The following is a 57,671-nucleotide window of genomic DNA, read 5'->3' on the forward strand; positions in this document are numbered from 1 at the left end:
TGATTTGCAATTGACTATTAGCATGCTATAATTCAAATATAAAGAATTGAATAGCTTTTGACAATTATGTCAAAGGGGAGTAGCTAGCAGATGTGAACAAAGCATCTGATTTCACATTCGTCATTACATGGTTATTTACCATCGGGTGTGAAGGCATATCTTGGCGTACATATATTCTGTACAACAACCAATTAATTAGCTTAGCAAGACCTTTGCCTATTTTTTAGGCATGGGTCTTTTTATTTTGCCTAAAAACGCAAAGAATAAGTTAGAAGCAGTTTATTCATTTCTGTTCAAAGTTTAAAGGAGGAAATAAATATGGAGGCAATTTTTCTAGAATACGCGTGGGTCCTCGTCGTATTAATTGTACTGGAAGGTTTATTGGCTGCCGATAATGCCGTTGTTATGGCCGTTATGGTTAAGCATTTACCAAAAAATCAACAACAAAAAGCATTGCTATATGGTTTAGTGGGAGCATTTGTTTTCCGCTTCGCTGCATTATTTCTTATTACGACGCTCGTTAATTTCTGGCAAATTCAAGCTCTTGGTGCCGCATACTTATTAATCATGTCTGGTAAACATATTTACGATTCACGGAAAGCCGCTCAAAATCCTGAGGAAATTCAGGAGCCTAAAAAACAATCTGGTTTCTGGATGACTGTATTGAAGGTTGAGTTTGCTGACATTGCATTTGCCATAGATTCAATTTTAGCTGCTGTTGCTATCGCAGTTACACTACCTCATATCGGAAATTTTGATGTCGGTGGCATAAATGCTGGGCAATTCGCAGTGATGTTTTTAGGTGGTATTATCGGTGTTATTATGATGCGTTTTGCTGCTCGTTGGTTCGTGAAAATTCTCGATCAATTTCCATCACTTGAAACAGCTGCCTTCTTAATCGTTGGTTGGGTTGGTGTAAAACTGGCTGTTCTAACATTAGCACATGAAAAACTAGGTATAATTCCACATGAATTTCCACACTCAACACTATGGAAGACCATTTTCTGGGTTGTCTTAATTGGAATTGCCCTTGGTGGTTATTTAGTTGGCGTGAAAAACCAAAGAAAAAATGTAAAATAATCCAAAAAAATATTACCTGGTCTTAACGAAGACCAGGTATGTTTGTATCTCAGTATCGAGGATACTGCACCCAGTCGAGGGAATTCCCGAACGGTAATTAACCCAACTTTATGATAATGATACAAATTTTTCAATAGTTGAATCTTTTTCTAATTTGACTCGTATGTTAATATAAAAGTTATTTTACAAAACGAAAGGATTCTTCTATATGGCGTATGCTAAAAACCAAAACTTAAATAAAATTTTAAAACACTTTGCTTTTATGTGGGTATTGACAGTTGTCGGAATGTACATAGCCACATTTTTACCCCCAGCGATTGTCATGCCACTATCCATTATTGCTATTGTACTTCTTATCATTGCCTGCTTTGTGCGAAGTCTGAAGCTTGCTAATTCCATTATGTATACAATCCCCTTTTTAATGGGAATATTATTATTTTGGACAACACAGTTTTACATTGCTGAGCTAGGACAACAGCTTGTTTTACTTGTTTTCGTAGCAACCGTGGCTATTTTCATTGTGCTAGCACTGATTGGTATGATGATGAATAAAGATATTTCAAATTGGGGAAGCTATTTGTTCACTGTCCTAATTGTCGTAATTGTATTTTCATTAGTCTTTATGTTTATCCCCGTTAACAACATGGTCGCATTGATTATTGCGGGTATTACTGTACTACTTTTTAGTCTTTATACAGTTTATGATTTTAACCAAATCCGACATAATCACGTTTCAGATGCTGAAGTAGTAGGCATGGCTTTAAATCTATACTTAGATTTCATTAATTTATTTGTCAATCTTTTAGAAGTCATTTGGCGTTTAAAAAAAGAATTTGATTAAATTTCCTAATTGAGAATTAAAATCAATTGAATTGCAACACTGCCCTTCTTCGCTGTATACTATAAGAAATGCAGAAGGTATTTACTGCAAAGGGAGGAAAACTTTTATGTTATCTGAAAAACTACACACAGCACTAAACGAACAAATGAATTTTGAATTTTACTCTGCGCATGCTTATATGGCGATGGCGGCGTATTGCACAGATCAAGATTACGATGGCTTTGCCAACTTCTTTTTAGTACAGGCTGAAGAAGAGCGCTTCCATGCGATGAAATTTTATAATTTCCTAAGTGATATGGGCTACCGTGCAACAATCCATGGCTTCGACAGCCCAGATAATCATTTTGAGTCTATTTTACATGCCTTCAAAACCGCCCTTTCACATGAGAAAGAAGTGACTCGCCGTATTTATCATTTATCGGATATCGCTTTAGATGAACGCGAGCATGCGACAATGGCTTTCTTAAAATGGTTCATTGACGAGCAAGTAGAAGAAGAATCAACATTCGACACGTTAATTCGTAAAATAGAACGTATAGAAAATGATTCTAACGCAATCTTTATGCTTGACGCTGAGTTAGCGACACGTTCATTTACACCAGATGCTGAAGCATAAAATTAATTAGCCCGCATTGCAAAAAGCTACTAAGTTTCCTAAAGATTTATCTCGGAAACTTAGTAGCTTATTTTTTGTAGATTCAAGTATCTTAATAACCGAAAACCATAAAATACATAAAAAATGTTCTAAAAGTTTAAATTACTTTTAGAACATTTTCTTTTAACGTTTATTCTTCTTCATATTGAATATCTAATTTTTTCGGTATTTCTGGTATATCGTTTGATTTTACATCTACTTCTGCTAAAGCTAGTGTATGTAATGGATATTTTTTCTGAACATCGAAAGGAATCGCAGTACTTTCCATTTTATTGTTCATCTGACTACGTGCAAGTAGGCCATTATTTGTCAGGTCAATGCGCATAATACTGTTAATCGTTTCTTTCAGCATTTCAATATCCTTAGTTTTCAATGGCATTCGCTCGTCCATTATAAATGGTTGAATATTTTCTCTAATATAGCCCTGCGCCTCAATCAAACAAGAAAATTCATTTAATTTATTTGTGTATACCTGTAATTGGCGCTTTTCCTTTGAACGTTGTTGATTTAGCTCTCGCACTTTTTGCTCAGTACGTTCCAAACGTTTTTTCGTTATTTCCATAAGATAGCTTTGTATTGAATGAATGGACTGAAGCATTATTGCCTCCGCTTCTTGCACTTTTTCAAATTGTGCAATACAAACAACTTGTTGCTCATTTAACTTATTAACTCGTTCCTTGAAAAATCCATTTTGTGTATGCTGACCAAAGATTGCCTTCATAAGACCTTTTCCGTGAATTTTTTTATGCTGGGCATCCAATCGATCATATTCACGCATATATTCGCTATGCATATTACGATATTCTCGTAACATTTTTTGATAAAAAACAGCCTTTTCTGTAAAACTTTCCACAATTTCATCTTGTAAATAATCATTTTGTGAAATGGTTTGTAAAAGTAGGTATAATGTTTGAACATTTTTAAATACATTGGCAACCTGCTCGTATTCTTGCTCATATTCAGTCACAATCGCTAAATCACGTTGATAGCGTGAAAATTCGTATTGTGTATCGCCTGCATATTTTTCAATGTTCTCAACCGCAGATTGGAATGGATCTCTTTGTGGAATAACAGTTAATTCGAAGCGGAATCGTTCAAGCCATTGCAAGAAGCGAATTAAAATGCCATACGTTTTCTTATCACTATTTTCTGCAACTCGATGAATTTCTGAAATCAATTGCTCATACTGACTTTTCTCCCAAAGCTCATCACTATTAGTCTGTTTAGCTTCAATCGCTTCTCTTGCGGAGATAGCAACAAAATCACTTATTAAATGTCCAATTTGTTCTCTCTCAGCATTCATAAACGCCTGCGTATTTTCATTTGAATCTATTGCATTGATGACACAAAGAGGCTCAACACCTTTGTTTTTTAAAGTTTCCATCAATAATATTTCAGGATAAATAGCCATTGAACCTGAGCGTAATACCCAAAAGATTTCGTCAACACGGTTCATCAATGCTTCTGGGAAGTAGGCCATTTCTCCTCCCCCAGCTTCCAATGAAACAGAATCAATAATTGTTACTGATTTTAATAAATCGTTTTTCAAATATACTTCTAAGTAATCTAAATGTTCTCGTAGTATTTGAGATGCAAAAGTATCGCTAGTTGTCAATAATTCTAGCTTGCTCATATCGAATATTGCTACAACACCATCTAAAAAATACGCCTTTATTTCTTCATGTTCACCGTATCGCAAAAATGTATTTACCCCTGTTGGTTGCTGATCACTAACAGGCAAAACTTGACGTCCTAAAAGTCCATTTACAAGTGTTGTTTTCCCAACACGCTCTTTCCCAACAATAAGAATCATCGTTTCGTTGTTAGCATCTTGAATGATACGATTTAAGTGTTTAGCTGTATCTTTTACATATGTATTTTGTACAATAATGCCATGTAATTGTCGCAAATGATCAACAAGCTGTGGCAAAATATTATTCGCTGAGGCTGTATATTCGATCGGCACATTATCAATATTTGTCATCCCCAAAACCTCTTTTCATATGTATCTAAAGTTATTATAAAGGAATTTATTCTCTTTTTAATACATAGTACTAAGAAATAGCGACAAAAAAGGACAATATACTTAAATCGCACCGTCACAAATAGGTAATAATTCTTATACTTTAAAACCTGCTATCTCAGATATCATTACTCATTTTAGACTAAAAGAAATAATAATAGAGCTAGTCTTCTCTTTATTCTTCAACACCCGCCATACGTGCGTAAATCGCTCCAAGGGTTGGCATTCCACCTTGTGCACCGAATTTCTCTACTGATAATGAAGCGGCAATATTTGCAAAATACACTGCCTGATCCAATGTTTGCCCTTCTACTAAAGCATAAGCGAGTGCACCGTTAAACGTATCTCCTGCACCTGTTGTATCTACCACTTTCGTCAAATAGCCCGGAACATGAATAGGATATTCACCATCAAAATAGCGTGCGCCGTCACTACCTAGCGTAATAATCATTTTATTAGGATACTTTTCTAACACTTGCTCAACATCATCACCAAAAATTTCAGCACACTCCGTTTCATTTGGTGTGATATAAGTAATATCCTCCATCCATTGCACATCAAAATTAGCCGCTGGTGCTGGATTTAATAAAACAGGTATATTCGCTTCTTTACAAAGTTTTATTGCATAAGCAGTCGTTTCCATTGGGATTTCTAGCTGCATAATGACCATCTGACTTTTTTGAATGATTTCTTTCGCTGACTCGATATGCGCAGGCATTAGTTCATAATTTGCCCCAGGCACTACTATGATACGGTTATCGTTATTGTAGATTAAAATATTAGCAATCCCAGTAGGTGCAGATACGCTTGTAATAGCTTCAGTTTGAACATACTCTTGCTGTAAAACAGTGCGTAATGTTTCTCCAAAACTATCGGAGCCTACACAGCCTATCATTGTAACTTCACTTCCAAGACGTGCCGCAGCAATTGCCTGATTAGCCCCTTTTCCTCCTGGAATCGTTTGAAAATCTTTACCTAGGATCGTTTCTCCCTGCTTTGGAAAACCCCCCATTTGTACAACTAAATCCATATTTATGCTACCTATTACTGTAATCATCATCTGACCTACCTTCCATTTTATTTTTCCATTTTAACTGAGAAAACTATAGAAAGACAGGTCATTTACATTTGAAAATTATGGGGTACTGATTTTCTTACCAAATAATCTTTAACGTTCATTACTCCAAATGTAAAAAAACTCCTATCAACATATTTTCAATTAAGTTTTCCCAATAAACCTTTCCTTGCCTCTAATTCAATTTTTCTATCACAATCTTCACAGGAAAATTTTCCATTCATATTTTGTTTATAAAGTTTATATTTTCTTGTCCCTTCTACAACTTCAAATTCTTTTTTACAAAAAATACAACGAAGCGAATAGCTAATCATAATATTTCCTCCTTTAATCCGATGTAGTTTTTCGGGGAATATAGCACAAAATATAATGAAATCGAAAATAAAATACTTATAATACCGAAAATAATTGCAGTCATTTGAAGCGTAAATAATTCTGCAAACAGACCTAATAGTAAAGTAAAGGAGATTTGTAAAACATTTTGAAAAATACTAGAAATACTTCCGAATCTCCCCATCATTTCAGATGGTACATTTTGCTGATAAAACGTTTCATAACCAGCATTACTAAATGCCATAAAAAAGCCTAGACAAACTAAACTTACAAATGCCAAAATACTTGATGTAGAGGCATAAAAAGCTGTATAAAACAGCATTGTCAGGAACAAACCAAAAGCCATATATGACCGAGTGGACGATTTTTTGGCGAAGCTTGCAGCTACCATTCCCCCTATAATTGCTCCGGCTCCTGCACTACTCACAAAGGCACCATATAAGCTATCGGATAAAGCCAAATCTTGTTTTATAAATGTTGCTTCTTGAGAATCAAGCGCAAATGCAATCATGAAGGCGCTTTGAATCAGTAAATAAATCGTTATAAATAATGAATTTTGTCGAATGAAAGCTATTACAGCTAGATAGTCACTTTTTAAAAGTTGCCAAGTAATACGTTGTCGTGAAGATTCCTCCACATCATCTACGTCAGGTAATAAGTAAATGATTAAAGCACAAACAAAAAATGTAAAACTGTTAAACCAAATCGTAACTGTTGTATTAAAAAGCATGATGAGGAGTCCTGCTAGTGCTGGACCTACTAAAAACGAACCTGAATTGAACGTGCCGAGTATTGCGTTGAATCGTTGTCTGTCTTCTGAGGGAACAGACTTTGTAATATAATATGTACTACTAGGCCCAAAGAAACTATTCGCTATATTCGCTAGAAATAACAGCGTATAAATAAGCCCAATAGATTCCATAAACGGCATACAAAAAACAATAATTCCTCGTACAATATCAGTTGTTATCATCAACTTGCGTTTATTCATACGATCAATGAAAGAACCAGCTACCAAACTTGTTAAAACTCTTGCTATTGGTCCGACAATATAGATTCCAGCCATCGCTGCCGGCGATTGTGTTAAATGCCAGACAAATAAATTAAGCGCTACAAGGTAAATCCAGTTTCCTAAATTGGAAAAACCTAAGCCCCCTATTAACAAACTGTATTTTCGAAGGATTTTCATGATTGTTCCCTCCCTTTTTTACTTTCCACAGAAGCTTTTTCTGGTACATGTTTAAATAGGCTGACTCATCACCAAAACGTGTAGTTATTTTCCGTTTCGACTTATATACATGAGATACGTTTTAACAAATGTCATCTCTAACTTTTGTGACGAGTCAATAAACTGGATAACATTCCATTTATTTCATATAACTCTATTTTTATATTATCAAAATATTACATCAATTTGTTGCTCTATTTTCAAAAATAAACATTTAAACCGTTTTTATTAAAACTATGTAATGTAGTAAGGAATAAATCTAGGAGTTTTTCCTGATACCTGAGCAGTTTCCACTTCAACCCGAGCGGTTCTCCCTGATACCCGAGCAGTTTCCACTTCAACCCGAGCGTTTCTCCCTGATACCCGAGCAGTTTCCACTTCAACCCGAGCGGTTCTCTCTGATACCCGAGCAGTTTCCACTTCAACCCGAGCGGTTCTCCTTGATACCTGAGCAGTTTCCGTTCCATCCCGAGCGGTTCTCCCTGTTACCTGAGCAGTTTCCACTTCAACCCGAGCGGTTCTCCCTGTTACCTGAGCAGTTTCCACTTCAACCCGAGCGGTTCTCCCTGATACCCGAGCAGTTACATCTTCAACCAGAACACCCCTTCTTTAAGCAATAAAAAAACTGAAGACAACAAGTTTGTCTTCAGTCTAAGGAAATCGTATCAACTATTAAAATGCAATACGTTCTGCTTCGTAAGCAGCAATATGTTCTTCGTATTTAAATGTTAGGGCAATTTCATCCCAACCATTCAGCAATGTTTCTTTATAGTAAGAATCAATGCTAAATTTATAAATTACACCATCTTCACCCGTTACTGTTTGTGCTTCTAGATTGACTTCCATTTTGTACGGATTTTCTAAGCCTTTAGCTAGAATTTCATCACACTCTGCTTCAGTTAGTCTGATTGGTAAAATCCCATTTTTGAAGCAGTTATTATGAAAAATATCTGCGAATGATGGTGCAATCACTACATTGAAGCCATAGTCTAAGATTGCCCACGGTGCATGTTCACGAGATGAACCACAGCCGAAGTTATCTTGAGCTACTAAAATTTTGGAGTCTTTATATTCAGGTTTGTTTAATACAAAATCCCTTATTTCATTACCCTCTGCATCGAAACGCCAATGGTAAAATAAATACTGACCAAAACCTGTACGCTCAATACGCTTTAAAAACTCTTTCGAAATAATTTGGTCTGTATCGACATTTTTACGATCGAGTGGTGTTATCACACTATTTACGATATTAATTGGTTCCATTTGCAATCATCCCTTCCGTGTAAATTGAAATTACACAGTTTCCTTTACGAATTCACGTACATCCACAAAGTGACCAGCAATTGCTGCCGCTGCTGCCATTGGTGGTGATACTAAGTGTGTACGAGAACCAGCTCCTTGACGTCCTTCAAAGTTACGGTTTGATGTTGATGCACAGCGTTCGCCTGCTGGTACTACATCATCATTCATTGCTAGACACATTGAGCAACCTGTCTCACGCCATTCAAAGCCAGCATTTGTAAAGATTTTATCTAATCCTTCTGCTTCTGCTTGTTTTTTCGTCGTATATGAGCCTGGTACAACGATCGCTGTTACATTTTCATGCACTTTACGCCCTTTAATAACATCTGCAGCTGCACGTAAATCACTGATGCGTGAGTTTGTGCAAGAACCGATAAATACGTGTTGGATATCGATTGAAGTTAATGGTTGGCCTTCCTCTAAGCCCATATAGTCAAGTGCTTTACGAAGAGCAGTTTTATCTGACTCATCCTCATAATCTGCCTGTGTCGGAACATTATTTGAAACACCTGAACCCATTGACGGATTCGTTCCCCAAGTGATGATTGGCTCAATTTCTTCAGCTTGAATAATTCGAACTGTATCATATGTTGCATCTTCATCGGATGCTAAACTTAACCAATAATCTGCTGCTTCCGCAAACTTTTCTCCTTGTGGTGCATGTTTGCGTCCACGAATATAGTCAACAGTCGTTTGGTCAGGAGAAATTAGCCCTGCCTTTGCACCAGCCTCGATCGACATGTTACAAATTGTCATCCGTTCTTCCATTGAAAGATTGTGGATAGCCTCTCCAGTGAATTCCACAATATGTCCTGTGCCGACACCGATACCGAATTTTGAAATAATCGCTAGAATAATATCTTTAGCAGCTACACCTACAGGGAGCTTACCGTCTACACGAATTTCCATTGTTTTCGGCTTGTTTTGCCAAAGCGTTTGTGTTGACAATACATGTTCTACCTCTGATGTTCCAATACCGAAGGCAATCGCCCCGAACGCACCATGGGTTGACGTATGGGAGTCACCACAGACAATCGTTTTACCAGGTTGCGTTAAACCTAGCTCTGGTCCAATTACGTGAACAATCCCTTGGTCAGGATGCCCCATTCCTGCAAGCTCAACGCCAAATTCTTCAGCATTTTTAGCTAACGTTTCGATTTGATTACGCGCAATCGGATCATGAATCGTTGGTAGATTTTTTGTAGGTACGTTATGATCCATTGTTGCAAAGCTTAAATCTGGGCGACGCACTTGACGACCGTTAATTCGTAGACCTTCAAAAGCTTGCGGAGAAGTTACTTCATGAATTAAATGGAGATCAATATATAACAGGTCCGGTTTGCCCTCTTCCTGATAAACGACATGTTTATCCCAAATCTTTTCAATTATATTTTTGCCCATTATCTTCACCTATTTCTTAAATGTATGTTGTCATAATGCTTTCTGAAACAAAACTTGTATCAATCTCGTTAATTACTTTATCTGTCCATTCATTCGTCGATAGTATACGACTGCCATCACGTGCAAGGTCTGCCGTGAAATAGCCATCATCAAATACTGCACTTACAGCACGCTCGATTTCTGCAGCCTCTTCTTTTAAGCCAAATGAATATTGTAGCATCATGGCAACTGAAAGAATTGTTGCAGCTGGATTTGCAACGCCTTGGCCAGCAATTTCTGGTGCTGAGCCATGTACTGGTTCATATAAACCAAAATTATCTCCGCGAATGGATGCAGATGGTAGTACGCCTAAAGAGCCTGTAATAACAGATGCTTCATCACTTAAAATATCTCCAAACATATTTTCAGTAACTACTACATCAAAATGACAAGGATTTGTAATTAATTTCATAGCAACTGAGTCTACTAAATTGTGTTCCACTTGCACATCTGGATACTCTTTTTTCTTCGCTTCTACAACTTCGCGCCATAAACGACTTGTTTCAAGTACATTAGCTTTATCAACAGAGCATAATTTGCCTCCACGTAAACGTGCTAATTCAAAGGCATTTTCAACAATACGCTCAACTTCTGCAGTTGAGTAAACAGTTGTATCAATCGCGCCATTCTCAGTACGCATACGTGGTTCCCCGAAGTATACGCCGCCTGTTAATTCACGTACAATCATTAAATCGACGTTTTCGGCTACTTCACGCTTTAATGGTGAAGCATCTAGTAAACTCGGGAACGCCTTTACTGGACGTAGGTTTGCGAATAAGTCAAAGTGTTTGCGAATACGTAGTAATCCTTTTTCTGGACGTAATTCAGGTGGATTATTATCCCATTTCGGGCCACCAACGGCACCAAGTATAACTGCGTCACTATTTTCACACATCTCAATTGTTTCATCTGGTAGTGGATTATTGTGTTGGTCGATGGCAGCGCCTCCGATTGTTGCATAACCTAAATGGAATGTATGGTTGAATCGTTTACCAATCACCTGTAATACACGTACAGCAGAAGCAACAACCTCTGGCCCAATTCCGTCACCAGGAAGTACTGTAATTTTTTTCTCCATCGTCAAAACACCTTTCTTTGTATAGCGTTGAACTACGCTATTTTAGTAAGACTCTCACCTATTTTAATAGGTGAGGTCATCAATATTACGACTACACGTAATTGGCATCATTGCGTTTATGATGTGAATGATCTGACTCAATTCACTACCATTAAAATTTGCGACATTCATTAACTTACAGGCTGTGTACGAAGGCTTGCTTGAATTAAATGACGGTTGATCGCATTTAAATAAGCTTTTGCCGATGCTTCTAAAACATCCTGTGATGAGTTTCGTCCGGTTGTTGAAATGCCATCATATCGAATATTAATTACAGCTTCTCCTAATGCATCTCGTCCCTTACCAACGGACTTAACTCGATAATCAGCCACATGAATATCTCCTTGAACAAGTTGCTCAAGTGTATTGAAAATAGCTTCCACCGAGCCTGAACCCGTTGCCACAACGGTCTTTTCCAAACCATCTGGTGTTAAAACAATCGCTGTTGCTGTTGGTATATTTTCTGTACCATATTGCACCTGTACCATCTTTAATTCGTAGAGTGGAACATCTTCAATTTGAACTTGTTGCTCAGTAAGAAGCGTTAGTAAATCTTCTTCTGTAATTTCTTTTTTACGATCAGCAAGCTTTTTAAATTCAGTAAATGCTTTATTTAGTTTTTCATCCGAAAGATTGAAGCCCATTGTTTCTGCTCGGTCACGGAATGCTGCGCGACCTGAGTGTTTACCTAGAACGAGTGGTACTTCCCCTTCACCAATAAGGGCAGGTGAAATAATTTCATACGTTTCAGGATTTTTTAACACACCATCTTGGTGAATACCAGATTCGTGTGCAAATGCATTTTTACCAACAATCGCTTTATTTGGTTGAATAACTACATTCGTAAGCTTACTGACTAATTGAGATGTACGCTTAATTTCTTGTAAATGAATACCTGTTTCTACTGGGTAAATATCTTTACGAATATGAAGGGCAACTGCGATTTCTTCAAGCGCAACATTTCCAGCGCGCTCTCCGATACCGTTAATCGTCCCCTCTACTTGTGAGGCACCATTTTCAATGGCTGCAATTGTATTAGCGGTTGCCATACCTAAATCATCATGGCAATGTGCCGAGAATTTAACCTTGTCAGCACCTTTTACGTTTTCAAGTAGGAATTTAAATAATGCACCATACTCTTGTGGCGATGCATATCCTACTGTGTCAGGTACATTAATGGTTGTTGCACCTGCCGCCACAACTTCATTCATAATACGTACTAAAAATTCACGATCTGAGCGAAATGCATCTTCTGCAGACCATTGTACAAGCGGAAAGAATTTTTTCGCATACTTTACGGCTTCAACCGCTTGTTCTACTACTTGATTGGGTGATTTTTTTAGCTTGTATTCCATATGAATTGGGGAAGTTGCTAGGAAAATATGAATGTGCGGCTGTTCGGCCACTTTAATCGCTTCCCATGTTGTGTCGATATCTTTTTGTACACAGCGAGCTAAGCCAGTTACGATTGAGTTTTTCACTGTTCCTGCAATACGATTTACCGCCTCAAAGTCACCGGGTGACGAAGGAAAACCTGCTTCAATAATTGTCACTCCTAGGCGCTCCAGTTGCTTAGCGATTTCAATCTTCTCTGCTGTGTTTAGATTAATGCCAGCAGATTGTTCGCCGTCGCGAAGGGTAGTATCGAAAATATCAATTTTTCGCACTTGCAGCCACTTCTCTCACAACTTTTTCTTTACCTTCGTTGATGAATGGCATCATAGCACGTAATTTAGCACCAACTTCTTCGATTTGGTGGTTTGCACCAGCTTCTTTGAATTTTGTATATTCTGGACGACCGTTTTCGTTTTCTTGAATCCAGCGACGAGCGAATGTACCATCTTGGATATCCGTTAATACATCTTTCATACGAGCTTTAACTGAGTCATCGATAATGCGTGGTCCTGCAACATAGTCACCCCACTCTGCAGTATCTGATACTGAGTAACGCATTGTTGCCATACCACCCTCAAACATAAGGTCAACAATTAATTTTAGTTCGTGAAGTGTTTCAAAGTATGCTAATTCTGGTTGGTAGCCAGCTTCTACTAAAGTTTCGAAACCTGCTCTTACTAATTGTGTAGCACCACCACAAAGTACAGCTTGCTCACCGAATAAATCAGTTTCAGTTTCTTCTTTGAATGTTGTTTCAAGTAAACCGCCACGAGCTGCACCGATTCCTTTACCGTATGCAAGAGCTAAATCTTTTGCTTGACCAGTTGCATCTTGATGAATTGCGAATAAGCCTGGTACTCCAGCACCTTCTTGGAATTGACGACGAACTAAGTGTCCTGGACCTTTTGGAGCAACTAAGAATACGTCTACATCTGCTGGTGGTGTAATTTGACCGAAATGAATGTTAAAGCCGTGTGCAAACATAAGTGCTTTACCCGCTTCAAGATGTGGAGCAATTTCAGCCTCATATACAGCTTTTTGACGCTCATCTGGAAGTAAAATTTGGATAACATCTGCTTCTTGCGCTGCTTCAGCAACAGTTTTTACATCTATTCCATCCGCTTTTGCTGCATCGAATGATCCGCCTGGACGAACTCCTACTACTACATCGAATCCTGATTCTTTAAGGTTTAATGCATGTGCATGACCTTGTGAACCATAACCGATGATTGCGATTTTTTTTCCTTTTAATACTTCCTCGTTGATGTTTTGTTCATAGTACATAGTAGCCATTGTTTGTTTCCTCCTAATTTTGGGTTTGTTTTTTCAACCTTAGATGCAAGCAAGCCAACTAAAGGCTATGCATCCAAAGCTGTGAATTTTATATGCAAACTATTTTAAAATAGAGAGCTGCGTATTTGAGATTTTTTGTGTTTCACGAACAGATGCAGTAGCCCCTGTACGCGTTAATTCTTTAATACCATAAGGTCGAATTAGTTCAATAAAGGCATCAATCTTATCTGGATCGCCTACTACTTGATATGTGACAACGTTTTTCGCTGTATCAATAATTTGTGGTCGGAATGGTTCGACAATTGAATTCATTTCCAATCGTAAGTTTGGTGGTGAAATTACCTTCACAAGTGCTAACTCACGAAGCACGATTGATTTATCTGTAATGTCATTGACCTTTAACACATCAATTTGCTTCGATAATTGCTTCACTAGCTGTTCAATTTTACGCTCATCTTCAACGTTGACAACAAAAGTCATTTTCGAAAAGTTTGGCTGTTCTGTATGACCAACTGTGATTGATTCAATATTAAATTGACGCTTCATAAGTAAGCCTGTTACACGGTTTAACACACCGCTTTGGTTAATCACTGTTACTGTAATTACTCGTTTCAATTCTTTTTCACCCCAATCATTTCATGTAAGCCTTTGCCTGGTGCTACCATTGGGTAAACACTTTGAAGTTGTTTAACACGACAATCAATTAGCGCAGGCTCATCAGAAAGTAGTGCCTCGCGGAAAATACTTTCCGCTTCATCGATTGTGTTAATTCGGTAGCCCTTAAGACCATATGCATCCGCCAATTTAACAAAATCTGGTTGAATCGGCATTAATGAAGATGAATAACGCTCCTCATAGAATGTTTCTTGCCATTGGCGTACCATTCCTAGACAGCTATTATTTAAAATCACTATCTTTACCGGTAAGTTGAATTCTTGTAGTATAGAAAGCTCTTGTGCAGTCATTTGGAATCCTGCATCACCTACAATGGAAACAACTTTTTTGTCTGGCTTCGCAAACTGGGCGCCAATTGCAGCTGGGAAGCCGAAGCCCATCGTACCAAGTCCACCAGACGTTACCCATCCGTGATCATTGTTTAAGCGATAATATTGTGCAGCCCACATTTGATGCTGACCAACATCTGTAGTGACAATTGCGTCACCTTCTGTAATTTTATGCACAAGCTCTAATGCTTCCTGCGGTAAAACTTCTTCGTCCGCTGACTCCTTGCTGTACCATAATGGATATTCTTTTGCATGATTATTTAAGAACGCTAGCCATTCTGTTGTATCTGGGCCATCGAAGTCCTTTTTCAATAATGCTTTTAATGCTTCTTTAGCATCTGCAACGATTGGAATATCTGTCGGAACGTTTTTTCCAATTTCCGCTGGATCGATATCGATGTGTATGATTGTTGCATTTGGAGCGAATGTTGCTAAATTACCAGTTAAACGGTCATCAAAGCGAGCTCCGATATTCAACAATAAATCTGATTTTGTAATAGCTGTGTTCGACGTTGCGGTTCCATGCATTCCTGCCATACCGAGGAATAATTCATGCTCTCCATGAATTGAACCAAGTCCTAATAAAGTGTTTGCTACTGGAATTTGGTATTTTTCAGCGAATGCTGTTAACTCTTCTTTGGCATCTGCAAAGAGGACACCAGCTCCAGCTAAAATGACTGGATTTTTGGCCAATGAAATCGCCTGAATGGCCTTTTGAACTTGTAAATAATTCGGTTTATATGTTGGCTGATAACCCGGTAAATATATTTCGTCAGGAGCCTGTGGTGGATTTTCCACATCAAATAACATTTGAGAAACGTTTTTCGGGAAATCCACTACAACAGGACCCTTTCGACCAGTGCTTGCAATATGGAAAGCCTCTTTAACAATACGCGGGATATCATTAACATCCTGTACCTGATAATTGTGCTTCGTAATCGGTGTCGTAATTCCCATAATATCCGCTTCTTGGAAAGCATCTGTGCCAATCACTGATGTTGAAACTTGACCTGTGAATACAACTAATGGGATGGAATCAATCATCGCATCAGCAATACCAGTTACTAAGTTTGTTGCCCCCGGACCGCTTGTTGCAATAACAACACCCGTTTTATTAGAAACCCGCGCATAACCTTCCGCTGCATGGATTGCGCCTTGTTCATGTCTAGTTAAAATATGACGGATTGGATTTTTATACATTGCATCATAAATTGGTAGTACTGCTCCACCTGGATAACCAAAAACAATTTCAACACCTTGTTCATGCAGTGCTTGAACTAATACGTCAGCACCATCTTTCGCTTGATAGGTTTGTTCAGCTTTTGCTGTTGTTGCTAATTCTTCTTTCTCATTGATAGAAACATTCGTACTCATCAAATATGCCTCCTTCTTATCATTCAATTTCACATCAGTAATGCGCATCATTGAAGTATTACAAGCTGGTTATCTCCTTGAAAAGAGATGACAGACTCTTTCTAATGTCGTAAAAAAATAAAAAGCCCTTTTCTCCACACGCAAAGAATTACCTTACGTAGGGATGAAAAAGACTTTCCATGGTACCACCCTTTTTTATAGCAAATAATTGCTACCTCGTGAATAAATATAAGCATTTATGCACCAATGCGAGAACATTCGCATCCAATACGGTGTCATAAATTATTTATTCATTAATAACGAGCACTTTCGATTATGCCCGGAGCTATCTAATGGCGAACACGCGTTTAATAGCTCACTCAGAGGGGATGTCGGATCTAGTTGTATCGCCGGCTTCCAGCACGACCGGCTCTCTGGTAAATACAAGGCTCTAGAACCTTTAACCTCATCAACGCTTTAACTTTTTAAATTTTCATAACGCCACCTGTAGAGGCGCTTGTTACTAATTTTGAATATCTTGCTAGCCAACCGCGCTTAATTTTCGGTTCAAATACCGGTAGTTTTGCACGACGTTCTGCTAATACTTCATCTGAAACTTCTAAATTGATAGTACGGTTTGGTAGATCAATTGTGATAATGTCACCGTTCTCTACTAAAGCGATTGGACCGCCTTCTGCAGCCTCTGGTGAAATATGTCCGATTGAAATACCACGAGATGCACCTGAGAAACGTCCATCTGTGATTAACGCAACCTTTGTACCAAGACCGCGACCTTGAATCGCAGACGTTGGTGCAAGCATTTCAGGCATCCCTGGGCCACCTTTTGGTCCTTCGTAGCGAATGACGACTACATGGCCCTCTTTAACTGTCCCGTTATCGATATTTTCCTGTGCCGCTTCTTGTGATTCGAAGACGATTGCTTCGCCTCTGAATACTTTGATAGAAGGGTCTACAGCTCCTACTTTAATAACAGAACCATCTGGTGCAATATTTCCAAATAACACGGATAATCCACCAACTGGACTATACGGATTATCTTTCGTACGAATAACTTCAGCATTTGTAATATGATAATCTTTTACAAGCTCACCCATTGATACTCCTGCAACGGTTGGTCGATCTGGGTGAATAGCACCTGGGATAGATGTTAATTCATTAATAATGGCACTAACACCACCCGCTTTATTAATATCATCCATTGAAATATCTGAAGCAGGCATAATTTTTGCTAGATATGGCACACGCTCTGCGACTTTATTAATATCTTCAATGTTATAATCGATTTCAGCTTCATTGGCGATTGCTAATGTATGGAGGACTGTATTTGTCGAACCACCCATCGCCATATCAAGTGCAAAGGCATCATCAATTGCTTCTTTAGTAATAATGTCACGAGGTTTGATGTCCTCTTTAATCATACGGACTAATTGTTTAGCAGCTTCTTTAATAAGCATATGACGCTCTTCAGAAGTAGCTACAATTGTTCCATTACCTGGTAAAGCTACTCCTAGCATTTCCATTAAACAGTTCATAGAGTTTGCAGTAAACATTCCTGAACATGAACCACATGTTGGGCATGCATTGTTTTCAATATCTAACAGCTCTTCAGCTGACATGTTGCCAGATTTATGAGCCCCTACACCTTCAAAAACTGATGTTAATGAAAGTTGTTTGCCAGTAGCAGAAGTACCTGCCTCCATTGGACCACCAGATACGAAAATTGACGGTACATTAGTACGAACTGCTGCCATTAACATTCCCGGTGTGATTTTGTCACAGTTAGGAATATAAAATACGCCATCGAACCAGTGTGCATTAATAACTGTTTCTGCAGAATCTGCGATAATTTCACGACTCGGTAAAGAGTAACGCATACCAATGTGTCCCATTGCAATGCCATCATCAACACCTATTGTATTAAATTCGAATGGAATACCACCCGCTTCAATAATGGCCTCTTTGACAACATCAGCAAATGTACGTAAATGAACGTGACCTGGTATAATGTCGATATAAGAATTACAAACCCCAATAAATGGCTTGCCTAAATCTTTCGCTTTTACTTTGCCTGTTGCATATAAAAGACTTCGATGTGGCGCACGATCTACGCCTACTTTAATCATGTCACTTCTCATTTTAAACGCCCCTCATTTATTGCTATGTTCGTTGCTATATACGAAATGTTCTGTCTATTTCGTTTTTGCGTATATGTTAATCTCCTAGAAGATTACTAACTGCTGTAACGAACGTGTTAAATTGTTGTTATCATAGTACGAAAAAAAGGTCTAGTCAACAGTATTTTTAGAATTGTTTGAACAATTTAAATAATATACAAAATTTGAAATCGTTTTCATGCTGATTAAGCATCACTTTTATCTCGCTTTGGAGAATATTTTGACATTTCGTTCAAATTTTAAAATTTTTAATAATCTCTCAACGATTTTTCCAAATCCTCCTGAAGTGGATGAATAGCTTTTTAATGAGGTAGCGCTTACAAAGTAAATAATTTTCTTAAGTACCCTGTCAAAAACACATTATCAGGATCGAATTGACTTCTAATGGCTAAAAATTTCTCGATATCTGGGTATAGCTCGTATACATATTTAGCAGTTAAATGACTTAGCTTGCCCCAATGCGGTCGTCCTTGATATTTCTTCATCATCGTATGGACCCATTCAAAATAAGGCTCTTCCTGCATTCCTTTATACATATGAAAGGCAATAAATGCTGATTCTTGTCCTTGAGTAGGACTTAAAAAACCTGCTTCCCCTGCCGTCGTCCGACATTCTAACGGAAAATGCACATCAAAAATCCCACTTTTAAAGGTAGCGTGGATCTCCTCCATACATGCCTTAAATTGTGCTAATGGAATAGCATATTCACTTTCTTGGAACTTTACGCTACGTGGAGACGGATAAATCTCATAGCTAATTCCTGTTTTCTCCCCTTCAACTACATTGGCTGCTGCTAATTTACTCATAGAACCACTTAACGAAGGCTTCCATTTACAAAGCTCGGACATAGCAAAAAAAGCACCGTTCTCTACTATTTGTAGTTTCAATGTTTCGATTCTTTTACTCCAATCACTTTGATAAACAGGCGCTATAGCGTTCATACGCTTCACTTGAATGGTTTCACTACCCGGAAAATAAAACCACTCAACATGTCGATTTTGTCGAATATCTTCAGCAAATATCGCCAGCCCATTTTCTAACGTATCTCTTGTGCTTATATAATGTAAGCTATATAGAGGTATCACCTTAATCGTTACTTTCACAAGCACGCCCAGCATTCCTAGTGAAACATGTAAAGCTTCAGATAAATCGTCCATTCCTCTCATATGCTCCCTATAAGTACCTGTACCATCTACAAAACCCCATCTTGTTACAGCTGAGGATAACGAACCGAGTGTTACACCTGTTCCATGGGTACCCGTTGACACTGCTCCTGCAATCGTCTGCTCTTGAATATCGCCGATATTTATAAGGGCAAATCCATGCTTCGCAAGCAACGGTCCTATTTCATATAAATACGTTCCGCCCCAAAGCGTCGCCTCTTGCTTCTCTTCGTTTACAGCTATGAGCCCACGCATATTATGTAAAGAAAGTGCTATATGCTCAGGCATAGCAACAGCGCTAAAAGAGTGAGCTGCACCTGTGACACGAATCGTTTTTCCTGACTCACGTGCATGCTTCACGATATTCGTAACCTCTTCAATAGATTGAGGCAAGTACATCTCAGACGGATAAGAGATGACATTACCAGCCCAGTTTGTCCACTTCTCACCATTTTTCCACTTATCTATAGAAAACATTGACCATCCCCCCTATAAGTTGAATACGCTCCTACATACTTGTCCCCTCTAATCCCATGTAGTTGTTGAAATCTTTCACAAAGTTCCCCAGCCTTCGCATGTCGAAAATATAGCGTGTCCCCTACGTTAACTTTTTTACGCTTTACTTTAACGGGTGTTTGAACTTCTCCTGCTCCTTCTAAGCTAAGATATGAAAAAAAGGTAGGCTCGTAGAATACCGGTAATCGATCAGCACTGATTGCTCCAGATGCTGTATAACCTCCACCATGACAAACAACAATATTTTTTTCAGGCTTTCTTGTTACACTTAAAGCAAATCCAGCTGCCTTTTCTAGCTGTAGATGTGTAAATTGATCGAACAAAGCTGGTGCATAAAATGCAGAGCCAACTGTAATTTCTGTTACTTCCTTCTGTTGTGCCGTGTATGCCATACTTCCTGAACCACCACCATTTACAAAGTGCAAGCTCGGAAAATAAGCTTTTATATGCGCGATTGCTAATCTACGAAACTGAGTAACTTGCTTTTTAGCTTGTAATTGCATTACTTCAATAAATTTCCCTTTAACAGCATTGGCTGGACGATTACCGACTCCTGCAATTTGAGCCTCATAGCCCATCGCTCCAACCACCTCAATAGATGCTTGATTTTTAATATATTCGAGGAATGGTGTAAGTGACTCAAGTGAATGGAGCGAAGAGCGTTTCGTACCAAAATAAAGCAGCTTAAAATCATTGGATACATTAATATCAATACATACTTGCACACGAACACCTAGTTCTTGCCCAAGCTTCGCCAAAAATTTGACATGTTCCCCCTTATCCACCATAAAAGTGACAGTTTTCCCCACCTTTACGAAATGTAATAACTGACGAACAGCAGCTTCTTCCATCACCGGATATCCAAGCAGTAAATCATCAAAATGCTGTTGTAGTAAAAATATTGTTTCTGCAGCTGTAAACGTCATAAATCCCGTCACATTGGATAGATTTTTTTGTAAATAACGTAATATCTCCACAGAGCGGACTGATTTCGTTGCAATACGTATATTTTTTTCTCCACAAGCGTTGTGTACGGTTAAAATATTGTGATCCAATGCATCAAAGTCCAACCAAGCAAATGGACGTTCTAGTTCATGAAACGCGTGATCGAATCTAGTGGTCATGCTATCATTCCTTTGTCTTTGATTTCATTATAAAAATTCCTATTAGTAAAAATTATATTTAGACAATAAAAAACAACCGTGGACATGTAATCAAATTTGTCTTCACGGTTGTTTTAATAATGGACAAGCATTTAACTCACCTTTCTATTATTTTAAGAGATTACGAGGAGAATATGAAATCCGCTGCTAAATTTAGTAACACTAGCAGATGTAAGCCTGCAATAAGTAATCCTTGGCGATTCAAACGTTTCATAGCTGTCATATTCATATAGACCACTCTCCTTTTTTTCACATTATACTCTCAGAAAAATCAATTATCAAACTATTCGTAATATTAAATTTGAATCATTTTTCTGACAAACAGGCCCAAATATGGCATGATAAAAGTGATATTATACCTATAGGGAGAGTGAAAAGGTTGAAAAAGGCTTTATTAGTAATTGATTATACGTATGATTTTGTCGCTTCTGATGGAAAACTAACTTGTGGAGAGCCCGGTCAAGCATTAGATAAAAAAATTTCATCCTTAATTCAAAAATTTATTAATGACAACGAATTTGTCGTTTTTGCGAATGATCTACATGAGGAAGATGATCCGTTCCATCCTGAAACAAAGCTATTTCCTCCTCATAATATTCGTGACACTAAAGGACGTCATTTATACGGGCAAGTTGGCGAAATTTATAACCTTCACAAGGATAAAGCTTTGTGGCTCGATAAAACTCGCTATAGCGCATTTGCCGGAACCAATTTATCGATTTTATTGAATGAGCGAGGAATCAAAGAAATTCATTTAGTTGGAGTTTGTACTGATATTTGTATTTTACATACAGCAGTTGATGCTTATAATTTGGGCATTTCAACGGTTGTTTATGCAGATGGTGTTGCAAGTTTTGATGCTGCAGGTCATGAATGGGCATTACGTCATTTTGAACATACACTAGGAGCAACAGTTGTTAAGTAATTAATTTCGCTTTCCACCTCAGAGGCGGGAATCTTCTGTACGTGTCGCTACGCATTCGGTACAAAAAACAATGCTGAATGAAAAACATTATCGTGAATTTGTAATAATTACTAATGAAGCGAGACGCGTTTAATATACTCCATTCAGGGCATAACTAAGCAATCGCCATTATATCTTAATTTTAAGGAGATGAAAAAAAATGATTAGCTTCATCTGGTATTTAATCATCGGCGGAGTTTTAGGTTGGTTAGCTGGCGTAATTTTAGGTAAAGATGTACCTGGCGGCATCATTGGAAATATTGTTGCAGGGGTTGTCGGTTCTTGGATCGGTAGTATGGTTCTTGGCAACTGGGGTTGGCGAGTTAGTAACTTTTACGTATTCCCAGCATTAATTGGTGCTGTAGTGCTAATTTTCATTGTAAGCATTATTTTAAAAAGTATGCGTAAAGCAACCTAAATATGTAATAAAGAGCCATCATTTTGATGGCTCTTTATTACATATTTTTGATGTGGCAATGTTTTACATGAGTTTGTCAGTCCCTTTCGCATGTAAAATACCCATTCGAATTTCCTTTTTATAACAACAAAAATAATTTTAATTACATACCAGGAGATTTGGTTGAATGGAGTGGAGACAGGGTGACTCCTTGGGGATTAGCAATAGGGGAACGAAGGCTAAAACCATCACGTCCTGTGATAACGCCTTCGTAAACCTCGTGTTGGCCCGAGACCCTGGAGCGAGCATCGCGAGTGAAGCAGCTCATCGGACGCCCCCAGGAAGCTCTGCTCTGCGCGAAAGCGTCAGCGGCAAATGTTTTATCTGTGCGAAAGCGTAGCGACAGCAACAACAAAGCGCCCAGTCGGAACGGAAATCAACCCCACGTTTTGCCAAATTACAATATTTTATTAAAGAGCCATCTTTTTTGATGGTATTTTACTTTTCTTTATTTAAAACAACTGCTTCCTTTAACTCATCATGATAGTCATTATACAAATTAAAATAATGTAACACCTTTTTAACATACTCATCACTGTGATTGTACGTAAAAACTGCTTGCTTTATATGACCATCTGCTGCACCATTTTTCGATAAATAATTCGCGGCACTAAATATAGCGTCCTCAATATCATAAGGATTTGCTAGGCCATCTCCATTAGCATCTACACCGTATCCTCCATATTTTTTTATGGTTTCTGGATTCATTAATTCAGTCTTCGATATATCCCCTTTTCCTAAACCCGAGCAGGAAGGATGTTGCCAGCCGACAAAAGTACAAGGCATAAATTGCATAGGTCCTTCTGCGCCAGCTGGTGAAACGAGCGATTTCATTGAGGAAAATCGTGTTTCAATTCGATGATGGGCGGCAAGTAAAGTCCAAGGTACGCCGTATTTCTCTTCTGCTGCTACATAGATCGGAATATATTGCTCAGGAATTTTCATATCGAAATTTTGTTGAATTTCTTCTAGTGCTTTTTCCCGCGCTAATTTTTCAAATATAGGTAATGTTTGTAGCTCCTTCCATGCAAAAAAGGCGAAAACACAAACAGTTATCGCTATTGGTATTAATAAAGCTATCATGCCTAATTGAGCGGAAGGCGATAGCATCGGTTTTTTCTTCTTTTTTTTCGCCATATGTCACACCTAATCTTTTATTCTATTTCTATATTACCAAAAATTTCGGTTATATAGCAGATTTGTTCAGTATAAAATTACCACTACTTTAATAGTTGAAAAGGAAGGGAAAAATATAGTAAAATATAATTCGATTATTTTATATGGATAATAATAGGAGGAATTTGTTTTGTGGAAAGACTTTAAAGAATTTGCTATGAAAGGCAATATTGTCGATCTAGCAGTAGCAGTAGTAATTGGTGGTGCTTTCGGTAAAATTGTTACCTCCTTAGTTGAAAATATCATTATGCCATTAGTCGGTGTCTTAACTGGCGGTATTGATTTAACAGAAAGCTTTAAGTATGGCTCAGGTGACGCGCAAATAAAATTAGGAATATTTTTACAGTCAATTCTTGACTTTGTAATAATCGCATTTGCAATTTTCATGGCATTACGAATTATGACTAAGCTAACTCGTAAAAAAGAAGAGGCTGTCGTGGAAGAACCAGCACCAGAATTGGATACTAAAGAAGAGCTTTTAAAAGAAATTCGAGATTTATTAAAAAAAGAACAAGCTTAAATTAAAATCAATTATGCCTCGGCATTTCAGCGGATATTTCCGACACCCGCTGTAAGAAGTTAAAAAGAATCTGCCTATTACCTCAACTTATGCCGAGGTAATAGGCAGATTCTTTTTTAAGGACGTAAATTCCATGGTTCAAATATTCCCACATGTTTTTCCGGTATTTCCTGCTCTATTGCATCTATAATTCCTTCGGCAATTTCACTATTTGTTAGCCATCTTGAAGAGTTGTTATCTTCTATAATAAATCCAAGTTTCACCTCTCTATAATTTATATTAGAAGGTATATAACTTTTTGTACTATCATTATTTATGTAAGCGCTACTCCCTTTTATTTGGTATAAAAACATATTTTTTGTGGAAGGAATTGCTTGCAAAAGCGACTCCCAAACTCTTGTATCAGAGCCATGAATCCAAGCAATAATACAATCAAACGATCTATTAGATTCTTGAGACTCTATTAATGCTGTTTTAAAGCTATTGTAATTCGTATAATCAACTAATATAGGCGTTAATTTTGAAGCATTTTTAGTTTCTTTTATCAAATTTTGCATTTTCTTTTGCTGTCTCCCGATAACGGTTACATGATTACCTTGCTGTATAAGCCATACAACAACGTCCTTTAGCATTCCTGTTCCACCTATTACTAACCAATGCTTCATTTAATTTTCTTCCCTTCCTTATCTCCTACTATTCCTAGATGATTAAATATAAACAATCTCGCTAATTTTCTGAAATTACCTTGTTCTTCTTAAGTATACATGTTAAATTGGTAACAATTATTGAGAATATGGGGAAAAGAATGTCTAATAGACTCCCCTTTTATTATGACGAAGAAAAGAGTGACGACATGACAAACAGCAGAAGTATTGAAACAAAACTAGTACAACTTGGGAATTTAAGTGATCCTAGAACAGGCGCTGTCAGCCCTCCTATCCATTTATCGACAGCTTACAAACATACAGGTATCGGAGAATCCACTGGGTTTGATTATGCACGTACTAAAAATCCAACTCGTGCTCTATTAGAAGAAGGAATTGCAGATTTAGAGGGCGGAGATGCTGGCTTTGCCTGTAGCTCTGGGATGGCTGCTATTCAATTAGTTCTATCATTGTTTAAGCCAGGTGATGAATTAGTGGTGCCTGATGATTTATATGGTGGTACATATCGACTTTTTAATTTCTTTGAAGAAACATATAACATTAAGCCTGTTTACTCAAAATTTGAATCAGTTGAACAGGTAGAAGCATTAATTAACGACAATACGCGTGCTCTATTTATTGAAACACCAACAAATCCGCTTATGCAGGAATTTGATTTGCAAGTATATGCTGAATTAGCTCATAAGCATGGAGCATGGTTAATTGTCGATAATACGTTCTATACACCATATTTCCAACGTCCAATCGAAATAGGTGCAGACATTGTCATTCATTCGGCAACTAAATATATCGGTGGTCATAATGATGTGTTAGCTGGTTTAGTTGTCGCTAAGGGTGCCGAACTAGCAGAACGCATTGGCTATATTCATAATGGTAGCGGTATGGTTTTAGGAGCGATGGATTCCTGGCTACTTATTCGTGGATTAAAAACAATGCATCTTCGATTAAAACAGCACGATGCGAACGCCAAAGCAATTGCCGCATATTTAGAGGAAGAAGAGCTTGTAACAGACGTGCTATACACAGGAAAAGGTGGCATGCTTTCATTCCGCTTGGAAAAGGCTGCGTGGATTGACCCATTCCTTCGAAACTTGAAACTAATTACTTTTGCTGAGAGCCTTGGTGGTGTTGAAAGCTTTATTACGTATCCTGCTACTCAAACGCATGCAGACATGCCTTATAAGGAGCGTATTGAACGTGGTGTATGTGACCGATTACTGCGCTTCTCTGTTGGCGTTGAAGAGGCTGAAGATTTAATTACGGATTTAAAACAAGTATTCGACACCCTTAGAAAAGAGGTTAAAAATGAAGCAGCATATTGAGACAAGCCTAATTCACGCAGGTGTTCGTGACGGCTATGAAAATAAAAAAGGCGCAGTCAATGTGCCTATGTATTTATCATCTACTTTCCATCAGGAGAGTATCGATGAATTCGGTGAATATGATTACGCACGTTCTGGCAACCCTACGCGGGATGCATTAGAAAAAGCAGTAGCTGAGCTCGAAGGCGGAGTACGTGCCCATGCATTTTCTTCTGGGATTGCCGCTGTATCTGCAGCATTAATGCTATTATCTCAGGGTGATCATATTGTCATTACGGAGGATGTTTATGGAGGAACATACCGCTTCGTCTCCAAAGTATTACCACGCTTCGGTATTTCCCATACTTTCGTTGATTTCACAGATTTAGCGGCAGTAGAAGCAGCCATTACACCATCTACAAAGCTACTCTATATGGAAACACCGTCGAATCCAACACTTGGCATTACGGATATTCGCGGAATAGTAGCACTTGCTAAGCAGTATAATTGCTTAACGTTTTTAGACAATACGTTTATGACACCTTTACACCAACGTCCACTTGAGTTAGGTGTCGATGTTGTTATTCATAGTGCTACAAAGTTTTTATCTGGGCATTCCGATATTATTGCGGGATTGACAGTAACTGCTGACGAAAAACTTGGGCAGGATCTGTACTTTATCCAAAATTCATTCGGCAATATATTAGGTGTACAGGATTGCTTTACTTTATTGCAAAATATTAAAACGACAGATGTGCGTTTTAGTCGTTCCGCTGAATCGGCACAGAAGATTGCGGAGTTTTTAGCTGCGAATTCCCTTGTCGAGCAAGTATACTACCCAGGGCTTGCATCACATCCTGGCTATGAGATTCATCATAGCCAATCTACGAGTGCAGGAGCAGTACTATCCTTCCGCCTAGCAAGCTATGAAGCTGCAAAAGCTCTAGTAGAAGCAATGAAAATTCCAGTTTTCGCTGTCTCTCTTGGTGGCGTTGAATCGATTTTATCCTACCCTGCTAAAATGAGTCATGCAGCAATGGAGCCTGAGGAGCGTGCAAAACGTGGAATTACTGATGGACTATTACGTTTCTCAGTAGGACTTGAGCATGTTGACGATCTGATCGCGGATTTCGCACAAGCATTAGATGTGATTGCCGCAAAAGCTATATAACAACAAAACAACCGCGTTTCCGATTGATGGAAACGCGGTTTTGTTCATAATGTACTTAGTAAATGTTTATGTTTAACAATCAATTGTTCACACGGGCTAGTACTCGATATAAATAATCTCCATGGCCCTTTGCTAATGTTACTTCTTGTTCATCTGTTATCCAGTAAAATGAAAACTCTAAGCCTGCCTCATTAACACCTGTCGGACAATGCTTCCAAGAATCTCGTTTTTCATTTGTCGTTAAATGATAAAAATAGCGTTTTTGTAATTGCCCTGAATGATGATTAAAATAATCCTGGGCAATTAACCCCTTCACTTCTAAATAGGATAAACCTGTCTCCTCAAACATCTCTCTTGTCACTGCTTCTAGCGGTGTTTCCCCTTCCTCTACCGTGCCTTTAGGAATTTGAATTCCTGCTCCTTCTGTATTTTGCTCAAATACTAGCACTTGTAACTGACCCTCATGCTCTCTCGTAATATAGCCAAATGCCTTTTCAACAACTTGCATGAAGTCATCCCCCTTCGCATGATTTAATGTTACAATAAATAGAAAAATTGGAATTGCGGTGAAAAGTATTGAAATCAATTATACGGCATATGCAAAAGAATGACATCATTTTTGTGCAAGAAATTGCCAAAAAAAGTTGGCATCAAACATACGAAGGAATTATCCCACATGAGATTCAAGATCGTTTTTTAGAAGCTGCTTATAGTAGTGATCGATTACTAAGTCGTTTAGAAAAAAGTCCATTTTTAGTTGCTATACTTGAAGAATCAATAGTAGGCTTTGCAAATTTTTCAAATGTTGTAGCTGGTGAGGCAGAACTTTACTCAATATATTTACTTCCCGAAACTCAGGGCAAAGGAATTGGTACAGCCCTATTACAGGAAGGAATCAAAATGCTTCCAGATTTAACATCACTGTTAGTTTGTGTAGAAAAGGAAAATACGATTGGCATGATCTTTTATCAAGCGAAGGGCTTCAAGAAATTGGAGGAGTTTGATGAGCTATTTGATGGTCATATATTAGAAACAGTTAAACTCTGCTTAAAAATAACTTAGTGTAACGGAGCAATAACTTACTCCGCTACACATTTTTTATGTATTCTATGCAAGATTGATTTGCTCGGATTGGATGACAAGTGCTGTTAAGCCTGAATCACTCCTGGATTCATGTGCTTCTCCTGTTTGCCAAAGAACACCTTCTCCAGTTTTTATGAATACTTTCTCTTGATCCCCACCACAAACCCATCCTTCACCATGAACCACAATAAATAACTGTGGTACAGGCGCCTCATGCATCCCAACAACACCACCGGGCTCTATATACATAAAGCCAATATTTGCAGGCTCCGCCGTTTTCATGATTTTCGTATAAAAAGCATCTATCGATTGATAATTATTAATTTGATTGGCCAATTCTTGTGTGAAATTATATTTTTTTATATCAGCATATTCCCCTTCAAATTTTTTCTACCATCCTGTACATTAAAACATCATCTATATATTCATTGTCATGTAGCTTTATTTCATTGATTTTTCTTCCTTCTTCAACAAATCCCATCTTTTTATAGAGCGCAATAGCCCTTTCGTTTGTTGAAAATACGCCAAGACCAATCTTTTCAATATAAGGGTTGTGCTCTGCCCATTCTAGTAGCTTTTCAATTAAAAGTTTGCCAATTCCTAGTCCACGATATTTATTAAGTACCATCATGCCAAAAGTACCTGTATGTGCTAATCGTTTTCTTTGTGGCGATTGAAATATAAGCCAGCCAACTATTTCTTCTTCATATTGTGCGATAAAAATTGTTTCTCGTTCATTTGTTATTTTCGCTTGTATCCATTCTCTTTGCTCATCAATCGTTCGCTGAAATTCATCTATTGTAGTAATTAAATAATCTTCTTCTGCTAAAACTTCTTGCTGGATTTCCAACAAAGCTTCAGCATCTTCTTGATAAGCAACTCTAATTTTGATTTTTTCTGTCAAATTCTCCTCACCTTTCATAAATTCATTAAGTCTCCTTTATGATTAATCATTAGTTTGAGAGCATTCCTAGATTAAAGATAATTTACCGTATTAGTATAGAACGTTATCTTCATAATAAAATTGTCTCCCTCTTTAATTTGTGTTAAAGACTATATCGGATTAATTACAAATAATTGAAGATAAATTAATAAATGGGTTCGATATTTTTCATTTGATTCATCATCAAAAATTAGGGATGATATTTGCTAGGAGATTAGCGTCACAGATGAGACCTTGCAGTGCATCGAAGCGGCTCACTGGATGCCCCCAGGAAGGTGCTCAGCCAGAACTGAAATCATCCCACGTTGATAAGCTATGTTTATTCCATCGAAACTGTCCAATTTTAAGAAAATAAAAAAACCCAGAATATTTTCTGGGCTTGATGACACTTACTTTTCTAGCTGATTAAAACTGACGGGCTTTTGCTTCACTTCTCAAGATACGGTTATGGAGAGTAATCTCCGTTTCACCATTTACTTGAGATTTTGAACGCTTAATCCTTGACCAGTTGCGGTGGATTTTTTGAGATTTTGGGTCTAGTTGTTCGAACCTACTCATTCGTGCCATCCTCCTCATCAATATAGATTTCATAAGTGAAACCTTTTTTAGTATGACCTTACAATTAAAAATTATTCAGATTTCTATCACCATTGACCCCACACTTCTCGCAATGTACTTCTAAATAACGTATCTAATTTTTGTGTAGGATCATCGACTTTAACGTTGAGATTTTTACAATATGTTTCAACATGCTCTATTTCTTTATCTAAATACTCATTAATACGTTCAATTCGTGGCTCCATATTTAGTTCGTCACCAGCCATTTTTCTCTGTAAAAGTTGCTGAATTTCGGTTTGTAAAGGACCCTCAGTAATAATTGCATTTAACAATTCCTGAAAATCAATTGGTGGAACCGTATTGTTTTTCTCGATCCATTTACATGCTAAAATTGGTCTGAGGACATAGAAATATTTTTTTATCTTTACTTCTGAGCTCTGTAAATACTCTCGATAATTTTTTTTAGCCATGTTTAAATAGTGATATAAGCTTGCATTTGGATAAAAAACTTCTCTTTCCAGTAACCGTACATTGTCAATAAATGAATATTGTTGGTCATAAATAATATTGCTTCGTAACCATTCTAAAAGAGGTGGATTACTTTTGCGGAATAGCCTTAATGCTTTTGTTATTTCCCAACCACTAATATCTAATAAATCATTGATAGGTACTTCGATGACATCCCTCTTAGCCCCAATTCCTTGAGGGTCAATTGAAAGATACCATTGAGGTTGATGTATGTATATGAAACGAACGTCATAATCACTATCTTTAGAAGGAAATCCCCAAGCACGACTACCCGATTCTACAGCAGATAAAATTTTTACTTGATACTCATTTTCAATTTCTTTTAATTTACTTAGTATAATTTCCTTCATATAAATACCACTTTCCAAATTTAGTCTTATCAATTATGCCTCGGCATAATTGCGTCCGAAATCGGCTTTGTGCTTGGGCCTGCAGATGTTTTTTGCGCGAAAGCGTAGCGGCAGCAGCACCGAAGCAGGTCAGTTAGCCGTTATCGCATGGATGGGATGATTTTTAGGCTAACACCCTTTAAGAACTCCTTTCCGATTTCTTGACATCCGCCGGAGGCTTTGGGCCAACGTGATGTTGGTCACTCAGTCGTTGCCACAGGACGTGGCGTTCTTAGACTGAGTTCCTCTATTTCAGTAGGTGCTAGTCCCCGCTGAAAAGTAGCATAAACCTGCATTCAGCTCACCATCCTAGAGGTGATAGACTTCTGTACCTGTCGCTTCGCTTTCGGTACAAAAAACAATGCTGAAAGAAGTTAAAGTATTTGCCCTGCATCAACTATACCTGTATTATCATATACTCTAAGTTGGTTTCGACCGCTTTCCTTAGCAATATAAAGTGCTTGATCCGCACTTTCAAGCAGCTCGTAAAATGTTGAAATGTTATTAGAATGACCAAATCCTGCGATACCAATACTCACTGTCACATTAATCTCTAAATTATCCGCATAATAAGGGTTATCTTCAACATGTTGCCGAACTCTTTCCGCGATTTTCACTGCACTCTCTAGCGTAGTATTTGGGGATAAAATGACAAACTCCTCACCCCCATACCTTGTAACAATGTCGATTCTTCGCACAGAATTTGTAATGATGTTTGCGACGTGCTTTAGTACTTCATCACCGATTAAATGTCCATATGTATCATTGACCTTTTTGAAAAAATCAATGTCAATCGCTATACATGAACAATGGTTTTGTTCTTCTAAACATTTTTGAAAAACAAGCTCCCCTTGTTCAATCAAATAACGACGATTATAAAGCTTCGTCAACTGACAGGTAATCGATAATTCCTTCAGTAAGATAGTATCTTTCCTCACCTTGTTGCTCATTTCATTGAAGGACGCACAAAGCTCCTTAAATTCTTGCGCATAAGGTGCTAGCTGTTGTTCATTTATTTGATAATCATAAAAACCTTGTTCTACCTTTCTAACACCTGTAAGAAGCTGCTGAATAGGTTCTTCAATTCTTTTCGAGAGATGTAACATCATTTTAATCAAAAAAAATGACCCTACTATTAAACAAATGGTTATCCATAAAAATCGATTGATTAATGGTTTATAGGCCTCTAACAGACCAATTTCTGATATGATAAACCATTTCCCTCCATTTATAGGCTTACTTTTAGCAAGAACCCACTTATTATTCGCGTCTTTATAAAGCTCGAGCCCGCTTGTTTTATTTTTTAAAGCTGCGTTTAGGATATGCTCATCAACTAAATAATTGCCAGAGTATCGGTGTTGTTTATTGTTTAATTCAGAGAGCATAGTACCTTCTTGATCTATAATATAAGAATGACCTAAAAAGCCTACTCTCGATTCTTGTAGCAGTTGATCGATGGTGTCTAAATTTACTGCGCCAAAAACTACACCATTGAATTGTTGCTGTGCATTAAGAATCGGTGAAGCAAATGCAATAATAGGCTGCTTTGTAACTTTACTTATTAAAATATCTGTTATGTATGGTTGTTTCGTTTTTTTAGCAACTTGAAAATACTTACGGTCATTTACATCCACGCTAACACCATTTTTACTGTATTCAGTAACTGTATCAACTTGTACGATGCCCTCTTTATTGACGAATATTAAGTCTGTGAAATTTGTTTTTTCTTTATAATCTTGAAAAAAAGCTTGCGATTTTTGAAAATTATAGTCCTTTATAAAATCAAAATTAGCTATTGTATGTATATCACTGGATCGCTCTGATAACCAGCTTTCAAAAAAATATGTTTGGGTATCCAAATAATGTGTCATCTCTTCATTTTGATGTTGAATGGTTTGTCGATATTCAATATAAAGCGTTGGAATAAAAATACATAGGCCAATAATAAACGTAATCCATACAAGCGTTCGATGAAGCTGACCTTTTATCGTATTTGGCTGTGGAATCATTTTTAAAACCCTCAAAGCATTTACCTCCAAATTAATCTAAATATTTCCTTAAAATGGGCAATAAATAGTATTTTATTCATTAAAAATACCACAACCGAATGATTGTGGCAGTGAGAAATTTAACTTCTTCCAGCAAATGTTTTTTTGGTAGCGTCAGCTACAAATGTCATTTATAACGTAAGTCATAAAATTTATTGCAATAAAATTTGGAGAATTGTAATAAATACAGCCGCAACAATGGGCACTACTTTCAAAGAGGTATAGCCAACTGAAGAAGTACATATTGGCTCTAACGGATCCTTCGTTGGTGAAGCTAAATATTGAAGAAAGCGTTGCCAGCGACTTTTCTTATATGTCATTAGCTGCTTAGGAATCTCCACTTTATCTTGATCTAAGCTGTCTTTTAACCATTGCTCCTTTTGAAATTCATCCTTAAGCATCGAAATCCTCCTTTAGCTCTTCCTTTAAAGTCCTTATCGCATTATGTAGCCTTGATTTAACTGTGCCAAGTGGAATGGACAAAATTTGTGCAATTTCCTCCTGCGGTAAATCATGATAATAAACAAGCAAAATAACAGCTCGTTGCTTTTCGGGTAATTGAAGTATCGCTTCTTGTATCGTCAATTTCTCGTCAGCAGACAAACGATGACTTGACGTCGGCACTAAAAACGGGAAGAGCGTGCGCCATTTTTTGCGCCGATTTAATTTATTAATCATTAAGCGATAAGCGATTTGAAATAAAAAGGCTTTAACCGTTCCCTTTTGCTGGTCATAATCTTCTTTTATATATTGTAAACGCTCAAACGTATCTTGCACAATATCAATGCTTAGCTGATCTTCACGAGTATAGCGAAATAAAAAGCAGTACAATGGCTCATATAAACAACTATAGAGCTGTTCAAAGCCCTCGACATCTCCGTTTTTATAAGCCTCCATCCACTCCTCATTACTTATCATCTAGCTCATCCCCCCAATGAGCCTTAATGGACTTCAATGTCATGGACACACGTGAAACTAAGTATAGGACTATTACAATGACCCATGCTTGCGATTGATTTGTAAAAAACTGCACATATGGATTTTCGATTGTTTTACCTAAAAATAAAAGTATATTTAATGCCTGCACACAAAGTATTGTATAAATGGCTAAAACGAGCGTTAACGTATCAAATACATTCCAACGTAAATAAATGGTTGTTTTTTTATAATTAATTTTTCCATTTTCGCGAACAACATATTTTTTATCCATCGGGATTGTGATTCCCAAAATAATAATCATCCAAACCCCAACTACAATTAAAGATACAATAAATCCAATTCCCATAAAATCACCTACTTACTCGTATATACTTTTTTAGCGATGGCTGCTAGCATCAAGCTAATAACTGCTAAAATTATACAATATTGATATTGCGGAAGCCATGTTTCATTGATTAAATTTAAGTACATTTGCAAACTATCATTTAAATAAAGCATTGGATTCCAGCTTAGAAAAATATAATAATCATGTGGGTTTTTCCCCCCGATTGCTAAAAACATCGTTGTCATCGTTACTGAAAACATGAATAAAATCATAATCGGCACTAACATACTTTGAGCTACTTTCTCGTTTTTAAATAGACCTGCTAATATAAAACTCAATGGATATAATGCCAGTAAAACAAAATTACTAATCAAAATAATCATAAAGTAAGATGAAAGTGAAATATCAATGATGAAGGAATAACCAATGAGAAGTAACACTAAAAATACATTTAATAATGTAAAGACAACGATTCCCATACCAATATAGTAAGTGTGTGGCTTCACGCCTGTTCGTTGTACCCATTGGAACGTTTTATTAGCCTTCATATCTGCTAAATATATAGTAGCGCTAGAAAATGCAAATGAGAAAATTAACATTAAAATTGAAACTGGTAAAAACTGACCTTTAATTAAATAATCAAATGCTTCTCCGGACATCATGTTTTTACAAATAACTGACATGATCAAAAAAATAAAGGCTGGCGATAAGTTTCCGATAGACATTCCTGCATTTCGTATACTTTCTAACATATAAATTCGTGCAATTTGTTTCATCATCCCACTCTTCCTCCTAAAATTTGACCTGTCACTTCATAGTAGAGACCTTCAATTCCTGGTAATTTTGCCTCTGTGTATTTTTGATATAGCTCATCTTGTGTGCTATTTTCAATAAGCTTCCCGTCTTTTAAGATCGCTACATAATCAAATAACGGTTCTAACCCTGCCACCTCATGACTAATAATAATAATCATTTTGTTACGTTGACGAATTTCATCTTGTAAGTAAAACATCAATTGCTTTTTCTTCGTTAAATCTAAATCAGCAAACGGCTCATCTAATATGATAATCGGTTTATTTAATAAAAAAGAAAGGTAGATTGATACTGCTTTTCGCTGACCCCCTGACGCATTTTTCAATAATATGTGGTCATAAGTCGGTAATCCTAATATTTCATAGAGCTCTCCCAAATCATTTTTATTGTTCGTTAATGTAGTAAATAGAGCCATCACTTCACGAATTTTAAGATACTGATAACTCGAAAATAATTGGTACTGCAGCGCAACTTGCTCATGCACATATTGGGACGAATCATTGAATAGAATGGAACCACCATCAGGTTTTACATCTCCAGCTATACATTTTGATAATGTAGATTTACCTGCTCCATTCTGACCTAATAATAAATAACAATAGCCCATTTTAAATGTGGCTGACACACCATTCAAAACGTTTGCACCATTATATTTTTTCACAATATCCTTCACAATAAGCTCCAAAATAAACCCTCCCTTTTTATATGTTCACTGACTATACAAACGGGGATTGCAAAAGGTTCATTTTATTTTTAAAAAAATGAAATAAAAATATATGTTTCTATAAAATGATTTTTTATGTAAAATAAATAATTATTGGAAATTAAGTAAAAACAAAGGGGTGTCATCCTGACACGGCTTCTACTGACGACGTTCGATGAGTGGTTAGGCCAAATTTTTCTTGTTTTACTTCACGATTAATAGAATACTAATTAAGGGAGTTACCGAAGTGAACGATTTTGAAGAACTTAAGTATTTTTTAGGACCGCATTTTGGTCCAGAGATAGACTGGGAGCAAATCGAATACGCTGTTATTGATCATCGACAATTAAGTAAAAAAGTTCGATCTAAATTCAAAGAAGAGCTCCTCTATATGAAGCATCTGTTAGAACAAAATCAATATGAAAAAATACAGCAGATTATCGAGAAGTATGATTTGAAGGATACAAAGCTTAACGATATAGAAAAAATACAAAGATTTATTGATGTGGTTTTACCTATTATTGAAAAATATGAGTATAAGAAAGGTATTCCTTATGTCCCTTTTAAAGCTTTAAACTATCTGTTTGATAAAATTATTATCCCTGCAAAAACATTTTTATCTTTTGACTTTATTGCTGTAGATATCAAAAGAGAAGGGGATACATTTATACATCATATCTTGCAAGATTTACAATATGTAGAAATGGCCTTTATGGAGCAAGATGAAGCAAAGATTCAAAAGTTACAACAACTTTCCAAAGAGAAAGGGGTTACAATTTTTGAATCACAATTTCGAGATGAATTTATCCAAGTAGTAACGAACGAATTAAGTTAAAAACAAGTATGTCCTATAAAGAGAATTGACTACGAATAATTACCACTAAATAGCTCGTTCAGCCTCCATAATATATTCGACCCATAAAAAATAACTTGAATTAATAGTGAATTTTCTATTTATATATAAATAAGGAAGATAATATAGTTTTTCGCTTTAGTTAATGACAACACCGAGCGTTTATGCGGAACGGATTTGGCAAGTGCTATTTCTTTCTCACGGTCGGACACAGATAATACTCATCAATCACCATAACGTGGGGTTGATTAGGCGTTCGATGAGCAGTCCGCTCTCGGTCTCACCGACCTGTCTACACTCTATTAAAGATGATTTATATAAAAAGTCCTAAAAAAGAGTATGCTCTGATTTGAGCATACTCTTTTTGATCAATTATGCCTCGGCATAATTATGTCCGGAGGCAATGTCTTCCTTCCGCGGGTATTTCCCTATTTCGTGCGAGTATCTACCCAATTCGCTCGGTTCACCTTGCTAATAAATGAAGATAAACTTATTTTTTAAAGCGATTACGTGTATTGGTATACACAAGTGCGAAAATAGTAAGACCTATAAAAAGAACGAGCCCGATGATAAATAGCCATTCCGTTTTAAATAGCTCATTTAGTCCCCATAATAGTAAACAAAAACAGTAGCCATACATCACTTTGCCCATAAATTTAGCAAGTGCTTTTTCGTTATATTTCTCTTTCTCACTGTCGGACATCGTATTATAGCCCGCTAATCAATTATGCCTCGGCATAATTGCGTCCGGAATCGGCTTTGTGCTTGCACAAAGGACTCCTTTCCGATTCCGTGACATCCGCCGGAGGCTTTAACTTCTTTCAGCGGATGTTTGGTCACCCGCTGAAAAATGACTTAAAATTGCATTCATCACAACACCTATAGAGGTGGGAGATTTCTGTAGCTGACGCTTAGCTTTCGCTACAATAGACATTTGCTGAAAGAAGTTAAAAATGCACCTTTTCCTTGTGATAAAACAATTGCAAACATTAGGAACGGTATCATTATGATAATCCAAACAATGGCATTCATGACGATTAGCCTCTACTTTTCATTTAGAATAAATTGCTGGATGGCTGGCAGCAATTCTTTATGAAGTGATAATGATGGGTCTGAATACGTCGCTAAATTTTTCGCGCGATCTGCTGGAGCATTTTTTAACACATGATTCATTCCGTCCATATATACAAGCTTGGCATCTGGTTTACCTTTCTTTAAGGCTTCCGCATCCGTTGCAACTACTTGTAAGTCGGTTGTTCCTTGAAGAATTAAAACTCGGCTATTCACTTTTGCTAACTCACTTGCAGGGTTATATTTTAACCATGAAATCATATACGGTTGAACGGAAGAACGGAAGAGTGATTGTAAATCTGGAGAAACGTTCTTCACTAGCTCGCCTTTTTTCAAGGATGCAAGAGCATCTGTTGATTCTTTTAGAAGCGCTGGCGATAATTGACCTTTTAATTGCTCTAACAAAATTTCATCTGCTGGTCTTCCAGCACCTGCTATGGAAACAAAGGACTCTACTTTTGTTTTTTGTGCTGCTAGTAAACCAATCAGTGAACCTTCGCTATGTCCAATAATATGAATACTTGAATATGCTTTATCGGCTAACAGGGTATTAATCACTTGAACAGCATCGTCTACGTATTGGTCGATCGTGATATCCTCTTCCTTTGTTAAAAGGGATTGATTATCGCCTATTCCACGTTTATCATAGCGAACAGTCGCAATACCGTCTTTTGCTAATCCTTCCGCAATCATTTTTAAGCTGTCATTTTTACCAGCTATTGCTGAATTTCCATCCTTATCAGTTGGTCCAGAGCCTGCTATAATAAGTGCCACTGGAGATGGCTCCTTGCTAGTCTTTTGAAGAGCCACTGTTAACTCACCATCTTTAACAGGAATCTTTAACGTTTCATACGTAACTGGTTGTTGTGCTTGTTCTTTGAATGGTTTTAAAATAAGTGGGAATTTGCCACCATTTTGTTGAAACGTTGCTTCAATTTGCCCATCTTTTAATGTTCCGTTTATTTCAACTGCCGAGCCATTTAAATTGATTGAAACATTCACTTGATCACCATTGTATTTAATGCTTTTAAATGGATAATTGGATAAGCCTTGTGCTGGTACTGATAATGTCCCACTATCTTTCTGCAAATCAACGATAATTGGAAGTGCTCCGTTTGGCGTTTCGATATTTCCTTCCCATTTCCCTACTAGCTGTTCATTCATTTTATTGTCCTCCTTTGTCTCTTTACCTTTTGTATTGTCTTCCTTCTCCGCGCATGCTGCTAATAATAAGAGTGCGCAACATAAAAACAAAAGTTTTTTCATAAAATCTCTCCTTCTATATGAAGATGACTAATAAGATTGGCAAAAATATTACAAGTAAAATGACATAACTCCATTTATTCGCTAAATTCACAGTCCAACCAACACCGTATTTCTTTTGTACTAATAGTGAAGGATCATTTTTATTGATGTAAACAATACCCCATTTCCAATATCGATCATCGGCTGCAGCTGTTTCGTTTGTATGTAAATCATCAAAGCGCTCATTACTTTTACTTAACTTCCAAATTAAGAGGGTAAGTCCCCCTAAAGAGACGATCATAAAAACGATAAAAAGCGGGAAGAAGTAAGGAGCTGTTTGATTTTTCAAAATCACTGTCGAGTAATGTAAAACAACAAGAAGAATGGTCATACTATAATTAATCGCCGCTAAATACCAGCTGCCATATTTGCGCTGTGTAAGCTCTCTATTGGCTGAAGCTTCTTTCGCCTGTGCGCTCAATTGTATTTTGGCACTTTTCATACCTATACTCATGATGAAAAAACTAATTTGTGTCCCTAGTAAAATAAGTGGCATTTCAATAATTGATAGCCATGTTTTTTCAGTCCAACCGTCTACTTCACCCGCTGCATTCCAATGGGTAGCAAATACATCCGGGATGGCATTGTAATTCATATAGGTAAAGGTAATCAATGCTAACGTGATAATAATTGGTAATGCGAAAAATGTAGGTGAAAGTACTTCATCTCGATCCCGTATAGATAAATCCATCACATAAACAGTTTTTACATGCGCTTCCCAATTTTCTTGTTGTTTCAGTTTTTTTGTTTTTATATGATAAAACATATAAAGTCCAGCTGATATGAGAAGCACGACATATAGCATGATAAAGGATAATAAAACAAATTGGTTTTCTTGAATGGACGTAAAAAGTAGTAAAATTTGGCCTAAAAGAAATGCAACTGCTATGCTCCCGATCATTATGCTGTAGTGTTTTTTAAATATACGTAATTGCTGATGTTGCACATAAGGTTCTGGAATTGACACACCAAACACAGTTGTTTTTCTCGCAAAATATGGAGTTAAAGTTTCCAGTACCCCTACAAAGATAAAGATGCTTAATATAAAAAGCATATTTCCCCTACTTCCATTGTTTTAAAATTCGATGAAACAAACTTGTCATCTGATCTTTTTCGAGACCACGTGCATAGGCCTCTGCCATAATTGGTTTTAATGCATTTTCTACTTTTTCAACTTCCGTCTCTTCCAGTTCTTTTTTTTGACCACCGATAATGATCGCCTTTGCTTTCGGCTTTAATTCGATTAACCCTTTTTCTTCAAGTTCATGATAGCTCTTACTAACCGTGCTGACATTAATCCCTAAATCCGCAGCCATTGAACGAACTGAAGGTAATGTGTCACCATTTTTTAGCTTTCCCTTAGCAATTAACTCAATTAACTGATTCGCTAACTGTTTATAGAGCTGTAATTCACTGCTTGGATCTAAATGAATATTCATTTTACCCCTCCAATCTGTATTGCTTATAACCAAACAGAAATCTGTCATACTAAGAGTAATACAGTTTTCTAAAAAAGTCAAATTCTTCTATAAAGTGAAAATTAATCAGTTTAACTTCTTTACCACCACTGGTCTATCATGCTTTAGGGAAATGAATGCGAAATAAAAAAAGGACCCAGAAAAATTCTGGATCCCAAGAACACTTATTTCTATTTGATTTGATCTGTATCGGTTTTTGCTTCTTCTTAAGATACAGCAAAACAGAATATCCTCTGCCTCACCTTTTCCTTAAGATTTTAGAAGCTCACCCTATACAACTGTGGCGGACTTTCCTGAGATTCCTGGTCTTTGGGTGTTTGACTACTCATTCTACATCCTCCAATCATTTTAGATTGATAAGTGATTCCTCTCTTAATATGAACTGTTTAACAAGTGTTTATTCATGTGAAGAGCATTTTTATTAATAATGGCTTGTTAAAGAATAAAACTCCACGAAAATGCAGATTTTTATTTTAGGCGACTTCTTTAAAGACTTGTTGCGCAATGGATCAATTATGCCTCGGCATAATTGCGTCCGGAATCGGCTTTGTGCTTGCACAAAGCACTCCTTTCCGATTCCGTGACATCCGCCGGAGGCTTTAACTTTTTTCAATAGGTGTTTGGACACCTGCTGAAAAAAGTTAAAGCATTTTGTACACGAGGAAAACCTATATATGGCACTAATTGTAATAATGCTTCCACAATTTCTATCTGTGTCAAACCTGCATGTATACCACGTTTAATATGTGTCTTTGTTTGTGGGGCAGCACCTTGAGTTACTACTGCTGTAATGACAACAAGTGCACGGCTTTTTGCATCTAGCCCTGGTCGAGAATAAACATCACCATAGGCAAATTCAATAATCATTTTGCGTAAATCTGGTGCTACATCAGCTAGTGCATCTGCCTCAATCATTCGTGCCGCTTCTTCCTTTGTCACATACTGTTTAATTGTTTCTAATCCCTTTATAAAACGCTCATTCATTGAAATCCCTCCCATTGTTATTTCTTTACACAAAAACCCCAATTCCGCGTCTCCAGAATTGGGGATTGTCCTTCACCTATGTAAGGGGCTCTTTCTCGTTTCACCCTCTGGCTCTAAACGAAAAAGGAAAATGGTTTTTCATAGTGCCTCACTGGACAGCTTTAATGAATATCTATGCAAAAGTCACAAGGACATGCACGCTAAATAATTGTTAAAATAGACAAGCTTTTGCCTTTTCGATTTGGATGTTTACTTGATCAAACCCTGTACCACCTAAAGAATGACGACGACGAACAGCTGCTTCAGGCGCTAATACATCGTAAATATCCGCTTCGATAAGCTCACTTTCTTTTTTCATGTCTTCAAGCGGTAAATCTAATAAGTAGATACCCTGTTGAATACATGTGAATACAAGTTTTCCTGTCACTTCATGTGCTTCACGGAAAGGCATACCTTTTGTTGCGAGATAATCTGCAAGCTCCGTAGCATTGGAGAAGTCAGAGTGTACTGCCTGGTGCAAACGCTCTGTATTGACAGTCATCGTGCGAACCATACCTTCAAAGATTTTTAATGAACCAAGAATTGTATGGACTGTATCGAACATACCTTCTTTATCTTCTTGCATATCTTTGTTGTATGTTAACGGTGTTCCTTTAAGAACGGTTAATAAGCCCATTAAGTTACCGTAAACACGTCCCGTTTTTCCACGGATTAACTCTGCCATATCAGGATTTTTCTTTTGTGGCATTATAGAAGAACCTGTTGAGAAGGCATCATCTAATTCGATAAATTTGAATTCATCTGTCGACCACAAAATAATTTCCTCTGCAAAACGAGATAAATGCGCCATTAATAATGATGAATTGCTTAAAAATTCAACGATAAAATCACGGTCACTTACTGCATCCATAGAGTTTGCATAAACTTCGCTGAAGCCTAATAGCTCTGCGGATTTTAAGCGGTCGATTGGGAAAGTTGTCCCCGCCATGGCACCTGCACCTAAAGGCAAAATATCGATACGTTGAAGCGACTCCGTAAAACGTTGTTTATCACGCTCTAACATCCAGAAATAGGCCATTAAGTGATGCGCAAATGAGATTGGTTGGGCACGTTGTAAATGTGTATAGCCTGGAGCAATTGCTTCTACATGCTCCTCAGCTTTTTCAAGCAATGTCTTTTGGAATATCTCAATTAAACCGATTGCTTCCTTCACACGTTTTTTCAAGAAAATATGCATATCCGTTGCTACTTGGTCATTTCGGCTACGACCTGTGTGAAGCTTACCACCTACAGGACCAATTAAATCAATGAGCATTTTTTCCAGATTTAAGTGAATATCTTCATTGGCAACTGTAAATTCAAGCTCCCCTGCGATTGCTTTTTCTTGTAATTGTGCAAGGCCACCAAGAATGGCCTCTACGTCAGCCGCTGGTAAAATTCCTGTTGCGCCAAGCATCGTAACATGTGCTACGCTACCTTCAAGGTCTTCTAGAACAAGCTGTTGGTCAAAGCCAATCGATGCTCCGAACTCGTCCACCCATGCTTCTGCCGATTTTTGGAAACGTCCGCCCCAAAGTTTAGTCATAACAGCTCACCTTTTCCTTCATTTCTTTTTGAAAAGGTGCAGCATAGCACAAAGCTATCCTACACCTTGCTTGTCAAAATTAGTTTTTATTTATTTACTGAAGAGTTAACCACGGTTGGCAGACCCCATAATTCGATGAAGCCTACTGCTGAAGCATGGTTGAATTGGTCTTCTTTAGAGTATGTTGCAAGCTTTTCACTATAAAGTGAATTTGGAGATTTACGTCCTTCCACAATTGCATGACCTTTGTAAAGCTTCACTCGCACAGTTCCGTTCACAAACTTTTGTGATTCGGCAAGGAATGATTCCAGTGCTACACGTAATGGAGAGAACCATAAACCATCATAAATTAATTCAGATAATTTTTTCTCGATGACTGGCTTGAAGTGTGCTAACTCTTTTACAAGCGTTAAGTCTTCAAGCTCTTTATGAGCCGTTAATAGCACTTTAGCTCCTGGAATTTCATATACTTCACGAGATTTAATACCAACTAATCGGTTTTCTACGTGATCGATACGACCAACGCCGTGTGCGCCAGCTACTGCATTTAATTCTTGGATTAAATCAGCAAGCTTCATTTCTTTACCGTTTAACGATACTGGCTTACCAGCAACAAATTCAATTTCAACATATTCCGCTTCATCTGGAGCGTTTTCCACAGAAACTGTTAAACCATAAGCTTCTTCTGGTGGAGATACCCATGGATCTTCCATTACGCCCGCTTCATTTGCACGGCCCCATAAGTTTTGGTCGATAGAGAATGGTGAATCTAACGTTGCAGGAATCGGTACATCATGTTTCATTGCATATTCGATTTCCTCATCACGGCTCCAGCCCCACTCACGTACAGGTGCTAACACCTCTAAATCTGGATTTAACGCTTTGATTGAAACTTCGAAACGAACTTGGTCATTACCTTTACCTGTGCAACCATGAGCTACTGCGTCCGCTCCTACTTGGTTTGCAATCTCCACTAATTTTTTAGAAATTAATGGACGAGAAAGTGCCGATACTAGAGGATATTTTTGCTCGTACCAAGTATGAGCTTGTAATGAGATTAATGCATATTCTTCAGCGAATTCATCCTTCGCATCTACCATATATGATTCAATTGCTCCTACTTGAAGAGCTTTATTTTTTACGAATTCAAGGTCCTTACCTTCACCAACGTCAAGGCACACTGCAATAACGTCCCAACCTTGTTCTTTTAACCACGGAATTGCTACAGAAGTATCAAGACCTCCTGAATATGCTAATACTACTTTTTTATTTGCCATAAAAAATGCGCCTCCAATTAATCTATAAGATATGTATGTTTATACATTCGTTTAAAAGTTTATACACGAATAGTATCATGTTATAAAAATTAAAACAAGTGTATTTTTATAAATTTATAGACTTTTATGTTTATTGTAAAAAGTGTGTCATTATAATACTTTTAGCGCTTGTACAACTATGAATATTTTTACTCAGAAAAACGAATTTTTACTCGCTACATGAATGTATATTATATAAATTTTAGGAAAGTAAATTGTTTTCGGCAAAACGAGGGGTTGATTTACGTTGAAATATAGAATAGTGAATTAACTTAGAAACAAGAAACCGCTAGAGAGTGTAATTCTTCTCTAGCGGTTCTATATTGTTCTGAAAGTTTAATCTTCAACAATACTGCACCGTTATTAGTTGAAGAAAAGATGGTCCTAATTCACATATAAATGCAAAACATTTTCCTGCTTTTCATACCTTCCCTTGATTACTCCGATTCCATCAATTTTTAGCGAATTGGCATTTTCAATGGGATTATTCTTTAATATCAGATGTAATTTAATTATATTTTGAAGTCCATCCTTACAATAGGCAATAACAGGTTGTTGTACAAGATAGTCTTCATTGTTAATTCTTACTTTTATAGAGTTCTTATGTAAAAGCCTATTTTCAAATGAGACGATATTCATCGGGTCAAAAGATTTAGCAGTTATTTCACCTTCAATAAATAGATGAATACCTTTTTGTTGTTCAAAGTTTTCAAATGTATTTTTTCTATTTTGTATAGTAAAATTAATTGCCTCCTCTGTTTCAGGACTTATTTCTACGCTATTTATTTTTATAAAATCATCAGAAAGCTGTTTAAATATATCGTATAATGTATCCTCTTTACCCCAAAAACTTTCCTTCCAACCTGGTGAAAATTCATCTAGTAACAAACACATAAACAAACCTGAACTATAACAACTTTTTCGTATATCAGAAGTAGATTCATATTTGTCCTTAAGGTGTTGTCCATACTTTTTTAGAACTGATTTGTAAGCTATCGGTTTTTTTTCTGAGTATGCCTTTAGTTCAACATACCACGCAGGTCCTTCAATTGTTTCAATTAAGTTTTCATATAATAGATTATTATTAAACTTAGCAGCTCTTTTTTCTCTTAGAGCAATGAAAGTATTAAGATATAGTTTCTTTTTAAGAATATTATTTTCTAACACCGCACTAAAAAGGTTTGCTCTTTCCTGATTTCGTAATTCTACATTTTCTTTCGATATCGGATATGTGATTCCCAGAACTTCATTCGCAAACCGTGTTTCGCCTTTAACATATTGAAAACCGTGGAATAATTCGTGTACGAGAATAGAATATAAACTTTCATAATTCTCATACAATTCGATATTTACAATTGCTGTAGGATAATCATTATAAAGAATAAGTGTACAACCCATAAATTGTTCATCCCAATTTAAAATTTGATAATTATTTTGTTGATTTTTTTTCATTCTAGGATGGTTGAAAAGATAAACATAACTTTTATCGTATAATGCGTAAGCAATCGATTCAAAACCTGACCAATAATTATTCAAATTTGCATTTACTAAGTCTTGGGAAATTTGATTAAGATATTTATTCATTCTTTTCATCCTCCATTCTATATATTTAAATTCTCTTTGGGATGAAAAATATCCTTTTTCAAAAGGGGCTTATGCAACTATCCTAGACTAATGTTTTACAAATGCCATCCACAATTTTTGATGATGAACCATAAAAAAACTGTAAACACACTCAACTTGGTATGTTTACAGTTTTATCCCTATTTTTTATTGAAAAATGATTTGCCTAAAAATTCTACGGTTGCAGGTGCCATTGCATACAGCTTGCTTGTTAATCCCATGATCCTAGGTAAATTAACCTCTCGAACTGGTCGTTCAATTGTTTTTACTGTAGCTTGTGCCACCTCTTCCGCTGTTAACAAAAATCTTCCTAAAGACTCACGATAGCCACTTTCATCACTTGCCTTATCTAAAAATGGTGTATCGATTGGACCTGGATGTATCGCAGTAACTTTAACATTATACGGAGCCAGTTCCATTCGAAGCCCATTTGTAAAGCCGACAATCGCATGCTTTGTAGCAGCATAGACACTAGCCTTAGGTGTCGCTACCTTTCCTGCCTGTGAGCCGATGAAGATTAGCTGACCTTGCTGACGTTGTATCATAGGTGCTGCTAGACGTTTTGCTAAATACATCGGCACACTAACATTTAGCTCTACCATTTGTCTAATCGCTTCATCTGATAAGTCAGTTGCAATGCCAAACTTACCTACCCCTGCAGATAAAATAGCTACATCAAGAGGCGGTAGCTGTGCACATACTTCATCGATTGTAGCTAAATTAGTTAAATCTGCTTGAATCACGTTTGCGCCTATGCGTTCTAATGCTTTTAATGCAACCGTATTGCGTCCTGTTGCATATACCGTATGACCCTGTGCTACTAATAATTCTGTAATTTTCAGGCCAACACCACTAGTTGCACCTGTAACGAAGATAGTCTTTTTATTCATGTTCATCTTTAAACCTACTCCCTGTGAAATAAGTAGATACCTTCTTCCGTTTTCGTAGATGTAATGAAATTATTGGCCTCCAAGTAATCTAAATAACCGAGCGTTTTGGACAAGGTCAGTCCAAGCTGGCGCTGAAAAATCGATGGGTAAAAGCGCTTCGTTACTTGTACAGCAGTTAATGATTCGTCCCCAAATAATTCACAAACCTTCAAAGATTGCTGATGCTGGCGTTCTAGTCGTTTATCAATTAAATCAGGAATATTCTCTAGCTCAGCACCATGTCCTGTATACATCTTTTTTACTGGTAATCGACGTAAAATTTCTAGCGATTCATTATATTGTAGTAACGATTTTGTACGTCCTAATGTACGGTCTAGTGGTGGCTCAATTAATGGGTTTGGCGTTATCTTTTCAAGTAATAAATCTCCACCTATTACATCATGAGTTTTTTCATCCCAGTAGATTAAGTGACTTTGTGCGTGTCCTAACGTTTCAATAGCCTTTAGTCCAGGATGTCCTGGCACTTCATCTCCATCGTTAAGAATTTGTGTTAATGGTCGTTCACCTACAAGCTCTATTTCACGGCGGACATGTACACTCGGCTGGATATATTGTTGAGGAACTCCGTGCTCGAATAAGCGCTCACTGTAAAACTGCACATGGTAACGTAAAAAATCCTCGTCATGACGTAGCCATTTATCATTATAGGCATGCCCTAAAATTTCTGCGTTTGGAAAGGCATCCACCCAACCTGCATGATCTGGATGATGATGGGTTAACACAACCTGTTCAATATCTCGCATGTCAAAGCCCGCTGCTCGAATACCCCATTTAAGCGCATCATAGGCTTCCATTGTTTTTGGACCAACATCAAAAATGGTCAATGCATCGCCTTTTACAACAAATGCATTCACATCTCCTACTTCATAGGGTGTTGGTATTTCAATTTTGTATATAGACAAAAGCTGTTTCCCCCTTTAATGCAACTAGTGAATACCGATTCATTCTATTTTACAAGTTTTTCTTCTTTTCGTCACCCTCCTGTTGACAGCTTGACGTATTATCAATATAATTTTGAATAATCTAATTATTAATGTGCGTTGATGAAGCCAAGTACGTAATTGGTGAAGGTGTCTTAGAGAGTGTTACATTTGCTGAAAGTGACATCACCCGCTCCCATTACCGAACCTACTTCTGAGCAGTTATGAAAACATAACCGTTTCCCTTGCGATAAAAGGGCTATGAGTTGTGCCAATTGGCAAACAAAGGTGGTACCGCGGAAACAACAGCGTTTTCGTCCTTCTTTATAAGGACGGGAGCGCTTTTTTTTATCTTCATTCAGCAAATGTTTTAGTAGCGAAAGCGTAGCGGCAGCTACAAATGTTTTAGTAGCGACTGCTACAAATGTTTGGTAGCGACAGCTGAATGAAGATAAAGCCTCCGGCGGATGTCACAGATTTTCAAAATCCGGACGCATTGTTTATCTGCGCGAAAGCGAAGCGTCAGCGGCAATTACGCCAAGGCGAAATTGAATTTGAACTGGAGGTTTTATCATGAAAAAAATACTATTTATTGGTGCAGGCTCTATGGCAGAGGCATTGATTCAGGGCTGGATTAAACAAAAGGTATTTACAGCACAAGAAATTTACGTCACCAATCGCTCAGACAAGGAACGCTTACGATTTTTACACGACACATATGATGTAAATGGCAATTGTGATGATGATATTTATCAGCAGGCTGATTTAATCATTTTAGCGATGAAACCAAAGGATGCCGTTGCGGCGATGCGTGAGCTAAAGCCTAAAATTACAGAGCAATCAGCCATTCTTTCTATTTTAGCTGGTATTGCCATTACTACTATTACAGAACATTTAGGTGCTCGTCCAGTCGCGCGCGTTATGCCTAACACTTCTGCCACTATTGGGATGTCTGCAAGTGGGATTGCCTTTAATGACAAAGTGACAGCAGAACAACGCGCTCTTTTCTTACAGCTTTTAGAGGCGGTTGGTTCAGTTATTGAGGTAGATGAGGATCAGTTACATGCTGTAACAGCTCTTTCAGGAAGTGGCCCAGCTTATATTTATTATTTAATGGAGGCATTTGAACGGGTTGGTACAAAGGTCGGTCTCTCGAAAGATACAGTACGACTATTAATGACGCAAACACTTGCTGGTACTGCGGAAATGCTGAAGCAATCCGTCGATGAGCCTGATGTATTACGCCGTAAAGTAACAAGTCCAGGCGGTACAACAGAAGCTGGAATTAAAGCTCTTGAACAATATCAATTTAATGAAGCCATTGAAGCGTGCATTAAAGAAGCAGAAGCTCGATCTCGATCACTTGCAAATAGTAAATAATGTGTGCAAAATAAAGTGAAACTTTAATCATTGGGGGTTTTCTTCATCCCCCAATGATTATTAGTTGAACGAATCGGGCTTTTACGGGCAGTTTATCTCCCACCTAACTTCTTACTTTTGCTAAAATATTAAAGGTGGGAGTATTACTGCCCGTTAAAGCGGGGTAAAGTATATCACTAGGGATTAGGGGGCTTTAAATTGGCTAAATTATTAGAACCTTATCAATTACAAAATATCACTTTAAAAAACCGTGTTGTGATGGCACCGATGTGTATGTACTCTGCACAGGCTGATGGGCTTGTCACACCATTCCATCAAGTACATTATGCAACGCGGGCTGCTGGTCAAGTTGGTTTAATTATTGTCGAAGCGACTGGTGTTGTACCAGAGGGTCGTATTTCTAGTAACGATCTTGGCATTTGGGATGACGCCCATATCGAAGGTTTAAGTCAATTAGTTCAAGGAATGAAAGCATACGGAGCAAAAACCGGCATACAGCTTGCACACGCTGGGCGTAAAGCAACTGTAGATGGAGAAATATTTGCTCCATCAGCCATTGCATTTAGCGATGATTATAAAACGCCAACTGAAATGACATTAGAAGACATTGAATATGTTGTAGAAGCATTTAAACAAGCAGCTGTCCGGGCAGCTAAAGCAGGCTTTGATGTTCTTGAAATCCACGGAGCACATGGCTATTTAATAAGTGAATTTTTATCACCTGCAACGAATAAACGCGATGACCAATACGGTGGCTCGCAAGAAAATCGTTATCGATTATTACGTCAAGTCATCGATGCTATTCGTAGTGTTTGGGAAGGCCCTTTACTTGTGCGCGTTTCCGCTGAAGACTATGCAGATGATGGTACTACAATGGATGATTTTATCGTCTTCAGTCGTTGGATGAAATCACAGGGGATCGATTTAGTGGATGTTTCTACAGGTGGTGTCGTGCATGCACATATTAATGTTTTTCCAGGCTACCAAGTAACTCATGCTGAAGCGATTAAGCATGGTGCTGATATTCCAACTGGAGCAGTCGGCCTTATTACGACAGCTATTCAAGCAGAGGAAATTTTACAAAATAATCGTGCTGACTTAATCTTCCTAGCGCGTGTTCTTCTGCGCGAGCCATATTGGCCACTTCATGCTGCTAAGGATTTAGGAGAAGAAATTACACCTCCAGTGCAATACGTACGCGGTTGGTAAACTGTATAGTGGCTCTTCACCAAAATATAAAAAACAGCTTGTTAATTTATGCTAACAAGCTGTTTTCATTTCAATAAAGAGGGTTTTGTTTAATTTCTTCATCAATTGCCTTCACTAACGTCTCTGCATCATCTGCAGTTATGGCTTCTCCATTGAGGATGGCGAAGATACCTTGCTCACAAATTTCACAATGTGATGTACAACCCGATTCTTCAATTTCAATATCGGATCTTTCATTTAATATATCATAGGCATCCGCTCCAAGTGATAAGTTTGTGATGCAGAATTCAACTCTATTTTTCAATTGCTGTGGCGCTTTCTTTTTCTTAAAAAGAGAAAATACCATCCCCTGATGCCCTTCCCTTCTTGCATATGCTTTTATTTGGAAAACTCTTCTTCAACTAACAAGCCTATTTTAACCAATTAATATAGTATTTGTACTGTTCTTAGATTTCTACAAATCTCAAATCCTCGTCACACTCAAATATGTCAACTATATCTTTTATTGTAGCTGGTTTTCCAAATTTTAATTTATATTCTAAATTTCCGCTCCCCATCGATAGCTGCATGTTGAAGGATACACAATTAACACAGCCCTATTACACATAATCGGTATATCGGCAAATACAAACCTTGGATAAGAAAATAATCAATTGAATTATTGAGTGATAAAGTTTAAAAAATCGAAGAAGAGAATAACTAATCAGTTAGAGGAATTAGAATCTAGTAAAAGATAGCAAATCTGTGATAATGATAGAAGAAATGGTATAATTAAAGTGTAACAGAACAAAGGTATTTCAGGGTGATTGGCGATCTTTTCTACTACTCCTAATTCAAATTTTGCTATTTAGTTCTAGGAGAGAAAGGAGGGATTGCTTATGACAACATACGAAGCATTAAGCATAGCTATTGCTATTGCTATTGCTATTGCTATTGCTATTGCTATTGCTATTGCTATTGGCACTTTAATTGTAGCTATCCTTGCATTGTCATATACTTTTTCACAAAAAAAGTAAAAGCACCCTTTAAAACCTAAGCGAGGTTAAAGTGCTTTTACTTTTGCTCTTGCCAATCGCTCTTAAAGCGTTTGTTTTGTTACTTGACCGTATGGTGTTACAGCACCATACGGTCTTTTTCTTACCCCTATTATAACACATCGCTTTTAGTTCTCAAGAATTTATACCCCTATTACCCAGTATCTATGTACACAAAAGAACACAAAATAAACCTTTTATTACTCAAACCTTTTATGCTCAAAGTAATTACATAAAAAAACTATAAGTAATGCAAGGTGAATATTTACGAACAAGGTCGTCTTTTACAATCTATTTCTAAAAGAGTAGAGGAATGCCCTTAATCTCAAGTATTTATTAAAATCAAAATTCAAAAGAAACTGTAGCCACAAATGAGTATTACAGTATATTCCACCATATTCAGTGCCTATATCGAACCTAAAATACCAAATAAATTCATTATAATTCATTCTTAACTTTCCTCTCTTTCCCATAATGTTGATACTCACCATCATCATGAAATTGTGGTATTTCTTTTCTTGCCCTCATTCATAAAAGAAATCGCATATATATATACAAATTATTTTTCCTATAATATTTAGGCCAAATATTTAATTTATATATTAGTTAGTTGGTTGGTAAATTGTTTTTATTTCGATAATCCGTAATCACTAGAAATATCCTCTTATTACTAATAGGTCATAAATACCACGAAAATTAAATGACTATTTACACGGTTGCCACATTTTGGGATATAAGATAATCTATAGAAGTGTTTTTTCCATATTAAGGGGGTTAATTATGTTACGTACTGGTATTATATTTTTAATTTTGGGGTTAGGGGCGTTCATACTGCCGCAATTCGGTATGCAATTCAAATTATTTACCGTTTTCGGCAAAATTTTTGGCGGAGGCGAAACCTTTGTTGAAATTGCTATTGCAGGTATCGGTGCCGTCCTAGTAGGCATTCATTTATTTAAAGGAAATAAGGACAAGTCGTCCGCAGCGTAAGAACGCAAGTTTGGGAGGAAGCGATTTTTGAAATCATTGATTGTAAAACTATTAAAATCAGTAACTGTTATGACTCTTATTATAATGGCGTGTGCGGTTCCCGCATACGCCGAAGAAGAGCTAAATTGGGTAGAAGGTGGACAGAAAGTCGACGTGGGAACTAATTTAGCGGAGCTTGAATTAGGTAGCGATTTTATTTTTCTTGATGCCGAAAATACGAAAAAATACATAACGCAGAGCGGAATGGAACCGAACGGGGAAGAAATCGGTGTGGTTTTCCCAAAGGATGAAAAACAGAATTGGGCCGTTTATTTCGAATATACGGAATCTGGACATATTAAAGACGACGAGAAAAAGGATATCGATGCTGACGCCTTGCTGGAAAGCTACAAAGAAGGCACGGAAGAAATGAATAAGGATTTAAGTCCTGAAAATCAGTTATTCGTTGACAAATGGGATGTTGCTCCTTTCTACGACAACCAATTACACAGTTTGTCATGGTCTTTATTGGCACATGATAATCAGAACAACGGTGTTATTAACTACAATGTGCGACTTCTATCGCGCGAAGGCTATATCTCGGCGATACTCGTCTCAGATCCGGCAAATTTGCAGGCCGATCGTATAGTGTTTAACAACAAGATCCTAAAGCAGTTTAACTTAAAGCAAGGTCAGCGCTATGAGGATTTTGACAAAAAAACCGATAAGGTAGCTGAATTCGGCTTAACTGGATTAATTCTCGGAGGCGCGGGTCTAGCCGTTGCCAAAAAAGCGGGCATATTTGCTGTGCTCATCCCTCTACTGAAGAAGTTTGGGATCGTGCTTGTGCTGGCTGTAGGCGCAATTTGGGGCTTTATTCGCAAAAAACTCAGAAAAGATCAGCCTGAGCAGCAACCGACACAATCGGAGCAACCGGAACAATCGGAACAACCTGAGCAGTCGGAGCAACCAGCAAAATCGGAACAACCTGAACAGGACCAGGCGAGTGAACGCAGCAAGGTTAATTCGCCTGAGTAATAACCGCTAAACGTTTCGCGGGGTGGTTATTGCATTGTTCCAAAGATGAGAATAATCAAAGCCCTTCCTAATCGCCCGATAGCCGAGTGATTAGGAGGGGCTTTTCATATCGTTTATTCATTTAAAGAAGAACAAAATAAGCTACGCAAGCACGGATGCGATTACAAGAAGCACAATATTAAACTCATTTTGCAGAAATGCCCGGTACCTTCTATACCATCCATCACACTTGTCACCTGATAAACTGCTTACTCAAACTTTTCTGTTAACATTTACATCTTCATAATCTTCAGCCATTACAAACGACTTCCCTACTTTTGATATGAACCATTAATAAAGTTTCGCTAAGAAATTGTTGAAATAGTTGACTATAATTTTATAAATAATCCCTCGTCTGAAATAAACGTAATAGCTCTTCTGGAATTTTTACTAAATCCTTATAAAAAAGATATACAGGAACACTTGGCAAAGCAATTTCATCGAAGGGAACGATATTAAACCGACCTTCCATGCGCTCTCTTCTCACAATCATTCGTGGTAAAAATGACATGCCTAATCCATCTTTTATTAAGCGCTTCACCACATAGGATTGAGATATGGACACTTGCTTTGTAACTACAAATTCCTCCTGTAATTTATGTAATAAATCCTCCCAAATTGTTGGATGATGGTGTGTAAATAACGTGTAAGTTTGAAATAATTCCTCATAATCAATATAAGCTCCCGTCTCATCATCGAAAGCATCCAGAGGAATAACCAATTCTAGAGTGCTCTCAACAAGAAGCTCTTGGTGCCAATGCAGATAACGAGTTGGCAATAAAGAAATACCAATGTGCGCCTTATCACTATTGATTAAATCCTCAATTTTTGCTGAATCTTCTACTAGAATGGATATTTCAATAGAAGGATTTTCATTGATAAACTGATAGATAACATGGGGCAATATCGTTTCCACCATTAAAGGAGTCATTGCAATAATTAGCTTTTCTTCGATCCCCTTTGTTGCTAGCTGAAAGCGTTCAATACTTTTATCCCATTGATGGATAATTTGCGGGGCTTCTATGAGAAAAAGCTGCCCTGCCTCCGTTAATTGAACACGGTTTTTTTCACGTTTAAATAATTTAACATTCAAAAATTGCTCTAATTGATGAATATGAACAGTGATACTTGGCTGTGATAAATGTAGTTCTTCTGCAGCTACTCTAAAATTACAAGATTTAGCTGCTACTACAAAAGACTGTATCCATTTATAATCCAAAATCCCACCCCTTTCAATCAATTATGCCTCGGCATAATTGCGTCTGGAATCGGCTTTGTGTTTGCACAAAGAACACCTTCCCGATTCCGTGACATCCGCCGGAGGCTTTAACTTCTTTCAGCGGATGTTTGAACACCCGCTGAAAGAAGTTAATGTTTTTAATCAACTTCATTAACTATATTTAATTTACTAAATTATCCAACAATAATAAACTTAAAATTAGATCGAATACTTTTACACAAAGGGGAGAATTGTATGTTAGCTAAATTAAGTAAACAATTTCGTATTTTTGCAAAAGATGAATGTGAAAACTCAAGTCCACTGTATGAACATTTAGCAAATAAGATTGCCGATGATGATGAAATACTAAAAGTTGCGGCATTTATACCTCAAGGACAACCTGTACCTAATTTATTATTAGCTGGGGTTCAGTATTTGCTGTCATCATCAAAAGACGATTTAGTAAATTTTTATCCATCATTAACGACAACACCTAAAGCAATAAATGAAGTGTATCCTTTTTTTAAAGCATTCGTCTTATCCCATTCAGAAAAATTGAAGATTTTATTTCAAGAAAAACTTGTTCAGACTAATGAAATTCGTCGTTGTTCTTACCTTTATCCGATGATGACAGAAATTTATAAACGCCACCAAAAACCATTAGCCTTCATAGAAATCGGTGCAAGTGCAGGGCTCCAACTTGGAATGGATCAATATAATTACTGCTATAATCAACAGCTTCACATAAACAATTGTAATAGCGCTTTCGTTTTGTCCTCAGAAAATCGTGGAGAACCGCTTCCAGCTTCCATTACAAATGCTCCAGTTGTTTGTAAACGAGTTGGCATCGATTTAAATCCTATTGATATTCATAATGAGGAAGAGCTCCAATGGCTCCAAGCATTAATATGGCCAGAGCATGAAGAACGAAGACTTTTGTTAAATCAAGCACTCCCGATTTTAAAAGAGCTCGATTTACAACTAATAAAAGGAGATGCCATTAAACTTATAAAAGAGATTAGTAAAGATATTAGCCAAGATGCGATGTTAGTTGTTTATCATACACATGTGGCCAATCAAATCCCAATGGAATTACGCCTTGAATTAATGGAGCAATTAAAAGAGATCAGCATGGAACGACCTCTTTACCATTGTTATAACAATTTATTTGATATGCAAATGCATCAAGATTTTATTGATCAAGGAGAAATAGAATCTATTCGTATAATGGAACGCCCTGATGGTCATGCGCGGTGGTTCAAGTGGTCCTAGCAATCAAAAAAGTATTTAAATTTCACGCAATAACTTGACGGGAACTTGCATCGGTCGATACTTAATTTCAATTGCTTTACAGTAAAATAAGCAATATTAAGGATTATTTTTCTAAAAAACTCCAATATGTTTTATCGGTGATTTTACGATACTTCTAAAGCATAAAAGCTGAATTCCCCTATATATTGTGGAAATCAGCTTTTATATTAATTCATCCATATCATTTCACTGCGAAACAATCTGCTCCATTTAATTTATTAGGTTTTTTATAACCTCATTTGTGATATTGGGTACTATTTTCATCGAATAATCGAGTTCAACACGTTCGTAACGGTTATGTGCATCATAACCATATGGCCCTATATTAATAGTAGGAATATTTAGCTCTCTTATCGCATCGTAATCTACAAAATGTTTCGAGCCCCAACTTGGATTATTATCCATAACGGCCTCAATCCCTTTTTCATCATCATTAATAGACACACAACTCATATCACATACATAAGGAAAATAATTTTTGGCTGTTATCGGGTATTGATAAAATGGTTGTACGTTTTTAATTGCCTGATCTAATGCATGTATTAAATTTGCCTCTTTGTTGTTTGAATCATCTAAATCTATTCTAGGCGAATACAATGAGGAAAAGAAAAGAATCATAGCAGGACTCTTGTCTTTCATCCATTTCCATTCCTCTTCTACTACTTTAGCTGAAAACATCCGTACATCTAATGATTCATCTAATAGTAAATTTTCTTTAAATTTCTGCATATGTTTCGTAAATTCTGAACCGTACTCAGAGACTAATTGCTGTTGCATTTCTTCATACAAAATGACTCTCGTTTTCCAAGGCAGTTCAACATACGGACTGTTACTTAGCTCACAGTAGATTTTATGTCGTTGTTTCAATTTTAATAATGCTTGATCAAATGCAATCCCTGCTTGTTCTTTCAGCAAGGATAATACTTGCCTTGGTGTCCACGACTGTATGAAGAAGTTGTAATATACATAAGTAGATAATGCTGTCTGAATGGTATAAGTTGGTTTGAAATCCGTTTGTTTTAATGACACGGGTGGCATCGGTGCTTCACCTTTTGATAGATCGCAAAAAATGGGATTATAACTTATATGGGAAGTTAATTCAGCAGCCAAATAATTCGGGTCTAACCCTTCAAAGCTTGACCCAGCATGTGTCTCTGCACCTATAATCAAAAAAGAAGGTAACAGTTTCCCGACAGACCCCTTATAAATATAGCGATGGGGATCTCCTACGTAACGTGGCGCTACAAAATCTGAATTGATAAGAGCAACATAGTCAAATCCCTGCTCATGTTTCAATCTCTTTAAGTCATGTAAACCTGATAAAACACCATTCGAACTATCTTCCTCATCACATTCTGCGAAAAACACAAGGTTGCCATTAAGCTCTTCAGGGTGTTCAGCATAATACTTCAACAGATAAAAATGACTAGCAACACCACTCTTCATGTCTAGTACACCTCGACCAAAATGCCAGTTATCAGAATGTACATGTTCCATCACTAAATCAGGTAACTGTTCACATTTCAAAGCCTCTTTTAATGCATTGGGTGAGCAAGCTTTACTTTTCAAATGATGATAATCTTCAATATCAACTGTATCAATATGCCCCATTAATATAACGGTTTTAT

The 57,671-nt window shown here is 37.2% G+C and carries 58 protein-coding genes and 1 pseudogene (1 of these 59 only partly in view); 18 read left to right on the top strand and 41 right to left on the bottom strand.

Annotated features, from left to right (window positions below; all coding sequences use genetic code 11):
- Positions 1-318: 318 nt before the first annotated feature.
- The 3 genes from AC1DCY_RS02675 to AC1DCY_RS02685 all read left to right on the top strand — a co-directional run bounded on the left by AC1DCY_RS02675 (position 319) and on the right by AC1DCY_RS02685 (position 2,537).
- Positions 319-1,080: a TerC family protein gene (locus AC1DCY_RS02675; protein WP_477347209.1), complete on the top strand. Its 762-nt coding sequence runs from the start codon at positions 319-321 to the stop codon at positions 1,078-1,080.
- Positions 1,081-1,288: 208 nt separating this feature from the next.
- Complete coding sequence (locus AC1DCY_RS02680) at positions 1,289-1,921, top strand: Bax inhibitor-1/YccA family protein (protein WP_477347211.1); 633 nt, start codon at positions 1,289-1,291, stop codon at positions 1,919-1,921.
- Positions 1,922-2,027: 106 nt separating this feature from the next.
- On the top strand, positions 2,028-2,537 hold the full coding sequence (locus tag AC1DCY_RS02685) for a ferritin (protein WP_376070937.1): 510 nt from the start codon (positions 2,028-2,030) through the stop codon (positions 2,535-2,537).
- 169 nt (positions 2,538-2,706) lie between these two features.
- On the opposite strand, the gene AC1DCY_RS02690 is transcribed toward AC1DCY_RS02685, so the two are convergent.
- The 15 genes from AC1DCY_RS02690 to AC1DCY_RS02760 all read right to left on the bottom strand — a co-directional run bounded on the left by AC1DCY_RS02690 (position 2,707) and on the right by AC1DCY_RS02760 (position 21,137).
- Positions 2,707-4,560 (bottom strand): dynamin family protein, encoded by a 1,854-nt coding sequence (locus AC1DCY_RS02690; RefSeq protein ID WP_477347214.1) that lies wholly within the window; start codon positions 4,558-4,560, stop codon positions 2,707-2,709.
- Positions 4,561-4,774: 214 nt separating this feature from the next.
- Entirely contained in the window at positions 4,775-5,656 is an 882-nt protein-coding gene (gene rbsK / locus AC1DCY_RS02695; protein WP_477347432.1) for a ribokinase, read from the bottom strand.
- A gap of 158 nt (positions 5,657-5,814) precedes the next feature.
- Positions 5,815-5,988 carry a hypothetical protein gene (locus tag AC1DCY_RS02700; protein WP_477347215.1) on the bottom strand — a complete coding sequence of 58 codons (174 nt, stop codon included), beginning with the start codon at positions 5,986-5,988 and terminating at the stop codon, positions 5,815-5,817.
- Entirely contained in the window at positions 5,985-7,196 is a 1,212-nt protein-coding gene (locus AC1DCY_RS02705) for an MFS transporter (RefSeq protein WP_477347217.1), read from the bottom strand. The genes AC1DCY_RS02700 and AC1DCY_RS02705 overlap by 4 nt, the downstream gene beginning before the upstream one ends.
- Before the next feature lie 239 nt (positions 7,197-7,435).
- Positions 7,436-7,702, bottom strand: coding sequence for a hypothetical protein (locus tag AC1DCY_RS02710; RefSeq protein WP_477347219.1), 267 nt, complete (start codon positions 7,700-7,702; stop codon positions 7,436-7,438).
- Positions 7,703-7,907: 205 nt separating this feature from the next.
- Positions 7,908-8,498: a 3-isopropylmalate dehydratase small subunit gene (gene leuD / locus AC1DCY_RS02715; protein ID WP_477347221.1), complete on the bottom strand. Its 591-nt coding sequence runs from the start codon at positions 8,496-8,498 to the stop codon at positions 7,908-7,910.
- A gap of 30 nt (positions 8,499-8,528) precedes the next feature.
- On the bottom strand, positions 8,529-9,938 hold the full coding sequence (gene leuC, locus AC1DCY_RS02720) for a 3-isopropylmalate dehydratase large subunit (protein WP_477347223.1): 1,410 nt from the start codon (positions 9,936-9,938) through the stop codon (positions 8,529-8,531).
- Positions 9,939-9,954: 16 nt separating this feature from the next.
- Positions 9,955-11,055 (bottom strand): 3-isopropylmalate dehydrogenase, encoded by a 1,101-nt coding sequence (gene leuB / locus AC1DCY_RS02725; RefSeq protein ID WP_477347225.1) that lies wholly within the window; start codon positions 11,053-11,055, stop codon positions 9,955-9,957.
- Positions 11,056-11,225: 170 nt separating this feature from the next.
- A complete protein-coding gene (locus AC1DCY_RS02730; RefSeq protein WP_477347226.1) occupies positions 11,226-12,761 on the bottom strand; it encodes a 2-isopropylmalate synthase in 1,536 nt (511 codons plus the stop codon).
- Positions 12,748-13,782, bottom strand: a complete 1,035-nt coding sequence (gene ilvC / locus AC1DCY_RS02735) for a ketol-acid reductoisomerase (RefSeq protein ID WP_100543809.1) — start codon at positions 13,780-13,782, stop codon at positions 12,748-12,750. The genes AC1DCY_RS02730 and ilvC overlap by 14 nt, the downstream gene beginning before the upstream one ends.
- A 99-nt stretch (positions 13,783-13,881) precedes the next feature.
- Entirely contained in the window at positions 13,882-14,397 is a 516-nt protein-coding gene (gene ilvN / locus AC1DCY_RS02740) for an acetolactate synthase small subunit (RefSeq protein WP_049664470.1), read from the bottom strand.
- Positions 14,394-16,160 (bottom strand): biosynthetic-type acetolactate synthase large subunit, encoded by a 1,767-nt coding sequence (gene ilvB / locus AC1DCY_RS02745; protein WP_477347229.1) that lies wholly within the window; start codon positions 16,158-16,160, stop codon positions 14,394-14,396. Before ilvB ends, ilvN begins: the two co-directional genes overlap by 4 nt.
- Positions 16,161-16,624: 464 nt before the next feature.
- Positions 16,625-18,295: a dihydroxy-acid dehydratase gene (ilvD, locus tag AC1DCY_RS02750; protein WP_477347231.1), complete on the bottom strand. Its 1,671-nt coding sequence runs from the start codon at positions 18,293-18,295 to the stop codon at positions 16,625-16,627.
- A 356-nt stretch (positions 18,296-18,651) separates the two neighbouring features.
- The gene (locus tag AC1DCY_RS02755; protein WP_477347232.1) at positions 18,652-19,974 is read right to left on the bottom strand and encodes a D-arabinono-1,4-lactone oxidase; all 1,323 of its coding nucleotides are present in this window, start codon (positions 19,972-19,974) and stop codon (positions 18,652-18,654) included.
- Positions 19,962-21,137 carry an amino acid deaminase/aldolase gene (locus AC1DCY_RS02760; RefSeq protein WP_477347234.1) on the bottom strand — a complete coding sequence of 392 codons (1,176 nt, stop codon included), beginning with the start codon at positions 21,135-21,137 and terminating at the stop codon, positions 19,962-19,964. Before AC1DCY_RS02760 ends, AC1DCY_RS02755 begins: the two co-directional genes overlap by 13 nt.
- Before the next feature lie 418 nt (positions 21,138-21,555).
- Here AC1DCY_RS02760 and AC1DCY_RS02765 point away from each other — a divergent pair, with 418 nt between their 5' ends.
- The 3 genes from AC1DCY_RS02765 (at position 21,556) to AC1DCY_RS02775 (ending at position 22,937) form a co-directional block, all read left to right on the top strand.
- Positions 21,556-22,101 carry a cysteine hydrolase family protein gene (locus tag AC1DCY_RS02765; RefSeq protein WP_477347236.1) on the top strand — a complete coding sequence of 182 codons (546 nt, stop codon included), beginning with the start codon at positions 21,556-21,558 and terminating at the stop codon, positions 22,099-22,101.
- Positions 22,102-22,300: 199 nt separating this feature from the next.
- Entirely contained in the window at positions 22,301-22,558 is a 258-nt protein-coding gene (locus tag AC1DCY_RS02770) for a GlsB/YeaQ/YmgE family stress response membrane protein (protein WP_142507034.1), read from the top strand.
- Between the two features lie 166 nt (positions 22,559-22,724).
- Positions 22,725-22,937 (top strand): hypothetical protein, encoded by a 213-nt coding sequence (locus AC1DCY_RS02775; RefSeq protein WP_477347238.1) that lies wholly within the window; start codon positions 22,725-22,727, stop codon positions 22,935-22,937.
- Between the two features lie 98 nt (positions 22,938-23,035).
- Here AC1DCY_RS02775 and AC1DCY_RS02780 read toward each other — a convergent pair whose 3' ends face one another.
- On the bottom strand, positions 23,036-23,734 hold the full coding sequence (locus AC1DCY_RS02780; RefSeq protein ID WP_477347240.1) for a lytic transglycosylase domain-containing protein: 699 nt from the start codon (positions 23,732-23,734) through the stop codon (positions 23,036-23,038).
- Positions 23,735-23,903: 169 nt separating this feature from the next.
- Here AC1DCY_RS02780 and mscL point away from each other — a divergent pair, with 169 nt between their 5' ends.
- Positions 23,904-24,293, top strand: coding sequence for a large conductance mechanosensitive channel protein MscL (mscL, locus tag AC1DCY_RS02785; RefSeq protein WP_477347242.1), 390 nt, complete (start codon positions 23,904-23,906; stop codon positions 24,291-24,293).
- A gap of 116 nt (positions 24,294-24,409) precedes the next feature.
- Here mscL and AC1DCY_RS02790 read toward each other — a convergent pair whose 3' ends face one another.
- A complete protein-coding gene (locus AC1DCY_RS02790; protein WP_477347244.1) occupies positions 24,410-24,958 on the bottom strand; it encodes a Rossmann-fold NAD(P)-binding domain-containing protein in 549 nt (182 codons plus the stop codon).
- Between the two features lie 188 nt (positions 24,959-25,146).
- On the opposite strand from AC1DCY_RS02790, the gene AC1DCY_RS02795 reads away from it, so the two are divergent.
- On the top strand, positions 25,147-26,280 hold the full coding sequence (locus tag AC1DCY_RS02795) for a methionine biosynthesis PLP-dependent protein (protein WP_477347246.1): 1,134 nt from the start codon (positions 25,147-25,149) through the stop codon (positions 26,278-26,280).
- On the top strand, positions 26,264-27,430 hold the full coding sequence (metC, locus tag AC1DCY_RS02800; protein ID WP_477347248.1) for a cystathionine beta-lyase: 1,167 nt from the start codon (positions 26,264-26,266) through the stop codon (positions 27,428-27,430). Before AC1DCY_RS02795 ends, metC begins: the two co-directional genes overlap by 17 nt.
- 79 nt (positions 27,431-27,509) lie before the next feature.
- Here metC and AC1DCY_RS02805 read toward each other — a convergent pair whose 3' ends face one another.
- Positions 27,510-27,938, bottom strand: coding sequence for an NUDIX hydrolase (locus AC1DCY_RS02805; RefSeq protein WP_477347250.1), 429 nt, complete (start codon positions 27,936-27,938; stop codon positions 27,510-27,512).
- 68 nt (positions 27,939-28,006) lie between these two features.
- Between AC1DCY_RS02805 and AC1DCY_RS02810 the strand changes: the two genes are divergently transcribed.
- Positions 28,007-28,492, top strand: coding sequence for an N-acetyltransferase family protein (locus AC1DCY_RS02810; RefSeq protein ID WP_477347251.1), 486 nt, complete (start codon positions 28,007-28,009; stop codon positions 28,490-28,492).
- 45 nt (positions 28,493-28,537) lie between these two features.
- Here AC1DCY_RS02810 and AC1DCY_RS02815 read toward each other — a convergent pair whose 3' ends face one another.
- The 10 genes from AC1DCY_RS02815 to AC1DCY_RS02860 form a co-directional block, all read right to left on the bottom strand.
- Entirely contained in the window at positions 28,538-28,849 is a 312-nt protein-coding gene (locus AC1DCY_RS02815) for a cupin domain-containing protein (RefSeq protein ID WP_477347253.1), read from the bottom strand.
- Positions 28,850-28,892: 43 nt separating this feature from the next.
- Positions 28,893-29,435, bottom strand: coding sequence for an N-acetyltransferase family protein (locus tag AC1DCY_RS02820; protein WP_477347255.1), 543 nt, complete (start codon positions 29,433-29,435; stop codon positions 28,893-28,895).
- Positions 29,436-29,861: 426 nt separating this feature from the next.
- Positions 29,862-30,014, bottom strand: a complete 153-nt coding sequence (locus AC1DCY_RS02825) for a YpzG family protein (protein ID WP_082172689.1) — start codon at positions 30,012-30,014, stop codon at positions 29,862-29,864.
- Between the two features lie 86 nt (positions 30,015-30,100).
- On the bottom strand, positions 30,101-30,892 hold the full coding sequence (locus AC1DCY_RS02830) for a nucleotidyltransferase domain-containing protein (RefSeq protein WP_477347258.1): 792 nt from the start codon (positions 30,890-30,892) through the stop codon (positions 30,101-30,103).
- 413 nt (positions 30,893-31,305) lie between these two features.
- Complete coding sequence (locus AC1DCY_RS02835; protein ID WP_477347260.1) at positions 31,306-32,955, bottom strand: sensor domain-containing diguanylate cyclase; 1,650 nt, start codon at positions 32,953-32,955, stop codon at positions 31,306-31,308.
- A gap of 176 nt (positions 32,956-33,131) precedes the next feature.
- A complete protein-coding gene (locus tag AC1DCY_RS02840; protein WP_477347262.1) occupies positions 33,132-33,380 on the bottom strand; it encodes a hypothetical protein in 249 nt (82 codons plus the stop codon).
- Positions 33,373-33,876 (bottom strand): RNA polymerase sigma factor, encoded by a 504-nt coding sequence (locus AC1DCY_RS02845; RefSeq protein ID WP_477347434.1) that lies wholly within the window; start codon positions 33,874-33,876, stop codon positions 33,373-33,375. Before AC1DCY_RS02845 ends, AC1DCY_RS02840 begins: the two co-directional genes overlap by 8 nt.
- A 10-nt stretch (positions 33,877-33,886) precedes the next feature.
- The gene (locus tag AC1DCY_RS02850) at positions 33,887-34,264 is read right to left on the bottom strand and encodes a group-specific protein (RefSeq protein WP_477347263.1); all 378 of its coding nucleotides are present in this window, start codon (positions 34,262-34,264) and stop codon (positions 33,887-33,889) included.
- A gap of 8 nt (positions 34,265-34,272) precedes the next feature.
- Positions 34,273-35,022: an ABC transporter permease gene (locus AC1DCY_RS02855; protein WP_477347265.1), complete on the bottom strand. Its 750-nt coding sequence runs from the start codon at positions 35,020-35,022 to the stop codon at positions 34,273-34,275.
- The gene (locus AC1DCY_RS02860; RefSeq protein WP_477347266.1) at positions 35,019-35,741 is read right to left on the bottom strand and encodes an ATP-binding cassette domain-containing protein; all 723 of its coding nucleotides are present in this window, start codon (positions 35,739-35,741) and stop codon (positions 35,019-35,021) included. The genes AC1DCY_RS02855 and AC1DCY_RS02860 overlap by 4 nt, the downstream gene beginning before the upstream one ends.
- Before the next feature lie 265 nt (positions 35,742-36,006).
- Between AC1DCY_RS02860 and AC1DCY_RS02865 the strand changes: the two genes are divergently transcribed.
- Entirely contained in the window at positions 36,007-36,594 is a 588-nt protein-coding gene (locus AC1DCY_RS02865) for a hypothetical protein (RefSeq protein WP_477347268.1), read from the top strand.
- Positions 36,595-37,102: 508 nt separating this feature from the next.
- Here the strand turns inward: AC1DCY_RS02865 and AC1DCY_RS02870 are convergent.
- The 10 genes and pseudogenes from AC1DCY_RS02870 to AC1DCY_RS02915 all read right to left on the bottom strand — a co-directional run.
- A pseudogene (locus AC1DCY_RS02870) lies at positions 37,103-37,321 on the bottom strand (DUF3784 domain-containing protein); the annotation flags it as partial.
- Between the two features lie 335 nt (positions 37,322-37,656).
- The gene (locus AC1DCY_RS02875; RefSeq protein ID WP_477347270.1) at positions 37,657-38,949 is read right to left on the bottom strand and encodes an alpha/beta hydrolase; all 1,293 of its coding nucleotides are present in this window, start codon (positions 38,947-38,949) and stop codon (positions 37,657-37,659) included.
- A 13-nt stretch (positions 38,950-38,962) separates the two neighbouring features.
- Positions 38,963-40,042, bottom strand: coding sequence for a DUF1648 domain-containing protein (locus AC1DCY_RS02880; RefSeq protein WP_477347272.1), 1,080 nt, complete (start codon positions 40,040-40,042; stop codon positions 38,963-38,965).
- Between the two features lie 7 nt (positions 40,043-40,049).
- Positions 40,050-40,427 carry a GntR family transcriptional regulator gene (locus AC1DCY_RS02885; protein WP_477347273.1) on the bottom strand — a complete coding sequence of 126 codons (378 nt, stop codon included), beginning with the start codon at positions 40,425-40,427 and terminating at the stop codon, positions 40,050-40,052.
- A 648-nt stretch (positions 40,428-41,075) separates the two neighbouring features.
- Complete coding sequence (locus AC1DCY_RS02890; protein ID WP_477347275.1) at positions 41,076-41,450, bottom strand: carboxymuconolactone decarboxylase family protein; 375 nt, start codon at positions 41,448-41,450, stop codon at positions 41,076-41,078.
- A 211-nt stretch (positions 41,451-41,661) separates the two neighbouring features.
- Entirely contained in the window at positions 41,662-43,035 is a 1,374-nt protein-coding gene (argH, locus tag AC1DCY_RS02895) for an argininosuccinate lyase (protein ID WP_477347277.1), read from the bottom strand.
- An 86-nt stretch (positions 43,036-43,121) separates the two neighbouring features.
- On the bottom strand, positions 43,122-44,312 hold the full coding sequence (locus AC1DCY_RS02900; protein ID WP_477347279.1) for an argininosuccinate synthase: 1,191 nt from the start codon (positions 44,310-44,312) through the stop codon (positions 43,122-43,124).
- A 423-nt stretch (positions 44,313-44,735) separates the two neighbouring features.
- Positions 44,736-45,935 (bottom strand): hypothetical protein, encoded by a 1,200-nt coding sequence (locus tag AC1DCY_RS02905; RefSeq protein ID WP_477347281.1) that lies wholly within the window; start codon positions 45,933-45,935, stop codon positions 44,736-44,738.
- A 179-nt stretch (positions 45,936-46,114) separates the two neighbouring features.
- On the bottom strand, positions 46,115-46,870 hold the full coding sequence (locus tag AC1DCY_RS02910; RefSeq protein WP_477347283.1) for an SDR family NAD(P)-dependent oxidoreductase: 756 nt from the start codon (positions 46,868-46,870) through the stop codon (positions 46,115-46,117).
- A gap of 8 nt (positions 46,871-46,878) precedes the next feature.
- Positions 46,879-47,826, bottom strand: coding sequence for an MBL fold metallo-hydrolase (locus tag AC1DCY_RS02915; RefSeq protein ID WP_477347285.1), 948 nt, complete (start codon positions 47,824-47,826; stop codon positions 46,879-46,881).
- Positions 47,827-48,289: 463 nt separating this feature from the next.
- On the opposite strand from AC1DCY_RS02915, the gene AC1DCY_RS02920 reads away from it, so the two are divergent.
- The 3 genes from AC1DCY_RS02920 to namA all read left to right on the top strand — a co-directional run bounded on the left by AC1DCY_RS02920 (position 48,290) and on the right by namA (position 50,433).
- Positions 48,290-48,421 carry a hypothetical protein gene (locus AC1DCY_RS02920; protein ID WP_477347287.1) on the top strand — a complete coding sequence of 44 codons (132 nt, stop codon included), beginning with the start codon at positions 48,290-48,292 and terminating at the stop codon, positions 48,419-48,421.
- Complete coding sequence (proC, locus tag AC1DCY_RS02925) at positions 48,418-49,224, top strand: pyrroline-5-carboxylate reductase (protein ID WP_477347289.1); 807 nt, start codon at positions 48,418-48,420, stop codon at positions 49,222-49,224. Before AC1DCY_RS02920 ends, proC begins: the two co-directional genes overlap by 4 nt.
- A gap of 198 nt (positions 49,225-49,422) precedes the next feature.
- Entirely contained in the window at positions 49,423-50,433 is a 1,011-nt protein-coding gene (gene namA / locus AC1DCY_RS02930; RefSeq protein WP_477347291.1) for an NADPH dehydrogenase NamA, read from the top strand.
- Between the two features lie 70 nt (positions 50,434-50,503).
- On the opposite strand, the gene AC1DCY_RS02935 is transcribed toward namA, so the two are convergent.
- The gene (locus tag AC1DCY_RS02935; RefSeq protein ID WP_477347293.1) at positions 50,504-50,779 is read right to left on the bottom strand and encodes a YuzB family protein; all 276 of its coding nucleotides are present in this window, start codon (positions 50,777-50,779) and stop codon (positions 50,504-50,506) included.
- Between the two features lie 532 nt (positions 50,780-51,311).
- On the opposite strand from AC1DCY_RS02935, the gene AC1DCY_RS02940 reads away from it, so the two are divergent.
- From AC1DCY_RS02940 to AC1DCY_RS02950, 3 genes are all read left to right on the top strand, one after another.
- Positions 51,312-51,449 (top strand): hypothetical protein, encoded by a 138-nt coding sequence (locus tag AC1DCY_RS02940; protein WP_477347295.1) that lies wholly within the window; start codon positions 51,312-51,314, stop codon positions 51,447-51,449.
- A gap of 798 nt (positions 51,450-52,247) precedes the next feature.
- On the top strand, positions 52,248-52,457 hold the full coding sequence (locus AC1DCY_RS02945; RefSeq protein ID WP_477347297.1) for a hypothetical protein: 210 nt from the start codon (positions 52,248-52,250) through the stop codon (positions 52,455-52,457).
- A gap of 27 nt (positions 52,458-52,484) precedes the next feature.
- Entirely contained in the window at positions 52,485-53,474 is a 990-nt protein-coding gene (locus tag AC1DCY_RS02950; protein WP_477347299.1) for a DUF2167 domain-containing protein, read from the top strand.
- A gap of 376 nt (positions 53,475-53,850) precedes the next feature.
- Here the strand turns inward: AC1DCY_RS02950 and AC1DCY_RS02955 are convergent, their stop codons facing one another.
- On the bottom strand, positions 53,851-54,732 hold the full coding sequence (locus AC1DCY_RS02955) for a LysR family transcriptional regulator (protein WP_477347301.1): 882 nt from the start codon (positions 54,730-54,732) through the stop codon (positions 53,851-53,853).
- A gap of 255 nt (positions 54,733-54,987) precedes the next feature.
- On the opposite strand from AC1DCY_RS02955, the gene AC1DCY_RS02960 reads away from it, so the two are divergent.
- Positions 54,988-56,004 carry a DUF2332 domain-containing protein gene (locus AC1DCY_RS02960; protein ID WP_477347303.1) on the top strand — a complete coding sequence of 339 codons (1,017 nt, stop codon included), beginning with the start codon at positions 54,988-54,990 and terminating at the stop codon, positions 56,002-56,004.
- 249 nt (positions 56,005-56,253) lie between these two features.
- On the opposite strand, the gene AC1DCY_RS02965 is transcribed toward AC1DCY_RS02960, so the two are convergent.
- Positions 56,254-57,671, bottom strand: the 3' portion of a protein-coding gene (locus AC1DCY_RS02965) for a M20/M25/M40 family metallo-hydrolase (protein ID WP_477347305.1). 232 nt of this gene lie beyond the right edge of the window; only the last 1,418 of its 1,650 coding nucleotides appear in the window; the start codon falls outside the window, past its right edge; the stop codon is at positions 56,254-56,256.

This window comes from Lysinibacillus sp. 10T31 (assembly GCF_056394365.1).

What these genes read in the sequence shown, in the direction of transcription:
- AC1DCY_RS02675 (WP_477347209.1), top strand. Translation starts at nt 319, where the DNA reads ATGGAGGCAATTTTTCTAGAATACGCGTGGGTCCTCGTCGTATTAATT.
- AC1DCY_RS02680 (WP_477347211.1), top strand. Translation starts at nt 1,289, where the DNA reads ATGGCGTATGCTAAAAACCAAAACTTAAATAAAATTTTAAAACACTTT.
- AC1DCY_RS02685 (WP_376070937.1), top strand. Translation starts at nt 2,028, where the DNA reads ATGTTATCTGAAAAACTACACACAGCACTAAACGAACAAATGAATTTT.
- AC1DCY_RS02690 (WP_477347214.1), bottom strand. Translation starts at nt 4,560, where the DNA reads ATGACAAATATTGATAATGTGCCGATCGAATATACAGCCTCAGCGAAT.
- rbsK (WP_477347432.1), bottom strand. Translation starts at nt 5,656, where the DNA reads ATGATTACAGTAATAGGTAGCATAAATATGGATTTAGTTGTACAAATG.
- AC1DCY_RS02700 (WP_477347215.1), bottom strand. Translation starts at nt 5,988, where the DNA reads ATGATTAGCTATTCGCTTCGTTGTATTTTTTGTAAAAAAGAATTTGAA.
- AC1DCY_RS02705 (WP_477347217.1), bottom strand. Translation starts at nt 7,196, where the DNA reads ATGAAAATCCTTCGAAAATACAGTTTGTTAATAGGGGGCTTAGGTTTT.
- AC1DCY_RS02710 (WP_477347219.1), bottom strand. Translation starts at nt 7,702, where the DNA reads ATGGAACGGAAACTGCTCAGGTATCAAGGAGAACCGCTCGGGTTGAAG.
- leuD (WP_477347221.1), bottom strand. Translation starts at nt 8,498, where the DNA reads ATGGAACCAATTAATATCGTAAATAGTGTGATAACACCACTCGATCGT.
- leuC (WP_477347223.1), bottom strand. Translation starts at nt 9,938, where the DNA reads ATGGGCAAAAATATAATTGAAAAGATTTGGGATAAACATGTCGTTTAT.
- leuB (WP_477347225.1), bottom strand. Translation starts at nt 11,055, where the DNA reads ATGGAGAAAAAAATTACAGTACTTCCTGGTGACGGAATTGGGCCAGAG.
- ilvC (WP_100543809.1), bottom strand. Translation starts at nt 13,782, where the DNA reads ATGGCTACTATGTACTATGAACAAAACATCAACGAGGAAGTATTAAAA.
- ilvB (WP_477347229.1), bottom strand. Translation starts at nt 16,160, where the DNA reads ATGAGTACGAATGTTTCTATCAATGAGAAAGAAGAATTAGCAACAACA.
- ilvD (WP_477347231.1), bottom strand. Translation starts at nt 18,295, where the DNA reads ATGAGAAGTGACATGATTAAAGTAGGCGTAGATCGTGCGCCACATCGA.
- AC1DCY_RS02755 (WP_477347232.1), bottom strand. Translation starts at nt 19,974, where the DNA reads ATGTTTTCTATAGATAAGTGGAAAAATGGTGAGAAGTGGACAAACTGG.
- AC1DCY_RS02760 (WP_477347234.1), bottom strand. Translation starts at nt 21,137, where the DNA reads ATGACCACTAGATTCGATCACGCGTTTCATGAACTAGAACGTCCATTT.
- AC1DCY_RS02770 (WP_142507034.1), top strand. Translation starts at nt 22,301, where the DNA reads ATGATTAGCTTCATCTGGTATTTAATCATCGGCGGAGTTTTAGGTTGG.
- AC1DCY_RS02775 (WP_477347238.1), top strand. Translation starts at nt 22,725, where the DNA reads ATGGAGTGGAGACAGGGTGACTCCTTGGGGATTAGCAATAGGGGAACG.
- AC1DCY_RS02780 (WP_477347240.1), bottom strand. Translation starts at nt 23,734, where the DNA reads ATGGCGAAAAAAAAGAAGAAAAAACCGATGCTATCGCCTTCCGCTCAA.
- AC1DCY_RS02790 (WP_477347244.1), bottom strand. Translation starts at nt 24,958, where the DNA reads ATGAAGCATTGGTTAGTAATAGGTGGAACAGGAATGCTAAAGGACGTT.
- AC1DCY_RS02795 (WP_477347246.1), top strand. Translation starts at nt 25,147, where the DNA reads ATGACAAACAGCAGAAGTATTGAAACAAAACTAGTACAACTTGGGAAT.
- metC (WP_477347248.1), top strand. Translation starts at nt 26,264, where the DNA reads ATGAAGCAGCATATTGAGACAAGCCTAATTCACGCAGGTGTTCGTGAC.
- AC1DCY_RS02805 (WP_477347250.1), bottom strand. Translation starts at nt 27,938, where the DNA reads ATGCAAGTTGTTGAAAAGGCATTTGGCTATATTACGAGAGAGCATGAG.
- AC1DCY_RS02820 (WP_477347255.1), bottom strand. Translation starts at nt 29,435, where the DNA reads ATGAAAGGTGAGGAGAATTTGACAGAAAAAATCAAAATTAGAGTTGCT.
- AC1DCY_RS02825 (WP_082172689.1), bottom strand. Translation starts at nt 30,014, where the DNA reads ATGAGTAGGTTCGAACAACTAGACCCAAAATCTCAAAAAATCCACCGC.
- AC1DCY_RS02830 (WP_477347258.1), bottom strand. Translation starts at nt 30,892, where the DNA reads ATGAAGGAAATTATACTAAGTAAATTAAAAGAAATTGAAAATGAGTAT.
- AC1DCY_RS02840 (WP_477347262.1), bottom strand. Translation starts at nt 33,380, where the DNA reads ATGCTTAAGGATGAATTTCAAAAGGAGCAATGGTTAAAAGACAGCTTA.
- AC1DCY_RS02845 (WP_477347434.1), bottom strand. Translation starts at nt 33,876, where the DNA reads ATGGAGGCTTATAAAAACGGAGATGTCGAGGGCTTTGAACAGCTCTAT.
- AC1DCY_RS02850 (WP_477347263.1), bottom strand. Translation starts at nt 34,264, where the DNA reads ATGGGAATTGGATTTATTGTATCTTTAATTGTAGTTGGGGTTTGGATG.
- AC1DCY_RS02855 (WP_477347265.1), bottom strand. Translation starts at nt 35,022, where the DNA reads ATGATGAAACAAATTGCACGAATTTATATGTTAGAAAGTATACGAAAT.
- AC1DCY_RS02875 (WP_477347270.1), bottom strand. Translation starts at nt 38,949, where the DNA reads ATGAAAAAACTTTTGTTTTTATGTTGCGCACTCTTATTATTAGCAGCA.
- AC1DCY_RS02880 (WP_477347272.1), bottom strand. Translation starts at nt 40,042, where the DNA reads ATGCTTTTTATATTAAGCATCTTTATCTTTGTAGGGGTACTGGAAACT.
- AC1DCY_RS02885 (WP_477347273.1), bottom strand. Translation starts at nt 40,427, where the DNA reads ATGAATATTCATTTAGATCCAAGCAGTGAATTACAGCTCTATAAACAG.
- AC1DCY_RS02890 (WP_477347275.1), bottom strand. Translation starts at nt 41,450, where the DNA reads ATGAATGAGCGTTTTATAAAGGGATTAGAAACAATTAAACAGTATGTG.
- argH (WP_477347277.1), bottom strand. Translation starts at nt 43,035, where the DNA reads ATGACTAAACTTTGGGGCGGACGTTTCCAAAAATCGGCAGAAGCATGG.
- AC1DCY_RS02900 (WP_477347279.1), bottom strand. Translation starts at nt 44,312, where the DNA reads ATGGCAAATAAAAAAGTAGTATTAGCATATTCAGGAGGTCTTGATACT.
- AC1DCY_RS02905 (WP_477347281.1), bottom strand. Translation starts at nt 45,935, where the DNA reads ATGAATAAATATCTTAATCAAATTTCCCAAGACTTAGTAAATGCAAAT.
- AC1DCY_RS02910 (WP_477347283.1), bottom strand. Translation starts at nt 46,870, where the DNA reads ATGAACATGAATAAAAAGACTATCTTCGTTACAGGTGCAACTAGTGGT.
- AC1DCY_RS02920 (WP_477347287.1), top strand. Translation starts at nt 48,290, where the DNA reads ATGAAGATAAAGCCTCCGGCGGATGTCACAGATTTTCAAAATCCGGAC.
- proC (WP_477347289.1), top strand. Translation starts at nt 48,418, where the DNA reads ATGAAAAAAATACTATTTATTGGTGCAGGCTCTATGGCAGAGGCATTG.
- AC1DCY_RS02935 (WP_477347293.1), bottom strand. Translation starts at nt 50,779, where the DNA reads ATGGTATTTTCTCTTTTTAAGAAAAAGAAAGCGCCACAGCAATTGAAA.
- AC1DCY_RS02940 (WP_477347295.1), top strand. Translation starts at nt 51,312, where the DNA reads ATGACAACATACGAAGCATTAAGCATAGCTATTGCTATTGCTATTGCT.
- AC1DCY_RS02945 (WP_477347297.1), top strand. Translation starts at nt 52,248, where the DNA reads ATGTTACGTACTGGTATTATATTTTTAATTTTGGGGTTAGGGGCGTTC.
- AC1DCY_RS02960 (WP_477347303.1), top strand. Translation starts at nt 54,988, where the DNA reads ATGTTAGCTAAATTAAGTAAACAATTTCGTATTTTTGCAAAAGATGAA.